50 protein-coding genes (1 of these 50 running past the window's edge) are annotated in these 54,218 nt (G+C 68.9%); 29 read left to right on the top strand and 21 right to left on the bottom strand.

The window, feature by feature from the left end:
• Window positions 1-152: 152 nt before the first annotated feature.
• A complete protein-coding gene (locus ACFE6Z_RS14765; RefSeq protein ID WP_375386458.1) occupies window positions 153-905 on the bottom strand; it encodes a hypothetical protein in 753 nt (250 codons plus the stop codon).
• Window positions 906-1,029: 124 nt separating this feature from the next.
• Here ACFE6Z_RS14765 and ACFE6Z_RS14760 point away from each other — a divergent pair, with 124 nt between their 5' ends.
• Window positions 1,030-1,632, top strand: coding sequence for a MarR family winged helix-turn-helix transcriptional regulator (locus tag ACFE6Z_RS14760; RefSeq protein WP_375386457.1), 603 nt, complete (start codon window positions 1,030-1,032; stop codon window positions 1,630-1,632).
• A gap of 57 nt (window positions 1,633-1,689) precedes the next feature.
• Here ACFE6Z_RS14760 and ACFE6Z_RS14755 read toward each other — a convergent pair whose 3' ends face one another.
• Window positions 1,690-3,135 (bottom strand): MFS transporter, encoded by a 1,446-nt coding sequence (locus ACFE6Z_RS14755; protein ID WP_375386456.1) that lies wholly within the window; start codon window positions 3,133-3,135, stop codon window positions 1,690-1,692.
• Between the two features lie 147 nt (window positions 3,136-3,282).
• On the opposite strand from ACFE6Z_RS14755, the gene ACFE6Z_RS14750 reads away from it, so the two are divergent.
• The 5 genes from ACFE6Z_RS14750 to ACFE6Z_RS14730 all read left to right on the top strand — a co-directional run bounded on the left by ACFE6Z_RS14750 (window position 3,283) and on the right by ACFE6Z_RS14730 (window position 7,992).
• On the top strand, window positions 3,283-3,834 hold the full coding sequence (locus ACFE6Z_RS14750; protein ID WP_375386455.1) for a hypothetical protein: 552 nt from the start codon (window positions 3,283-3,285) through the stop codon (window positions 3,832-3,834).
• A gap of 167 nt (window positions 3,835-4,001) precedes the next feature.
• Window positions 4,002-5,870, top strand: a complete 1,869-nt coding sequence (dnaK, locus tag ACFE6Z_RS14745; RefSeq protein ID WP_375386454.1) for a molecular chaperone DnaK — start codon at window positions 4,002-4,004, stop codon at window positions 5,868-5,870.
• A gap of 11 nt (window positions 5,871-5,881) precedes the next feature.
• Window positions 5,882-6,514 (top strand): nucleotide exchange factor GrpE, encoded by a 633-nt coding sequence (locus ACFE6Z_RS14740; protein WP_375386453.1) that lies wholly within the window; start codon window positions 5,882-5,884, stop codon window positions 6,512-6,514.
• A gap of 6 nt (window positions 6,515-6,520) precedes the next feature.
• On the top strand, window positions 6,521-7,513 hold the full coding sequence (locus ACFE6Z_RS14735; protein ID WP_375386452.1) for a DnaJ C-terminal domain-containing protein: 993 nt from the start codon (window positions 6,521-6,523) through the stop codon (window positions 7,511-7,513).
• A 5-nt stretch (window positions 7,514-7,518) separates the two neighbouring features.
• Window positions 7,519-7,992 (top strand): heat shock protein transcriptional repressor HspR, encoded by a 474-nt coding sequence (locus tag ACFE6Z_RS14730; RefSeq protein WP_375386451.1) that lies wholly within the window; start codon window positions 7,519-7,521, stop codon window positions 7,990-7,992.
• Between the two features lie 77 nt (window positions 7,993-8,069).
• Here the strand turns inward: ACFE6Z_RS14730 and ACFE6Z_RS14725 are convergent, their stop codons facing one another.
• Complete coding sequence (locus ACFE6Z_RS14725) at window positions 8,070-9,464, bottom strand: DUF2252 domain-containing protein (protein ID WP_375386450.1); 1,395 nt, start codon at window positions 9,462-9,464, stop codon at window positions 8,070-8,072.
• A gap of 134 nt (window positions 9,465-9,598) precedes the next feature.
• Here ACFE6Z_RS14725 and ACFE6Z_RS14720 point away from each other — a divergent pair, with 134 nt between their 5' ends.
• The 4 genes from ACFE6Z_RS14720 to ACFE6Z_RS14705 all read left to right on the top strand — a co-directional run bounded on the left by ACFE6Z_RS14720 (window position 9,599) and on the right by ACFE6Z_RS14705 (window position 15,501).
• Window positions 9,599-10,396, top strand: coding sequence for a potassium channel family protein (locus ACFE6Z_RS14720; RefSeq protein WP_375386449.1), 798 nt, complete (start codon window positions 9,599-9,601; stop codon window positions 10,394-10,396).
• A gap of 41 nt (window positions 10,397-10,437) precedes the next feature.
• Window positions 10,438-11,511, top strand: coding sequence for an AI-2E family transporter (locus ACFE6Z_RS14715; RefSeq protein ID WP_375386448.1), 1,074 nt, complete (start codon window positions 10,438-10,440; stop codon window positions 11,509-11,511).
• Between the two features lie 157 nt (window positions 11,512-11,668).
• Complete coding sequence (locus ACFE6Z_RS14710; protein WP_375386447.1) at window positions 11,669-13,396, top strand: ABC transporter ATP-binding protein; 1,728 nt, start codon at window positions 11,669-11,671, stop codon at window positions 13,394-13,396.
• Entirely contained in the window at window positions 13,393-15,501 is a 2,109-nt protein-coding gene (locus ACFE6Z_RS14705; protein WP_375386446.1) for an ABC transporter ATP-binding protein, read from the top strand. The genes ACFE6Z_RS14710 and ACFE6Z_RS14705 overlap by 4 nt, the downstream gene beginning before the upstream one ends.
• A gap of 531 nt (window positions 15,502-16,032) precedes the next feature.
• Here ACFE6Z_RS14705 and ACFE6Z_RS14700 read toward each other — a convergent pair.
• The 6 genes from ACFE6Z_RS14700 to ACFE6Z_RS14675 form a co-directional block, all read right to left on the bottom strand.
• A complete protein-coding gene (locus tag ACFE6Z_RS14700; protein WP_375386445.1) occupies window positions 16,033-17,343 on the bottom strand; it encodes an ion channel protein in 1,311 nt (436 codons plus the stop codon).
• Between the two features lie 146 nt (window positions 17,344-17,489).
• The gene (locus ACFE6Z_RS14695; RefSeq protein WP_375386444.1) at window positions 17,490-17,864 is read right to left on the bottom strand and encodes an SHOCT domain-containing protein; all 375 of its coding nucleotides are present in this window, start codon (window positions 17,862-17,864) and stop codon (window positions 17,490-17,492) included.
• Window positions 17,861-18,298 carry a DUF6325 family protein gene (locus ACFE6Z_RS14690; RefSeq protein ID WP_375386443.1) on the bottom strand — a complete coding sequence of 146 codons (438 nt, stop codon included), beginning with the start codon at window positions 18,296-18,298 and terminating at the stop codon, window positions 17,861-17,863. The genes ACFE6Z_RS14695 and ACFE6Z_RS14690 overlap by 4 nt, the downstream gene beginning before the upstream one ends.
• Before the next feature lie 31 nt (window positions 18,299-18,329).
• Complete coding sequence (locus ACFE6Z_RS14685; protein WP_375386442.1) at window positions 18,330-19,001, bottom strand: GAP family protein; 672 nt, start codon at window positions 18,999-19,001, stop codon at window positions 18,330-18,332.
• Between the two features lie 9 nt (window positions 19,002-19,010).
• Window positions 19,011-20,663 (bottom strand): SulP family inorganic anion transporter, encoded by a 1,653-nt coding sequence (locus ACFE6Z_RS14680; RefSeq protein WP_375386441.1) that lies wholly within the window; start codon window positions 20,661-20,663, stop codon window positions 19,011-19,013.
• A gap of 77 nt (window positions 20,664-20,740) precedes the next feature.
• Window positions 20,741-21,334 (bottom strand): hypothetical protein, encoded by a 594-nt coding sequence (locus tag ACFE6Z_RS14675; protein ID WP_375386440.1) that lies wholly within the window; start codon window positions 21,332-21,334, stop codon window positions 20,741-20,743.
• Window positions 21,335-21,457: 123 nt separating this feature from the next.
• Here ACFE6Z_RS14675 and ACFE6Z_RS14670 point away from each other — a divergent pair, with 123 nt between their 5' ends.
• Together ACFE6Z_RS14670 and ACFE6Z_RS14665 are read left to right on the top strand one after the other, a co-directional pair.
• Window positions 21,458-22,657 (top strand): glycosyltransferase, encoded by a 1,200-nt coding sequence (locus ACFE6Z_RS14670; protein ID WP_375386461.1) that lies wholly within the window; start codon window positions 21,458-21,460, stop codon window positions 22,655-22,657.
• 16 nt (window positions 22,658-22,673) lie between these two features.
• Window positions 22,674-23,978, top strand: coding sequence for a glycosyltransferase (locus ACFE6Z_RS14665; RefSeq protein ID WP_375386439.1), 1,305 nt, complete (start codon window positions 22,674-22,676; stop codon window positions 23,976-23,978).
• Here ACFE6Z_RS14665 and ACFE6Z_RS14660 read toward each other — a convergent pair.
• Window positions 23,951-24,142: a hypothetical protein gene (locus ACFE6Z_RS14660; RefSeq protein WP_375386438.1), complete on the bottom strand. Its 192-nt coding sequence runs from the start codon at window positions 24,140-24,142 to the stop codon at window positions 23,951-23,953. The two genes, ACFE6Z_RS14665 and ACFE6Z_RS14660, sit on opposite strands and share 28 nt — an antisense overlap.
• Before the next feature lie 110 nt (window positions 24,143-24,252).
• On the opposite strand from ACFE6Z_RS14660, the gene ACFE6Z_RS14655 reads away from it, so the two are divergent.
• From ACFE6Z_RS14655 to ACFE6Z_RS14645, 3 genes are all read left to right on the top strand, one after another.
• Window positions 24,253-25,248 (top strand): GlxA family transcriptional regulator, encoded by a 996-nt coding sequence (locus ACFE6Z_RS14655; RefSeq protein WP_375386437.1) that lies wholly within the window; start codon window positions 24,253-24,255, stop codon window positions 25,246-25,248.
• 223 nt (window positions 25,249-25,471) lie between these two features.
• Window positions 25,472-27,640 (top strand): ATP-dependent Clp protease ATP-binding subunit, encoded by a 2,169-nt coding sequence (locus tag ACFE6Z_RS14650; protein WP_375386436.1) that lies wholly within the window; start codon window positions 25,472-25,474, stop codon window positions 27,638-27,640.
• Between the two features lie 152 nt (window positions 27,641-27,792).
• Window positions 27,793-28,632 carry a UbiA family prenyltransferase gene (locus ACFE6Z_RS14645; RefSeq protein ID WP_375386435.1) on the top strand — a complete coding sequence of 280 codons (840 nt, stop codon included), beginning with the start codon at window positions 27,793-27,795 and terminating at the stop codon, window positions 28,630-28,632.
• A gap of 128 nt (window positions 28,633-28,760) precedes the next feature.
• Here the strand turns inward: ACFE6Z_RS14645 and ACFE6Z_RS14640 are convergent, their stop codons facing one another.
• From ACFE6Z_RS14640 to ACFE6Z_RS14630, 3 genes are read right to left on the bottom strand one after another with little or no spacing between them, the layout of a single operon-like run.
• On the bottom strand, window positions 28,761-29,909 hold the full coding sequence (locus ACFE6Z_RS14640) for an FAD-dependent oxidoreductase (RefSeq protein ID WP_375386434.1): 1,149 nt from the start codon (window positions 29,907-29,909) through the stop codon (window positions 28,761-28,763).
• 38 nt (window positions 29,910-29,947) lie between these two features.
• Window positions 29,948-30,646, bottom strand: a complete 699-nt coding sequence (locus tag ACFE6Z_RS14635) for a methyltransferase domain-containing protein (RefSeq protein ID WP_375386433.1) — start codon at window positions 30,644-30,646, stop codon at window positions 29,948-29,950.
• Entirely contained in the window at window positions 30,643-31,770 is a 1,128-nt protein-coding gene (locus ACFE6Z_RS14630) for a type III polyketide synthase (RefSeq protein WP_375386432.1), read from the bottom strand. The genes ACFE6Z_RS14635 and ACFE6Z_RS14630 overlap by 4 nt, the downstream gene beginning before the upstream one ends.
• A 158-nt stretch (window positions 31,771-31,928) precedes the next feature.
• On the opposite strand from ACFE6Z_RS14630, the gene ACFE6Z_RS14625 reads away from it, so the two are divergent.
• Both ACFE6Z_RS14625 and ACFE6Z_RS14620 read left to right on the top strand, forming a co-directional pair.
• The gene (locus tag ACFE6Z_RS14625; RefSeq protein ID WP_375386431.1) at window positions 31,929-32,174 is read left to right on the top strand and encodes a hypothetical protein; all 246 of its coding nucleotides are present in this window, start codon (window positions 31,929-31,931) and stop codon (window positions 32,172-32,174) included.
• Window positions 32,175-32,255: 81 nt separating this feature from the next.
• Complete coding sequence (locus ACFE6Z_RS14620; protein ID WP_375386430.1) at window positions 32,256-32,633, top strand: VOC family protein; 378 nt, start codon at window positions 32,256-32,258, stop codon at window positions 32,631-32,633.
• A gap of 68 nt (window positions 32,634-32,701) precedes the next feature.
• Here ACFE6Z_RS14620 and ACFE6Z_RS14615 read toward each other — a convergent pair whose 3' ends face one another.
• Window positions 32,702-33,301, bottom strand: a complete 600-nt coding sequence (locus ACFE6Z_RS14615; protein WP_375386429.1) for a nitroreductase family protein — start codon at window positions 33,299-33,301, stop codon at window positions 32,702-32,704.
• An 86-nt stretch (window positions 33,302-33,387) separates the two neighbouring features.
• A complete protein-coding gene (locus ACFE6Z_RS14610) occupies window positions 33,388-34,761 on the bottom strand; it encodes a glucose-6-phosphate dehydrogenase (protein ID WP_375386428.1) in 1,374 nt (457 codons plus the stop codon).
• A gap of 38 nt (window positions 34,762-34,799) precedes the next feature.
• Between ACFE6Z_RS14610 and ACFE6Z_RS14605 the strand changes: the two genes are divergently transcribed.
• Window positions 34,800-36,599 carry a glycoside hydrolase family 15 protein gene (locus ACFE6Z_RS14605; RefSeq protein ID WP_375386427.1) on the top strand — a complete coding sequence of 600 codons (1,800 nt, stop codon included), beginning with the start codon at window positions 34,800-34,802 and terminating at the stop codon, window positions 36,597-36,599.
• A gap of 9 nt (window positions 36,600-36,608) precedes the next feature.
• On the opposite strand, the gene ACFE6Z_RS14600 is transcribed toward ACFE6Z_RS14605, so the two are convergent.
• From ACFE6Z_RS14600 to ACFE6Z_RS14585, 4 genes are all read right to left on the bottom strand, one after another.
• Window positions 36,609-37,667 carry an ABC transporter permease gene (locus ACFE6Z_RS14600; protein WP_375386460.1) on the bottom strand — a complete coding sequence of 353 codons (1,059 nt, stop codon included), beginning with the start codon at window positions 37,665-37,667 and terminating at the stop codon, window positions 36,609-36,611.
• Window positions 37,668-37,750: 83 nt separating this feature from the next.
• Window positions 37,751-38,635, bottom strand: a complete 885-nt coding sequence (locus tag ACFE6Z_RS14595; protein WP_375386426.1) for an ABC transporter ATP-binding protein — start codon at window positions 38,633-38,635, stop codon at window positions 37,751-37,753.
• A 204-nt stretch (window positions 38,636-38,839) separates the two neighbouring features.
• A complete protein-coding gene (locus ACFE6Z_RS14590) occupies window positions 38,840-39,502 on the bottom strand; it encodes a response regulator (RefSeq protein WP_375386425.1) in 663 nt (220 codons plus the stop codon).
• Window positions 39,499-40,800, bottom strand: coding sequence for a sensor histidine kinase (locus ACFE6Z_RS14585; RefSeq protein WP_375386424.1), 1,302 nt, complete (start codon window positions 40,798-40,800; stop codon window positions 39,499-39,501). Before ACFE6Z_RS14585 ends, ACFE6Z_RS14590 begins: the two co-directional genes overlap by 4 nt.
• Window positions 40,801-40,942: 142 nt before the next feature.
• On the opposite strand from ACFE6Z_RS14585, the gene ACFE6Z_RS14580 reads away from it, so the two are divergent.
• The 9 genes from ACFE6Z_RS14580 (at window position 40,943) to ACFE6Z_RS14540 (ending at window position 50,754) form a co-directional block, all read left to right on the top strand.
• Window positions 40,943-41,380, top strand: a complete 438-nt coding sequence (locus tag ACFE6Z_RS14580) for a VOC family protein (RefSeq protein ID WP_375386423.1) — start codon at window positions 40,943-40,945, stop codon at window positions 41,378-41,380.
• A 3-nt stretch (window positions 41,381-41,383) separates the two neighbouring features.
• Window positions 41,384-42,094, top strand: coding sequence for a winged helix-turn-helix transcriptional regulator (locus ACFE6Z_RS14575; RefSeq protein ID WP_375386422.1), 711 nt, complete (start codon window positions 41,384-41,386; stop codon window positions 42,092-42,094).
• 36 nt (window positions 42,095-42,130) lie between these two features.
• On the top strand, window positions 42,131-42,748 hold the full coding sequence (locus ACFE6Z_RS14570) for a dihydrofolate reductase family protein (RefSeq protein ID WP_375386421.1): 618 nt from the start codon (window positions 42,131-42,133) through the stop codon (window positions 42,746-42,748).
• Window positions 42,749-42,896: 148 nt separating this feature from the next.
• Window positions 42,897-43,475, top strand: coding sequence for a hypothetical protein (locus ACFE6Z_RS14565; RefSeq protein WP_375386420.1), 579 nt, complete (start codon window positions 42,897-42,899; stop codon window positions 43,473-43,475).
• Window positions 43,476-44,057: 582 nt separating this feature from the next.
• Window positions 44,058-44,588, top strand: a complete 531-nt coding sequence (locus ACFE6Z_RS14560; RefSeq protein WP_375386419.1) for a hypothetical protein — start codon at window positions 44,058-44,060, stop codon at window positions 44,586-44,588.
• A gap of 95 nt (window positions 44,589-44,683) precedes the next feature.
• Entirely contained in the window at window positions 44,684-48,463 is a 3,780-nt protein-coding gene (locus tag ACFE6Z_RS14555) for a beta strand repeat-containing protein (protein WP_375386418.1), read from the top strand.
• A 22-nt stretch (window positions 48,464-48,485) separates the two neighbouring features.
• A complete protein-coding gene (locus ACFE6Z_RS14550) occupies window positions 48,486-49,100 on the top strand; it encodes a hypothetical protein (protein WP_375386417.1) in 615 nt (204 codons plus the stop codon).
• Between the two features lie 251 nt (window positions 49,101-49,351).
• Window positions 49,352-50,170: an HAD-IIA family hydrolase gene (locus ACFE6Z_RS14545; RefSeq protein WP_375386416.1), complete on the top strand. Its 819-nt coding sequence runs from the start codon at window positions 49,352-49,354 to the stop codon at window positions 50,168-50,170.
• Window positions 50,170-50,754, top strand: coding sequence for a YdeI family protein (locus ACFE6Z_RS14540; protein ID WP_375386415.1), 585 nt, complete (start codon window positions 50,170-50,172; stop codon window positions 50,752-50,754). The genes ACFE6Z_RS14545 and ACFE6Z_RS14540 overlap by 1 nt, the downstream gene beginning before the upstream one ends.
• A gap of 114 nt (window positions 50,755-50,868) precedes the next feature.
• Here the strand turns inward: ACFE6Z_RS14540 and pyrE are convergent, their stop codons facing one another.
• The gene (gene pyrE / locus ACFE6Z_RS14535) at window positions 50,869-51,447 is read right to left on the bottom strand and encodes an orotate phosphoribosyltransferase (protein WP_375386414.1); all 579 of its coding nucleotides are present in this window, start codon (window positions 51,445-51,447) and stop codon (window positions 50,869-50,871) included.
• An 88-nt stretch (window positions 51,448-51,535) separates the two neighbouring features.
• Here pyrE and ACFE6Z_RS14530 point away from each other — a divergent pair, with 88 nt between their 5' ends.
• Window positions 51,536-52,375, top strand: coding sequence for an exodeoxyribonuclease III (locus tag ACFE6Z_RS14530; protein ID WP_375386413.1), 840 nt, complete (start codon window positions 51,536-51,538; stop codon window positions 52,373-52,375).
• 343 nt (window positions 52,376-52,718) lie between these two features.
• Window positions 52,719-53,663 (top strand): SDR family NAD(P)-dependent oxidoreductase, encoded by a 945-nt coding sequence (locus ACFE6Z_RS14525; protein ID WP_375386412.1) that lies wholly within the window; start codon window positions 52,719-52,721, stop codon window positions 53,661-53,663.
• A 47-nt stretch (window positions 53,664-53,710) separates the two neighbouring features.
• On the opposite strand, the gene ACFE6Z_RS14520 is transcribed toward ACFE6Z_RS14525, so the two are convergent.
• Window positions 53,711-54,218: the 3' portion of a metal-dependent transcriptional regulator gene (locus tag ACFE6Z_RS14520; protein WP_375386411.1), read on the bottom strand. It continues 128 nt past the right edge of the window; the window shows 508 of its 636 coding nt (coding positions 129-636); the start codon falls outside the window, past its right edge; it ends in the stop codon at window positions 53,711-53,713.

Here is a 54,218-nt window from a genome sequence, read left to right as displayed (position 1 = left end):
CGGTTCCCGCAATGCACCCTCGGTTCTCGCAATGCACCCTCGGCGAGGGTGCATTACGACGATCGAGGGTGCATTACGACGGTCGAGGGTGCATTGCGGGAACGCCGAACGGCACCCCGGCCGAAGCTGGGGTGCCGTTCGTGACCGAGAGGTCAGCTCTGCGAGGTGACGCGGGATGCCGCGGCGAAACCCGCCTCGAAACCCCGCTCGAATGCGCGCTCACCCTTGCGGCCGTCGCGTGCACCGTGGTGCGGGTGACGGTGCTGTCCGCGCTCGTCGTGAGCCTCGGGACCGCAGCCCGGGTGCCCGTGACCGAAGTCGGGGCGGCCGAAGCCGGGGCCGAAGCCCGCGCCGGGGCCGAATCCGCGGTGCCCGAACCCGCGGCCGAAGCCGGGGCCGAAACCGGCCCGACCGCGACCGAAGCCACGGGGCATCCGTTCGCTCCCATCCCAGCCGAGTGCGCGGGCGATGGCCTCGAGTGAGGCCACGGTCGTGGCGTAGTCCTCGGGTGAGACCGCGGCGGTGACCCGCTCGCGGATCGCGTCGACGCGGCCCTTCATAGCCGCACGCTTGGCGCGTCCCTCGTCGGTCAGTGTCCAGACGCCGTCGGTCTCGGTGACCAGGCCTTGTTCGGCGAGGGTGCGGAACAGCTTGCCGCCGTGCTTTCCCGCCCGTTCAGCGATGCGCTCGGCGATGCGGGCGAACCGCTCGTCGCCGACCTCGCCGGACAGGAGGTTGAGGGCCATCCACTCGCGGCGATCGAAGCCGTCGGCCTCGAATTCCGCGGCGAACGCCTCGGCGATCTGCCGCTCGACCAGCCGGAGCCAGTACCCGAGCGGACGGCCGGTCGCGTCGCCGGCGGAGTCTTCGTTGATGTTCTCGTTGATGTTGTCATCGGTGTTCATGGTGTTTCCTTTGCGTGAGGGGCCGGGGCGTTGGCTCTCCGGCGAGATATGCATGTCAGGTGGCATGTATATGTAGTGTGACATGAACCCTGGATACATGTCAAGTGGCATGTATTCTTCTCTCATGTCCGATTCCCCCGCGACCCCGCCCGACCCCGTCGAGGCGATCACCGCCGCGCTCGCTCGGCTGCGCGGTCGGCGGCGGCCGCCCTGGGCTGAGGGCCGGGGGGAGGTCGACGGGCAGCCGAGCGAATGGCGAGGGCCGTGGGGCGTTCGCGGATCGCACGCACACGGAGGTCCGCACGGCCACGGTCACCCAAATGGATACGGAACCGGTCATGCAATGCCCGGGGGGCCTGGGTGGCCCGAGGCGATGCAGGCGCGCTTCGGCGGTCCGGCGCGCCTCCGGCTCCTCGAGGCGCTGGCCGCAGCATCCGATCCCCTGACGGTCAGCGAGATCGGCGCAGCCATCGGCGTCGACCAGCCCCGTGCATCGCGGCTCGTGCAGCAGTCCGTCGACCTGGGCGTGGTGCGGCGCGAAGCCGATCCGGCCGATGCGCGTCGGACTCGCATTGTGCTGACGGATGCCGGAGCCGCCCTGGTCCGCGGGTTCCGCGGTGAGCGGCGGGGAACCGTCGAGGCCGCGCTCGCCGCGTTCACAGATCAGGAGCGGGCCGACCTCGCACGTCTCCTGACGAAGCTCGCCGATGCCTGGCCTCGCGCCTGAACGCCCGGACGCCCGGACGCCCGGACGCCCGGACGGACATACGGCAAGGCCCGAGGGTCAGAGACGCCGGTGCGCCGGAAGCTTCACGAACAGCAGGAGCACGAGGCCGAGGGCCAGGATGATCGTGATGCCCAGGATGCCGAAGTACGTCGCGCCGAACCATCCGATGAACAGCGCCCACAGGAGCGGCGAGAGGAAGCTCATCGCTCGGCCCGTCGTCGCGTACAGGCCGAACACCTCGCCCTGCATCTCGGCCGGTGTCACCCGTGCGAGGAGCGACCTGCTGGAGGCCTGAGCGGGCCCGACGGCTGCGGACAGGACGATGCCGCCGATCCAGAAAACCGTCTTGCCGCCCTCGTGGAAGAAGAAGACGAACAGGGCGCTGACGATGAGGATCGACAGCGCGAAGACGATGACCGTGCGCGCCCCGAAGCGATCGTCGAGCCGGCCGGCGGCGATCGTCGAGATGCCCGCGACGAGGTTGAGGGCGATGCCGAAGATGATCACCTCGGTGGGGGTGAAGCCGAATGCGGCCGCCGCGAGTACACCGCCGAAGGCGAAGACGCCCGCCAGCCCGTCGCGATAGACGGCACTGGCGATCAGGAACCAGAACGTCGAGCGATGGTTGCGGAAGAGGGCGATGACGTCTTTCACCAGCACGACGTAGCTCTCGAAGAACCCGACGTGCGGCCGGTCGCTGCGCGCGGGCGTCTCGGGCACATTGAAGACGAACGGCAGGGCGAACACGATGGTCCAGACGCCCGCACCGACCGCGATCAGCCGGTACGCGAGTCCGCCCGAGACGTCGAGGCCGAACCACGAGAACTGGTTCAGGATCACCACGATCACGAGCGCGACGATGCCGCCGATGTATCCGAGGCCCCAGCCGAGGCCGCTCACGCGCCCGATCGACCGGGGGGTGGAGACTTCGACCAGCATCGCGTTGTAGTTGACGCCCGCGATCTCCGAGACGACCGAGCCGATCGCGACGATCGCGGCGCCGAACCAGAAGAACACCGGCTCTGCGTAGACGAAGAAGAGCGCGAACTGGAGAAGCGCCAGAATGACCGTGCTCCCGATCACCCATCGCTTCTTGGTGCCCTTCGCGTCGGCGCGCTGCCCGAGTACGGGGGCGAGAAGGAGGATCAGGATGCCGGCGGCGAACGCCACCCAGCCGTACCACCCGGCGAGATCGGACAGCGATTGGCAGTACTGCGTGGCCGTGTAGGCGGCCGATGAGCACTCGATCGTGCCGTTGGCGTTCTGCGCGGCGATGTCCGGCGGCAGGAAGCTGTCGGAAACGAGGTACAGCGAGACGAAGACGAACGTCAGGATGACGGAGTTGAACGGCTGAGTCGCCCAGTCCCACATCGCCCACGACACGACCTGCTTGCGGGGGACGACCCGATCGGGGTCGAGCTCTGCACCCATCGCCGCGATCGCGCCGCTGTTCGCGGTCGGGGGCGGAATGATCGGCGAGCCTTCGGGTTCGTGCGAACTCATAGCGATCACTCTCAGCTGGGTGGGTGAACGGAGTGTGACGCATCCCCTCGGGCAGGATGCCTCGCCCGCAGCGTCGCGGGCGAGCCCAGGCTACTCCGCGACGCGCCGCTAGGCTCGCTGCAGCGCGGTGCGCGGAACGGGGGAGAGATGACCGGACCGTCGCCGCGCCGAAGGAAGGGTCGCGCACAGGATCGCCTCGCCGAGTTCGAGGGCACCGGCGACGCCTTCGTCATGTACTTCAAGGAGCGGGTCTACGCGACCTTCACCGGCCTTGCGATCGTGCTCGTGGTGTGGGCCAGTGGGCACGCGGAGGCCGACCACGCGTTCTTCGCCCTCGTCCTGGGCGTGCTCGGGATCACCGCGGCCGGGTTCGTCTCCGACGTCATCTCGCACTTGGCGGTGCATCAGGAGTTTCCGAGCCGCAACGAGCTCGGCCTCCTTTTCCAGGTCGCTGGCGGCGCGCTCGGAACGGTGCTGATCCCCGGCATCCTCTTAGTGCTCGCGTGGGTGGGAGTCCTCCCGCTGGAGACGGCGCTGATCGCGGCGATCGGCGTGTACGTCGTCACGCTCGCGGTCGTCGGATGGTTCGCCGTGCGGCGCTCGAAGCTCACGTGGTGGAAGCAGCTGCTGGTGCTGCTCGCCCTGGTCGTGCTCGCGCTCATCGTCGTGTTCCTGCAGGTGCTCGGCCACGCAGTCTGAGCGTTCCTGAAAGTTGAGCCAGAGCGTATCAAGTTCATTTGACACCGTTACGCACCCTCGCTAGCCTTGAGTCATCAGGGCTCAACCTCGAGTCCGCCGACTTTCACAGACGAATACACCCCGGGGCGCGGCATCCGTCGCAGTCCCAGAACGATCAAGGAGACACAATGCCCCGTGCAGTGGGAATCGACCTCGGAACGACCAACTCGGTCGTGAGCGTGCTGGAGGGCGGCGAGCCCAAGGTCATCGCGAACGCCGAAGGCTTCCGCACGACGCCGTCCGTGACGGCGTTCACCAAGGACGGCGAGGTGCTCGTCGGCGAGACCGCCAAGCGCCAGGCCGTCACCAACGTCGACCGCACCGTCGCGAGCGTCAAGCGCCACATGGGCACGAACTGGACGTTCGACGTCGACGGGAAGAAGTACACGCCGCAGGAGATCTCGGCGCGCATCCTCGGCAAGCTCAAGCACGACGCCGAAGAGTACCTGGGCGACACGGTGACGGATGCCGTCATCACCGTTCCCGCGTACTTCAATGACGCCGAGCGACAGGCCACGAAGGAGGCCGGCGAGATCGCGGGCCTGAACGTCCTGCGCATCATCAACGAGCCGACCGCGGCAGCGCTCGCCTACGGCCTCGACAAGGGCAAGGAGGACGAGCTCATCCTCGTCTTCGACCTCGGTGGCGGAACGTTCGACGTGTCGCTGCTGGAAGTGGGCAAGGACGACGACTTCTCGACCATCCAGGTGCGCGCCACCGCCGGTGACAACCGCCTCGGCGGCGACGACTGGGACCAGCGTCTCGTCGACTACTTCATCAAGCAGTTCAAGGACACGACCGGAGTCGATGTCTCGGGCGACAAGATCGCGCTGCAGCGCCTCAAGGAGGCTGCCGAGCAGGCGAAGAAGGAGCTCAGCTCCTCGATGTCGACCAGCGTCAACCTGCCCTACCTGTCGCTGACCGACAGCGGCCCGGTGTCGCTGTCCGAGACGATCACGCGCGCCAAGTTCGAAGACCTCACGAAGGACCTGCTCGACCGCACCAAGAAGCCCTTCGAGGACGTCATCCGCGAGGCCGGCATCAAGGTCGGCGACATCGACCACGTCGTGCTGGTCGGCGGATCGACCCGCATGCCCGCCGTCGCCGAGCTCGTCAAGAAGGAGGCCGGCAAGGAGGCGAACAAGGGCGTCAACCCCGATGAGGTCGTCGCCGTGGGCGCCGCCCTGCAGGCCGGCGTGCTGAAGGGCGAGCGCAAGGACGTCCTGCTCATCGACGTCACCCCCCTGAGCCTCGGCATCGAGACCAAGGGCGGCATCATGACCAAGCTCATCGAGCGCAACACCGCCATCCCGACCAAGCGCAGCGAGACCTTCACCACGGCCGACGACAACCAGCCGTCCGTCGCGATCCAGGTCTTCCAGGGCGAGCGCGACTTCACCCGCGACAACAAGCCGCTGGGCACGTTCGAGCTCACCGGCATCGCACCGGCGCCCCGCGGCATCCCGCAGGTCGAGGTCACGTTCGACATCGACGCGAACGGCATCGTGCACGTGTCCGCCAAGGACAAGGGCACGGGCAAGGAGCAGTCGATGACGATCACGGGCGGCTCGTCGCTCGCGAAGGACGACATCGAGCGCATGGTGCGCGAGGCCGAGGAGCACGCCGCCGAAGACAAGAAGCGTCGCGACTCCGCCGAGACCCGCAACCAGGCCGAGACCCTGTCGTACTCGATCGACAAGCTCATCAAGGACAACGACGACAAGCTCCCGGCCGACGTCAAGACCGAGGTGCAGGGCGATGTCGATGCGCTCAAGACGGCGCTCGCCGGCGAGGACGACGACGCGGTCAAGGCCGCGTTCGACAAGCTGACGGCGAGCCAGGGCAAGCTGGGTGAAGCGATCTACGCCTCGTCGCAGGCATCCCAGTCGGCTCCGGATGCTGCGCCCGAGGGTGCACCGGAGGGCGAGGCCCCGTCGGGGTCCGAGGAGGACGTCATCGATGCCGAGGTCGTGGACGACGAAGACGAGAAGAAGTAGGACGAGAACCCATGTCGAAGAAGGACCACGAAGAGCCGCAGGGCTACGACGGCCCTGAGTCGTCCGGTGGGCAGCCCGCACAGGAGCCGGCGGAGGAATCCGCCGGCTCCGCCGCGGCGTCGACGGAAGAGCTGACCGTCGACGACATCCTGGGGGCGACGCAGAACTCGGATGCTGCTGCCGAAGACGCTGTCCTGGCAGACCTGGAGTCCGCTCTGCTGGGCGACCTCAAGCGGCTGCAGGCCGAGTATGCGAACTACCGTCGCCGGACCGAAGACCAGCGCGAGCGCGAGCTCGAGCGTGCGAAGGGAGAGGCCGCCAAGGGCCTCATCCCGGTGCTGGACGATCTGGATCGCGCCGACAAGCACGGCGACCTGCAGGAGGGCACGCCCTTCTTCGCGATCGCCGAGAAGCTCCGCACGCTCGCCGAGCGGATGGGACTGGTCGGCTATGGCGCGGCGGGCGAGGCCTTCGACCCGCAGCAGCACGAGGCTATCTTCCAGGCCCCGACCCCCGGCGTCACCGAGCCGACGGTCCTCGAGGTCGTCGAGACGGGCTACCGTCTCGGCACGGTCGAGCTTCGACCCGCCAAGGTCGTCGTCGCCGTGCCGGCCGACCCTTCGCCTGGCTCAGGGACCGTTTAGCACGCCATGGCCAGCCAAGACTGGTTCGACAAGGATTTCTACGCCGTGCTCGGCGTCGATAAGGGCGTCGCGGACGCCGATCTCAAGAAGACTTATCGCAAGCTCGCCCGCAAGTACCACCCCGACTCCAATCAGGGCGACACCGCGGCCGAGGCGAAGTTCAAGGAGATCAGCGAAGCGTATTCGGTGCTCTCCGATGTCGAGCAGCGCAAGGAGTACGACCAGATCCGCGCCATGGGCTCGGGCGCCCGGTTCACCGCGGGCGGCCAGAGCGCCGGCGGCTTCGAAGATGTCTTCAGCATGTTCGGGCAGGGTCGAGGCGCGCGCACGCAGAACCCGCAGGATTTCGACGACATCTTCACGATGTTCAACCAGCAGCAGGGCGGGGGATTCGGCTCCGGCCGATTCGGCCAGACCACCGGCGGCTTCCGCGGCTACGGCGGGCCGACGCGCGGCGCGGATGTCACCGCGCGCACGACGATCGACTTCATCACCGCGACCAAGGGCGAGACCATCACGCTCCAGGGTGATGACGGCAAGCCGTTCAAGGTGAAGATCCCCGCCGGCGTCGCCGACGGACAGAAGATACGGCTGCGCGGCCGCGGTCGCCCGTCGCCCGACGGCGGCGAGACGGGCGACATCGTCGTGCAGATCGCGGTGCGACCGCATCCGGTCTTCACCCGCGACGGGCTGAACCTGCGGGTGAGCGTGCCGGTGACCTTCACCGAGGCGGCGCTCGGCGCGACGATCGAGGTGCCCACGCTCGGCGGCGATCCCGTCAAGCTGCGGGTGGCCCCGGGCACTCCGTCCGGGCGCGTCCTGCGCGTCAAGGGCCGGGGTGTCGAGACGTCAAAGGGCACCGGCGACCTCCTCGCCGAGGTGCAGGTGGCTGTGCCGTCGCACCTCGAGGATGATGCCCGCGCCGCGCTCGAGAAGTTCCACGAACTCGAGCCCAAAGAGAACCCGCGCGCCGACCTGATGGCCAAGGCTCGGGGGTAGCGATCATGGTCGACCACGACCAGCTCGACGAGGATTCGCCGATCCTCGCGATCGCCGCCGCGGCCGAGCTCGCGGGCATGCACCCGCAGACCCTCCGCCAGTACGACCGGATCGGCCTGGTCGTGCCCGCCCGCACGCAGGGCGGCTCGCGCCGCTATTCGCTCCGCCACGTCCAGCAGTTGCGTGAAGTCGCGCGCATGTCGGGCGACGGCATGAGCCTGCCCGCCATCGCCCGCATCATCGAACTGGAAGAGCGCGTGCGCGAACTGCACTTCCGCGTGCGCGACCTCGAGGCGCGCGTGCAGGCCGAGCTGCAGAACCGCCCGGGGGCCCGGGTGTTCGCGGCCGGATCGACCGGTTCGGTGGTGTCGCTGCGCCACGGCACCCGCGTGCGGCGCACGCGGGAGGTCATGCTCTGGCAGCCGCGCCGCTTGCTGGACGCCGGCGAACCCACCCCCGACGACCTCGACGAGGACTGACGCGCTCGCGGCAGCATCCCGACACCGCCGTCCGTTCCCGCGAGACTGTCTCGCCGCCCGACGCCTCCCAGTCGTGATCAGCCGACCGGCGGCGTGATCCCTCGCGCCTGGAGGTACAGCGCGTAGTCGGCGCGCGATAGGTCGGCGTAGGCGTAGGCCCACTCGACGATCGACTCGCCGACGACCCGGCCGTTTCCGATGTAGCCGGCCACGAGCGCGGCGGTCTGCGACTGCACGTGCGCACGCGCGAGCGTCGTGGCGCAGACATCCGCGTAGCGGGCGAAAGGCACGTCGTCGAGGGTGTCCATCTCGATGCTCCCCTTCTTGTCGTGGAACTGGCGTACGTAGTAGTCGGTGTCGTTCTCGGTGACCTGCAGGTGGCCGAGGAACGGATCGGACACCGCCTGCAGGATGCGCTGCAGCGCCACGACCCGACCGCCTTCGCCGAACTCCGCGACGTGGTCGACGAGGGCCTGCGGCTGGGTGACGTGCCCGTATTCCTCCAGCACACTGCGCACCGCCTCCTTCGCCTGCAGCAACAGCGCGTTGCCTGCGCCGTCCTGCAGGAGCAGCAGGAAGCACCGCGTGCCCACGCTGCCGACACCCACCACCCGCCGCACGATGTCCGAGACGGTGTAGTGGCGCAGCAGCAGACGGATGTCGACGCTGGTCGTCACGACGTAGCGGTCCAGGAGCTCGCTCAGCTGCGACTCGATCTCCGCGGGGGCGTGCGTCATCGTCGGGGGGGCTTCGACGAACGCGATCCGGCCGGTGCCCGTGACCGTCGTCAGTTTGCGCATCGCCCGCTCGGCGGTGCGCTTCTCAGCGTCCTTCATGGCGGTGCGCATGGTCTTGCGGCTCTCCGGGTCCATCCCGGCCAGCCGCGCGCCCGCGTCGAAGTGCTCGTAGAAGCGGACGAGGGGGCTGAGCTTCACGCCGGCTTCCATCGCCCTCGCGTACGTGCGCACGGCGCTGAGCGAAGCATCCCTGATGACAGCGTCGTCGCGAGACGTCGACTGTCCCGCGATCACGATGCTCGTGACGAGCCGCTTGAGGTCCCACTCCCACGGCGCCCACGCGGCCTCGTCGAAGTCGTTCAGGTCGAAGACGAGTGTGCGCTGCGGCGAGGCGTAGAACCCGAAGTTCGACACGTGCGCATCGCCGCAGGACGCGACGAGGATGCCGGAGTCCGGGTCGCTCGCGAGGTCGGCGGCCATGATCGCGGCCGTGCCGCGGTAGAACGTGAACGGACTGGCCGACATGCGCTCGGCGCGCAGCGGCAGGTACTCCTGCAGCCGTGAGGCGTTCTGCCGGTCCAGGATGCCGATCGGGTCGCGTGGGGCCTCCACGCGCCGTGCGAGGTTCCGGCGCGGAACCGTCGCACGCACCTCCCGACCCGAAGCCAGCAGATCGGCCAGCGACGGCGGCGGCGTCCACGATTGGGCGAGGGGGCGGGGCGGGGCGTCGGTCATGGCTCATTGTCCACCCGGGCCGGCCGGCGGCGCAGGGGAGGGCGGCAACATCATCCTGCGCGGGTGAGCGGCCGTCGCCCGCCTGCCCAGCGGGTCTACGGGGGCGAGCGGGCATCCGCCTTTAGAGTGCAGAAATGACGACGAAGATCCTCCGCGAAGACACGCGGGGTGAGACGCCCCGGAGCCTGCGTTGGGCGCAGCTGACCTATTGGCCCCTGGCGATTGCCGCCGGCGTGTTTCTCATCACCTACACGGTGCACGTCATCGGCGACGTTCAGGGCCTGGCGGCCATCGTCACCACGCTCGTCATCTCGGTCATCTGGCTGATATTCATCGTCGACTACCTCGTGCGTCTCTCGCTGTCGAACCCGCGACGACTGTGGGCCCGCACCCACAAATTCGACCTCGTGCTGGCGATCGTGCCCCCGCTCCGACCGGTGAAGCTGCTCGACGCATTCACCAGGATCGCCTCGTTCACGCGCACGGCGGGCAGCTCCATCCGCGCGCGCCTCCTGATCTACGGTGTCGGGTCGGCGCTCCTGCTCATCTGGTACATCTCGCTCGTCGAGGTGCAAGTCGAGCGGCATGCGCCAGGGGCATCGATCACGTCGTTCCCGGCCGCCGTCTGGTGGGCGTTCTGCACGGTGACGACCGTCGGCTACGGCGACTACGTGCCCGTGACGATCCCCGGCCGGGTCGCGGCCGTCGTGCTCATGGCGGGCGGCGTGGTGTTCGTCGGTCTCGTCGTCGCGACGATCTCCTCGTGGGTGGTCGAACGCGCCACCCGAGGCCATGAAGACGCCATCCCCGCCAGCCGCGGGGACGTCAGAGCGCTGACGGATGCCCTCGTGCAGGCGCAGCACCGCGTCGAGGCCGAGCGGCTCGCGGCTCGCCAGGCCGACTCTTCGACCAGTCCGTCGTCGGGCTCGTGATGACCCCGTTCCGACGTCGCCCGCCGGCTCAGCCCGCGCCCGTGCCTGCCGCGCCGGCTCCGTCTGTGCTCTCGCCGACCCTGCGCGTGCTGATCGGACTCGCTGCGACGGTCATCGCCCTCGCGGGACTCTCGCTCGCGCGCGAACTCGTCGGTCCTCTGGCGCTCGCCGCGGTGATCGTCATCATCTGCCACCCCATCCGTCACCCGCTCGAGCGGCGAGGCTGGCCCAGGTGGCTCGCGACCACCACCGTGATCGTGGTCTCTTACCTGATCCTCGCGGTGCTGGCCGCGCTGATGTTCTTCGCGGGCACCCAGTTCGTCAAGCTCGTCGGCAGCTACTCCGACGAGCTGCGCGCCTCGGCGCAGAACGTCGTCGCCTGGCTGCAGTCGGCCGGGCTCGACCAGCAGGCGACGGACGCAGCATCCGGGATGCTGGATCCCTCCGCGATCATCGGTGTCGCCACCTCGCTCGGCGGAACCGTGTTGAGCGTGCTGACCGCGTTCTTCTTCGTGCTCGCCTATGTCATCTTCATGGCCGCCGACGGGTCGCGGTACGCGCGCGCGGAAGCGCAGTTCGGCGCGGGGATCCGTTCGACGGTGGCGCGATTCCAGTCGTACAACCGCGGCGTACGCCGCTACTACATCGTGAACGCATCCTTCGGCGCGGTCGTGGCCATCATCGACGGCCTCGCGCTGTGGGCACTGGGCGTGCCGGCGCCCGCGGTGTGGGCGATCCTCGCGTTCGTCACCAACTTCGTGCCGAACATCGGCTTCGTGCTCGGACTCGTCCCGCCCGCGGTGCTCGCGCTCGTCGTGGGCGGCTGGCCGCTCATGCTCGCCGTCGTCGCCATCTACTGCGTCGTCAACGTGACCCTTCAGGTGCTCGTCCAGCCGAAGTTCGTGAGCGATGCGGTGAACCTGAGTCTCACGCTGAGCTTCTTCTCGGTGATCTTCTGGACGTTCATCATCGGCCCGCTCGGAGCCATCCTGTCGATCCCGTTGACCCTGCTGGTGCGGGCGCTCGTGCTCGAAGGCGACCCGGGAGCGCGCTGGCTGAGGTGGCTGTCGGGGGACGCGGATGCTGCGCGGTCGCCCTCGTCGGAGACAGGCTGACCGTCGCAGGGTTTTATTCCCGCGAATCCTTCCGCTCAGGGCGTACGCCGGTGGTTGGAGGGTGTCGGGGGTTGGTCGTACTCTGAGGATGCTCCGACGGATGCCTCGCGCACGCGTCCGATCTTCGTCGAGCGCCCACCGACCCATCGGAGACACCGTGCTCGGAAAACTCCTCTTCCGCTATCTGAAGCCGTACCGCTGGCTGCTGGCCGCCCTGCTGGTGTTCCAGATCATCTCCGCGGTCGCGACGCTGTACCTGCCGCGACTGAACGCCGACATCATCGATCAGGGCGTCTCGCAGGGCGATGTGGCCTACATCTGGTCCACCGGAGCCCTGATGCTCGCGATCTCGCTCGGCCAGATCGTGGCGGCGATCATCGCCACCTACTTCGCCGCGAGGGCGTCGATGGCGGCGGGCCGCGACATCCGGCGCGACCTCTTCGAGAAGGTGAGCGCGTTCTCGGAGCGCGAGGTCTCGTCCTTCGGCCCTGGCTCGCTCATCACCCGCAACACGAACGACGTCCAGCAGGTGCAGATGCTCGCGATGATGGGCTCGACGATGCTCGTCACCGCTCCGCTGCTGGCGATCGGCGGAATCATCATGGCGGTGCGTCAGGACCTGGGACTGTCGTGGCTGATCGCCGTCGCCGTGCCGGTCCTGCTGGTGATGGTGCTCCTCGTGGTCAGCCGGATGGTGCCGCTCTTCCGTCAGTTCCAGAAGAAGCTCGATGCCGTCAACCGGGTCCTGCGCGAGCAACTGACCGGCGTGCGTGTCGTGCGGGCATTCGTGCGCGAAGACATCGAAGAAGAGCGGTTCGGCGTCGCCAACACCGACATCATGGTGGTGGGTCGCAAGGTCGGTTCACTGTTCGTCCTCCTCTTCCCGATGGCGATGCTGGTGCTGAACGTCACGGTCGTCGGCGTCATCTGGTTCGGCGCCGTCCAGGTAAACGACGGCACCATCGAGATCGGCACCCTGTTCGCCTTCATGCAGTACATCGCCCAGATCCTGATGGGCGTGCTGATGGCGAGCTTCATGGTGATCATGATCCCGAGGGCCGCCGTCTCGGCGGAACGGATCAGCGAGGTCCTCGCCAGCGAATCGACGCTGGTGCGCGCCGCGAACCCGGTGTCCGTCTTCCCCTCTCGAGGTGCGGTGCAGTTCCGCGACGCCGAGTTCACCTACCCGGGCGCCGAAGAGCCGGTGCTGCAGGGGATCACCTTCGACGCGGCGCCCGGTGAGACGGTGGCCGTGGTCGGGTCGACCGGCGCGGGCAAGACCACGCTCGTGTCGCTGATCCCGCGTCTGTTCGATGTGACCGGCGGCGAGGTGCTCGTCGGCGGGGTGGACGTGCGCGCGGCCGACCTGGATCTGCTCTGGAAGGGGATCGGCCTGGTTCCGCAGCGACCGTTCCTGTTCTCCGGGACGGTCGCCTCGAATCTGCGCTTCGGCCGGGAGGAAGCGACGGACGAAGAACTCTGGGCAGCCCTCGAGATCGCGCAGGGACGCGACTTCGTCGAGCAGATGGAGGGCAAGCTCGGCGCGCGCATCGCGCAGGGCGGCACGAATGTGTCGGGCGGCCAACGGCAGCGTCTCGCGATCGCGCGTGCGATCGTCCACCAGCCCGACATCCTCGTGTTCGACGACTCGTTCTCCGCGCTCGATCTGACGACCGACGCACGGCTCCGGCAGGCGCTGTGGCGCGAACTGCCGCACGTGACCAAGATCGTCGTCGCCCAGCGCGTCTCGACGATCACCGAGGCCGATCGCATCGTGGTCCTCGACAACGGACGGATGGCCGGCATCGGAACCCACGAAGAGCTTCTGGAGTCCAGTACCACCTACCGAGAGATCGTCGATTCGCAACTGGCGGTGCAGGCATGAGCACTCCCGATATCGTCTCCGAAGAGGAGCAGCTCGAACTCGAGCTCGCCGAGCAGGCTCGCCAGAACTCCGGCGATTGGGACAGCGTCAAGCCCGGCAAGGCGTCGAACTTCGGCAAGAGCTTCCGCCGCTTGATCGGCCTGCTGAAGCCGCACGCCGTGTCGTTCACGATCGTGTCGATCCTCGGCGCGATCGGCGTGGTGCTCGCAGTGATCGCCCCCAAGATTCTGGGCGAGGCGACCAACATCATCTTCGAGGGTGTCGCCTCGAACGCGCTCGCCGGCCAGTTCCCCGCCGGCACATCGCAGGCCGATGTGGTGGCCGCCCTCCAGGCTGCCGGCCAGACCGACTACGCAAACGTCATCGGTGCGATGGACGCCTTCTCGGTCGGCACCGGCGTCGACTTCAACGCCCTGCGCATCGTCATAGTCGCAGTGCTCGCGATCTATGTCGTGTCTTCCTTCCTCAGCTGGATCCAGGGCTATGTCATCAACGTGATCATGGTGCGCACGATGTGGCGTCTGCGTCAGGACGTCGAGGTGAAGATCAACCGCCTGCCGCTGTCGTACTTCGACAAGGTGCAGCGCGGCGACCTCATCTCCCGCGTGACCAACGACATCGACAACATCACGCAGACCATGCAGCAGTCGCTGTCGTCGGCCCTGACCTCGGTACTGACTGTCATCGGCGTCCTCATCATGATGTTCTCGATCTCGTGGCAGCTCGCCCTGGTCGCGCTCGTCTCCCTGCCGCTGATGGCCGTCATCTTCGGAGTGATCGGACCCAAGTCGCAGAAGGCTTTCGGCATCCAGTGGCGCAAGGTCGGTACGCTCAACGCGCGCGTCGAGGAGTCGTTCTCCGGGCACGCGCTCGTGAAGGTCTACGGCCGCCAGCAAGACTCGCGTGCGAAGTTCGAGATCGAGAACGCAGAGCTCTATGAGGCCAGCTTCCGCGCCCAGTTCCTCTCCAATGTGATCATGCCGGGGATGACCTTCATAGGAAACCTCACCTACGTCGGCATCGCGGTGCTCGGCGGCGTGATGGTCGCCGGCGGCCAGCTGCGACTCGGCGACGTGCAGGCGTTCATCCAGTACTCGCAGCAGTTCACGCAGCCGCTGTCGCAACTGGGCGGGATGGCCGCGGTCGTCCAGTCGGGCGTCGCGTCGGCGGAGCGGGTCTTCGAGTTGCTCGACGCCGAGGAGCAGGAACCCGACTCGGACGACGCGCCGGATTCGGTGAACGGCGACGGAGTCATCGAGTTCCAGCACGTCAGGTTCTCGTACCTCCCGGAGCGCCCGCTGATCACCGATCTGTCCTTCCGGGTCGAGCCCGGTCAGACGGTTGCCATCGTCGGGCCCACCGGCGCGGGCAAGACGACGCTCGTCAACCTGATCATGCGGTTCTACGAGCTCGACGGCGGGCGCATCCTCCTCGACGGACAGGACATCGCCGAGCTCAGCCGCAATGACGTCCGCTCGCGCACCGGCATGGTGCTGCAGGACCCGTGGTTGTTCGCCGGGACGATCCGCGAGAACATCCGCTACGGCCGCGAGTCGGCCACCGACGACGAGATCGTGGCGGCCGCCACCGCGACACGAGTGGATCGTTTCGTCCACTCGCTGCCCGACGGGTACGACACGGTCCTCGACGAAGACGCCTCCAACGTCTCGGCGGGAGAGAAGCAGCTCATCACCATCGCGCGCGCCTTCATCTCGCAGCCGTCGGTGCTCATCCTCGATGAGGCGACATCGTCCGTCGACACAAGGACCGAGCTGCTCCTGCAGCAGGCCATGAACACGCTCCGCGAGGGGCGCACGTCGTTCGTGATCGCCCACCGGCTCTCCACGATCCGCGATGCCGACCTCATCCTCGTGATGGAGCACGGTGACATCGTCGAGAAGGGCTCGCACGAAGAGCTCATCGCCGCGCGCGGCGCCTACTGGCGGCTGTACCAGTCGCAGTTCGAGCAGGCGGCCAACGATCTCGACGCTGAGGCAGCACTCCTCGATCAGACGCTCACCGGCAGCATCCCCGTCACCGCCGGCGGCGGCTCATCGCAGGCGGTCGAACCGGGCGACTCCGCGCCGCTCGGTACCGAGGCGTAGGCGTCCGGCGCGAACCTCACCCCGCAGGCGTGCGGGGTGAGGCGATCGCCGGATGCCGGCATCCGGCGCGCTCCGTATCTCTGGCGGTCGGGCTTGCGCGTGCCGGTGGGCTGCGTGCCTCGCCCGTGTCCGCCAGCTGGCAGACATGAGCAGCGCATGTCTGCCAGCTGGCGGACATCCGGGCTGGGGTGGCTGCGAGATCCATCGCGCGTGTCTGCAAGCTGGCGGACATCGGGGGCGGGAACTGCCATCTTCCGGACACGCGGGCTCGCGCATGTCGGTGGGTTGCCTGCATCGCGCATGTCTGCCAGCTGGCGGACATGGGGGGTGGGGGCTGCTATCTCCCGGACACGCGGGCTCGCGCATGTCGGTGGGTTGCCTGCATCGCGCATGACTGCCAGCTGGCGGACATCGGGGGTGGGGGCTGCCATCTTCCGGACACGCGGGTTCGCGCATGACTGCCAGCTGGCGGACATCGGGGGTGGGGCCCTGCCATCTCCCGGACACGCGGGTCCGCCAGCAGCGCGCGGGTCAGGCCGTCTTCGCAGGCACCAGGTAGTCGGGATCGACGGTCGTGGTGTGGATGAGCATCTCGGGCGCGCTGCGCACGACGAGCCACGCGGGCAGGATGATCACGCACAGCACGGGCAGCAGCGTGATGTCGCCCACGATGGCCACCGCGATGAACAGGGCGATCCAGCCGTCGCGGGCGACCGCGAGGGCGAGTCCGAGCACACCGCACGCCACGGCGAGCCCGAGGGGGATGGCGGGGAACAGCGAGTGCGCCAGCATCCCGAACGACACCCCGATGAAGACCGAAGGGAACACCCGGCCGCCGCGGAATCCGGCTGCGGCGGCCACGACGAGCGCGACGATCTTGATCCCCGTGAACAGCGCGAGCTGGCCGGCGCTGTACGCATCGGGGTCGCTGAGAAGCTCGGCGCTCTGGTCGAGACCCTTGAAGAGGGTGATCGGGCCGCCGATGAAGCCGAGGATGCCGAGGATCAACCCGCCGAGCGTCGTGTAGATGATCGGGTGCTTGAGCGCCCGGAACGCGCGCCAGACGTACGGGAATGCGTACACTCCCACGAGACCGGCGACGACCGCGGCGCATGCGACGCAGGCACCCCACAATGCATCGAGCGGGATGCTGGTGCTGGCGTACGGCTCGATTCCGGCGACGACGCCGAGGCCTCCGCCCAGCATCGAGCTGACGGCTCCGCCGGCTCCGGCTGCCACCAGAGGCAGGAACAGTCGGTCCCACAGCGACCCGGGCGCCTTCGCGGCGGCGACGACCCCGGTGAAGACGAGGGCGGCGGCCACCGGGGTGCCGAACAGGGCCCCGAGGGTCGCCGCGGCGGCGAGCAGCAGCACGATCTGCTGCGGCACGGCCTTGAACAGGCGCGTGACGACCGCGACGGCCAGCGCGGTGTTGATCGCGATGATCGGGTTTTCGGGCCCGAGGCTGACCCCGCCGGCCAGGGCGAGCACCACGACGAGGATCAGACTGGGCAGCGCCATCAGGCGGAGCGGCGGTGAGATCAGCTCGGTCGTGGCCGAGTCGACACCGCCGTGGCCGGGTACGAGCCAGACGACCAGGCCTACGGCGGCACCGGTCGCGGTGAGGATCAGGATGATCCACCACCCGGCCGGGTCGATGCCGAGGGCGGTCGGGACCGTGGTCCAGATGGCCGTCTCGAGCAGGTCCGCGACGGCTTCGAGCGCCCACAGCGTCACCGCGGAGAGGATGCCGATGAGCAGCGCGGGGATCGCCATCAGCAGCAGCTGACGGGTCCGCGGCGGTGGCGGGACGGCCCGGGGGCCTGCGTGCGGGTCGGTCACGGTCTCACCATAGGGGGCTGGGGGTCGACGTCGCGGGCGCGGCGGGATGCCGGTGTAGCGACCGGCTGCGAGCGAGGAGCCGGACCGCCGCAGCGGCCGGCTCCTCGCTTCGGATCGGCAGATCGGCAGATCCGCGGATCCGCCGATCAGGCCAGAAGGCGTGCCTTCGCGGCGGCGAACTCGTCGTCGGTGAGCACACCAGCATCCTTGAGCGCGGCCAGCTTCTGCAGTTCGGCGACGAGGTCGACGGCCGGCGCGGCCGGCGCGGCCGCCGGCGCGGCGTACTGCGGGGGCGCGGCGTACTGCGGCGGTGGGGCGTACTGCGCCGCGGCAGCCTGGGCTGCCGCGTCGATCTGCGCCTGCTGCTGCTGCGCCTGGTAGGCGTCGGCCTCAGCCTGCGTGTTCGCCTTGTTCTGCTGGTTGCGCTGCATCGAGCCGCTCACGGCGGTTGCGGTGCCGGCCACCACGGCGGTGCGGGCGGCTAGGCCGATGAGGCCGGGGCGGCCCATCCGACGGATCATGATTCTTCTTCTTCCTGCGCGGCTTCGACCAGCGCGTTCACGACGGGCGCGGGAATGCGCTCGCTTCGGATGACGAAACCACCCGATGTGGCCAGGCTTTCGGCGAGGCGCTTGGCCCAGACCAGCTCATAAGCGACGATCGCCGCCGATGCGCCGGGCGGGATCATCTCGGCGAGCTCTTCGATGTCTTCCTCGCCGGCGATGCCGAGCTCGGCGAGCTCGACGGTGCCGAAGCCGTAGCGATCACTGTCGTCCTCGATCTCGACGGCGGTCACCTCGCCATCTTTTGTCTTGGACACGATGATGAAGTCGAGGAGTCGGACGGCGCCGGCCTCGATGAGCTCCACGATCGCGGCGATGACCCCCGGTGCGGGTCGGTCGCCCTCGAACCCGACGAGGTGCAGCTCGACGGGTCCGTATTCGAATTCAGCCACGGTGTTCCTTTCGTTGTTGCGCTGAGGAGGATTAGAAGCTGCCGATGCCTTTGCCGATCAGCGAGATGCCGATGACGAGGAGAAGCACGGCCATGATGACCGCGTTCTCCCGCCCGAGCCAGACACGCAGCGCCTCGAGCGGCCCGTGCAGTCGGTCGGCGGCGATGAGGTAGCCCACGACCGGCACGAGGACGGTGGATGCCGCGATCACCGTGAAGACCGCGATGACCACGATGATCGACCCGACGCTCAGGCCCGCCGATCCGATGTCGGTGCCTGCGGCGGCGGCCATCAGCAGGTTCTTCGGGTTGACGGCCGCGAGGAGGAAGCCGAGGCCGGCCGCGACGGGGAAGGTCATCGTGTCGATGGCCGTCATCCATTTCGGCATCGTCGGCTCCACGCCCGCCTTCGGGCGCTTGCGCCATTGACGCACCGCGACCAGCAGCAGGAGCACGCCGAGCACGAGCCGGATGACACCGCGGATCGGAGCCGAACCGGTCTCGTCGGGGCGGGGCAGTACGGCTGCGAGCAGGCTGAAGACGGTCACGGCGATGATGATCCCGACGACCCAGCCGAGGAGGAACCCGACGCTGATTGTGCGCGCCTTCGGCGAGAGCAGCATGAGGATCGCGGCGATGATCGGGATCGGGCTGATCGCGACGCCGAGGGCGAGCGGGAGGATGTCGCCGATCACAGAACCCATGGGATGCTCCTAGCCGACCGGCGGCGTCAAGGCGGCGACGGCCGCACGGTTGGTGTCGTACACGGGGTCGCTCTGCAGGATGCCGAACCGCTCGAGGCGCCGTCGCGCACCGCTGCGCACGCGGCTGAACCCGAGGCCGATCCCTTCGTTGCCGAGCCATTCGCGCAGCGTCTCGAACGACTCCGACCCCGTCACGTCGACGTCGGTGACGGCCTCCATGTCGATCACGAGGTGATGCACCTGAGCCGCCCCGCCCGCCGCGGCGATCGCCGCGCGGACGGCCTGCACGAACACGTCGGCGTTCGCGAAGAACAGTGGTGCCGCCATCCGCACGACGATCACGCCCGGCGCGGTGGTGGTGCCGCGCGGCGCCTGCTCGAGCAGCGAGTCGGCGGGGCTGTCGTTCGGAGCCAGCACGTCGATCGCCGGGTTCGCGGCCCGCTTGGCCAGGTTGATCAGCGCCAGCACGAACGCGACGAGGATGCCGGGGATCGACCCGATGAAGAGAGTGACGAGGAAGCAGGTGGCGCCGATCCAGAACTCGAACCGGTCCAGTCGCCACAGGTCGATGAACTCGCGGACGCCGAGGAGCGGCAGGATCGCCACGCCCACGATCGCCCCGATCGCGGGCGAGGGGATGTCGGCCAGCAGTGCGGTGCCGAACAGCAGCAGCAGCAGGGTCCCGACCGCGAGGATCAGCGACGGAAGCTGTGTGCGCGAGCCGGCCTGGTCCATCGCGGCGGTGCGCGAGGTCGACGAGCCCATCGCGAAGCTCCCGCTCGTACCGGCGGCGATGTTGCCGAGCCCGAACGCGAACAGGTCGCGGTTGGGGCTCGTCGGATAGTGGCGGCGGTCACCGTAGGACCGCGAGACCAGCAGTCCCTCTGCCGTCGTCACCATCGTGAGGGCGATGGCCGAAGGGATCAGGGCGAACCACATCGTCCAGCTGATCACCGGCCAGGTCAGCGCGGGAGGACCGGCCGGAACCGCCCCGAGAACGGCGACCCCGGCCTGCTCGGCAGACGTCAGCACCACCACGACGGTGGCGAGCACCAGCACGACCAGCGCCCACGGCACCAGCGGCAGCCAGCGACGGCCGAGCAGGAGAATCGCGACGGCGCACACCGAGATGAGCAGCGACCACGCGTTGGTGGTGCCGAGCCCTGAGACCAGGTCGCTCACCTTCTCGACGAACTCGCCTCCCGAGTTGATCTTGACCCCGAGCATCTTTGCGATCTGCGCGACCAGGATGTCGAGGGCGAGCCCGCCGACGAATCCGACGAGGATCGGCTTGGAGAGGAAATTGGCGAGGAACCCCAGCTTGAAGACCGCCAGGAGTAGGAACAGGATGCCGCTGATGATCGCCTGCGCGAGGGCCAGCGTGGCGTAGTCGGCCGTGCCGGCCACTGCCAGCCCGCCGATCGATGAGGCCACCAGTGCGGCGGCCGCAGCATCCGGAGACGCGATCACCTGACGAGACGAGACCACGAGCGCATAGACGACAGTGGGAACGATCAAGGCGTACAGGCCGGCGGTCGCAGGGAGCCCGGCGATCTGCGCGTAGCCGATGTTCAGCGGGATCGCGATGGCGAGCAGGGTGACACCCGCGAGCAGTTCGCGGCCCACGTTCTTGCGAGTGAGCCCGGCGAGAGGTTTCTGCACGTGTGATCCTCCGGGGGGTGACAGCTCGAGGCTACTCCGGAGGCTCCAAGGGGCACTCACCCGCGAGGGATGACTCCTCAGGACGGATCGATCCTCAGCACCGTCGGCGACTCACCGAGCGTCGTGTCATCGACGACCCGCAGGGTCTTCACGAGTGCGTCGACCGACGGGATGACCGTCCCGAACCGCGACCGGTCGGAGCACACCGCGGTGACGCTCACGAAATGCGACCCCGTGTCCCACGTGTAGGTGGCGAACGGCGGCGTGCGACCATCCGTGGGGAGCGGCATCTCGAGCTTCTCCCCGACCCCCAGATAGGGATTGGCGAACGATTCCGTGTCGTCGTACTCCATCGGCAGCGACGCTCGAGCGGCCCGCAGCTGAGAGGTCGCCTCCTGGATCTGCGCCATGGCGACGAGCAGCTCGGGGTCTGACTTCCACACCCAGACCAGCACGCGCCCCTCGGCGCGACGGATCAGCAGCGGTGCCGCCTGGCTCATCGCCCACGCGAGCATGCCACTGCCCGGGCGCTCCTCGGCGCCGAACGAGCGATTCGCCTGTGTCAGCAGCATCCGGATCGCCGCTTTGCGGTGCCGGCGACCGCGGATGCCGAGCGATCCTGTGACGGGCACCCAGCGTGCGGGGTCGGCGTCGGCCTGCAGACGGGGCATGACTCCAGGGTACGTGGGCGCGGTTCGCCTCGCTCCCGGGGCTTCGGGGCCCCTCGGGTAGAGTTGGTGAGCGTAAGCACCACCCGTGCGACCAACCGCCGCACAGATTGGCAGCCGAATCCCGTGACCTCCCCCGCGACGCCCGATTCGGGGCGCCCTCCCTTGACGGTGGTCATCGCCGCCGACACCTTCTCTCCGCATGTCAACGGCGCTGCCCGCTTCGCCGAGCGGCTGGCCGCAGGGCTGGTCTCCCGCGGCCACCACGTGCACGTGATGGCGCCCAGCGCCACGCATCACACCCACGGCACATTCACCGAGGTCATCGAGGACGAGCCGATGACGATGCACCGGATCGCGGCCTGGCGCTACCTGCCGCACGACTGGCTCACCTTCGTGCTGCCGTGGATGTCGAAGCACTACGCGCGCAAAGTGCTCGACGTGGTCAAGCCCGATGTCGTGCACATCCAGTCGCACATCGTGCTGGGCCGCGGAATCACGCGGGAAGCGCGCAAGCGCGGCATCCCGATCATCGCCACCAACCACGTGATGGCCGAGAACGTCCTCGACTTCACGACCCTGCCGCCGGCCCTGAACCGGGTCATGCTGAAGCTCGCGTGGGCGGACGCGAAGCGCACGTTCGAGATGACCAGGGCCGTCACGACGCCGACGCAGAAGGCGGCCGACTTCCTCGAGTCGACGATCGACATCCACGGCGTCATCCCGATCAGCTGCGGCATCGATCGCAGAAACTATGCGCCCGACCTCACCCTGCGTGACGCGAACCGGGTGCTGTTCGTCGGCCGATTGACCACCGAGAAGCACATCGATGTGCTGCTGAAGGCGGTCGCGCGGCTCGACCCCGCGCTCGCGGTGACGCTCGACCTCGTCGGAAACGGCGATCAGCGCAAGAACCTCGAAGACCTGACCCGCGAGCTCGGGATCGCCGATCGCGTGACCTTCCACGGGCACACCTCCGAGACCGACCTGCGGGCCATGTACTCGCGGGCGAGCGTGTTCGCGATCGCCTCGATCGCCGAGCTGCAGTCGATCGCGACGATGGAGGCGATGGCGTCGGGGTTGCCGATCGTCGCCGCGAACGCGGTCGCACTGCCACACCTCGTGCACAACGGCGAGAACGGCTACCTGTTCGAACCCGGCAACATCGACGAGCTCGCGGCGCGACTGACCGATGTGCTCACCGCGACGCCCGAGGCCCGGCTGAGGATGCAGCAGACCTCGCTCGAGATGGTGAGCGTGCACGACATCAACCGCACACTCGACACGTTCGAGGCGCTGTACCGCGACGAGCCGCTCCCCGCCTAGCGCCTCGGGCCGACCCATGCACATCCTCATGTTCGGCGACCAGCACGTCGAGACCTCGGGCGGCGCGCAGGTCTCGATGCGTCTGCAGCGCCGGTTCCTCGAGAAGGCCGGCCACACCGTGACGATCGTCGCGCCCGCGATGCACGGACCGCGGGTCGCGGAGGTCGCGCCGGATGCCGCCTTCCTCGACCTGCCCTCGATCCCGATCACCCTCGACCGCGAGTACGCCATGACGTGGCCGGGTCGCCGCGCCGACGCGCACATCGATCGTGCCGTACGCGGACGCCCGCCGGTGGATGTCGTCCACGTGCAGGCGGACTTCTGGGGAGCGATGCTCGGTCACCGGTTCGCGACCGGCCACGGCCTACCGGTCGTGCACACGATGCACAACAGGGTCGACGTGGGGCTGCGGGCAGTGACACCGCTGGCCGGGATCGCGCTGCGAGTGCTCAACGCCTGGCAGCGACGCTCGCTCTCGGTCGGACGGGAAGCGCGGCCTGTTGGCCAGCCCGCTGGTCATCCCGTTGGGCACGATGGCTGGGCCTACCTCCGGCGCTTCGCCGTGCGGTCACAGGCGGTCACCGCCCCATCGGCGCACTTCGCCCGTCGCCTCGAGCAGCATGGTGCCGTGCCGGCGGCCGAGGTCGTGTGGAACGGCGACCGCCTCGAGCGCGGCGCGGCCCGAGGCATCGTGGACGTCGTGTGGAACGGCATCGACGACGCCATCCTCGACGCCGGCCTCGATGCGTCGTCGGCGCGACCGGCTCGTGAGCCGGGCGTCGCCCGTCTCATCTGGATCGGCCGGATGAGCCCCGAGAAGCGCCTGCTCCCGTTCCTCGAGGCGCTCGCCGAGTCTGGAATCTCCGCCGACGTCGAGATCGTCGGCGGTGGCGGGCAGCTGGCCGCCGCGCGGCGGCTGGTGCGAAAGCGCCGGCCGACAGCATCCGTGACCTTCGTCGGCAGGCTGCCGTATGCCGAGACCCTGCGCCGCATCGCCGCGGCCGATGCCGTCGTGCAGACCTCGGTCGGGTTCGAGACGCAGGGCATGACGGTCTTCGAGGCCGCATCGCTGGGCACCCGCGCGATCATCTGCGACCCGGACATCGCCGCCGAGCTCGGCTCGGGCGTGTGGACGGTGGGATCGGATGCTCGGGCCGGGGCATCGGTGACCGCCTTGGCCGCTGCCCTCCGGCGTGCGGCGGACGACATCGCCGCAGGCACGGCACCCGCACCCGACCCGTCGATCGCGGAACGCTTCCGGCAGTCGTCGCGGACCGCCGCGATGCTCGAGGTCTACCGCCGCGCGATCGAAGCGTCCTGACCCGAGCCGCAGGGTGACCCCGAGGGGGTCGACTGTCGCGGTGCGGCATCGGGGAGGCGCGTCCCGTCGGTGCGGACCGGCCGGTATCCGTCGCGGATGAGGGTCACGATCGTGCAGGCGACCGCGACGGCGGACAGTACTGCGAGTGCGATGAGGATGGACATGGCAGGAACGCTACGCTTGCGCTCTGTCTGCCACGAGTGGCAGGATGGCCACGTATCAGACAGAAACTGCCAGTCCTGGCATCCCTCCGCCTCGCCCATCGGGAGCACGCATGAAGACCGTCGCCGTCATCGTCCAGGAAGGGTTCACCCCCTTCGAGTTCGGCCTCGCCTGCGAGGCGTTCGGCCTCGATCGCTCGGATGACGGCATCGCTCCGTTCGATTTCCGGATCGTCGCGCCCGAGCCCGGCGCGATCCTTAGCAACCTCGCGTTCTCGATCAACGTCGAGCACGACCTCACCTTCGCCGACGAGGCCGACCTCGTCGTCGTCACGCCGGTGCCGAAGGCGACGTGGGGCACGATCGACCCGCGGGTCGCGGGTGTGCTGCAGCGCGCGGCTGCGCGCGACGCCTGGGTGCTGAGCGTCTGCAGCGGGTCGTTCGTCGTTGCGGCATCCGGCATCCTGGACGGGCGCCGGGCGACCACGCACTGGATGTACGCCGACCGGATGGCGGTGATGTACCCCGAGATCGATGTCGACCCCGACGTGCTCTACGTGCAGGACGGGCGGATCATCACGAGCGCGGGCACCGCCGCGGGGCTGGACGCGTGCTTGCACCTGCTGCGCCAGGAGCTCGGCGCCGAGGTCACCAACCGGATCGCCCGGCGCATGGTCGTGCCGCCCCAGCGCGACGGCGGACAGGCGCAGTTCATCGACAAGCCGCTGCCTCAGGTCGCCTCGCTGTCGCTCGCACCGGTCACCGACTGGATGGTGCAGAACCTGCGACAGGACCTCACGGTCGACCAGCTCGCCGCCAAGGCGCACATGTCTCCACGCACATTCGCCCGGCGCTTCAAGGCCGATTTCGGGGCGACGCCCGCGGCGTGGCTCGGGCGGCAGCGCCTCATCCATGCGCAGCGGCTGCTGGAGAAGACCGATCTGGGGCTCGACCGGATCGCCTGGGAGGCCGGGTTCGGCTCGGCGGCCGTGCTGCGGCAGAACTTCGCCCGCACGCTCGGCACGACCCCGACCGCGTACCGCTCCACTTTCAATTGCCGGATGGATGCTGTCGACGCCGGCGAAGCGCAGCCCGACCTCGTCGCCTGACCTGGGTGGTACGGCCAGGTGCGGCGGGGTTTTCGTCGAGTGCACGGCATCCCGCCGAGTGCACGGCCTGCCACCGTCGTCCAAGCCGTGCACTCGACACCAAGTCGTGCGCTCGGCACCGCCCCGTCCGGGCGCCCTGATTGCCGGTGAACCCGAGCTCTGCTAAACTTGAGTCAACACGGCTCAAGTTTACGAATGGGCTGGCACAGATTTCAGGAGACACATGAACGCCACACAGAACCCCGGGCAGGAGGACGCGCAGAGCGCCCTCGAGCAATTCGGGATCAACCTGACCGACCGGGCCCGCCAGGGCAAGCTCGACCCCGTGATCGGCCGCGACAGCGAGATCCGGCGCGTCAGCCAGGTGCTCACCCGGCGCACGAAGAACAACCCCGTGCTCATCGGCGAGCCCGGCGTCGGCAAGACAGCCGTCGTCGAGGGCCTCGCCCAGCGCATCGTCGCGGGCGACGTCGCCGAGAGCCTCAAGAACAAAGAGCTGATCACCCTCGACATCTCGGCCCTGGTGGCCGGCGCGATGTACCGCGGTCAGTTCGAGGAGCGTCTCAAGGCGGTCCTCAAGGAGATCACCGAATCCGACGGCCGCGTGATCACCTTCATCGACGAGCTGCACGTGCTGATGGGCGCGGGCGGCGGCGAGGGGTCGGTCGCAGCATCCAACATGCTCAAGCCCATGCTCGCGCGCGGTGAGCTGCGCCTCATCGGTGCGACGACCCTCAACGAGTACCGCGAATTCATCGAGAAGGATGCTGCGCTCGAGCGCCGCTTCCAGCAGGTCTACGTCGGCGAGCCCACGGTCGAAGACACGATCGCGATCCTGCGCGGGCTGAAGGAGCGCTACGAGGCGCACCACAAGGTCGCGATCGCGGATGCTGCGCTCGTCGCCGCGGCGGCGCTCAGCAACCGCTACATCCCGTCGCGGCAGCTGCCCGACAAGGCGATCGACCTGATCGACGAGGCCGCGTCGCGCCTGCGCATGGAGATCGACTCGGCCCCGCTCGAGATCGATGAACTGCGCCGGCACGTCGACCGTCTCAAGCTCGAAGAGCTGGCGCTCAAGCGCGAGAAGGACGCCGCGTCGAAGGAGCGTCTCGCCACCCTCCGCGAGACCCTCGCGAAGGAGCAGACCGAGCTCGCCGGACTGCAGGAGCGCTGGGAGCACGAGCGTGCCTCGCTCAACCGCGTCGGCGACCTCAAGACCAAGCTCGACGCAGCGCGCATGCAGGCCGAGCGCGCGCAGCGCGAGGGCAACCTCGAGAAGGCATCGCGGCTGCTGTACGCAGAGATCCCGGCGCTCGAGCGCCAGCTCATCGACGCCGAGCGCGAAGAGCCCGCCGGCGACCGCATGGTGGGCGACCAGGTCACCGAAGAAGACATCGCCTCCGTGATCGCGATGTGGACCGGCATCCCCGTCGGCCGTCTGCTGCAGGGCGAGACCGAGAAGCTGCTGCACCTCGAATCCGAGCTCGGAAAGCGCATCATCGGGCAGAAGGAGGCCGTGAAGTCGGTGGCCGATGCGGTGCGTCGCTCGCGCGCCGGCATCAGCGACCCGGGGCGTCCGACGGGGTCGTTCCTGTTCCTCGGTCCGACCGGCGTCGGCAAGACCGAGCTGGCCAAGGCGCTGGCCGAGTTCCTCTTCGACGATGAGCACGCCATGGTGCGCATCGACATGTCGGAGTACGGCGAGAAGCACTCCGTCTCGCGTCTGGTCGGTGCCCCTCCCGGGTACATCGGCTACGAGCAGGGCGGTCAGCTCACCGAGGCCGTGCGCCGCCGACCGTACAGCGTCGTGCTGCTCGATGAGGTCGAGAAGGCGCACCCCGAGGTCTTCGACGTGCTGCTGCAGGTCATGGACGACGGTCGGCTGACCGACGGCCAGGGCCGCACAGTCGACTTCACGAACGTGATCCTGGTCCTCACCTCGAACCTCGGATCGCCCGTGCTGATCGACCCGACACTGTCGCTCGAGCAGAAGCGCGACACCGTGCAGGCCATGGTGCGGCAGGCATTCAAGCCCGAGTTCATCAACCGGCTCGACGACATCGTGATCTTCCACGCCCTGACCGAGGACGACCTCGCGCAGATCGTCGAACTCGCGGTGTATGCCCTGCAGCGTCGGCTGCGCGATCGCCGGCTCAGCCTCGCGGTCACCCCGGACGCGCGCGCCTGGCTCGCCGAGCGCGGCTACGACCCGGTGTTCGGCGCGCGCCCGCTGCGCCGGCTCATCCAGTCCGAGATCCAGGACCGCCTCGCGATGGCGCTGCTGTCGGGTGGCGTGCACGACGGCGACGTGGTGCGTGTGGATGTCGCAGCCGACGCGTCGTCGCTGGTGCTCACGAGCGACGGCCCGGGGGCAGGTGTCATGGAGGACTGAGCAGTTTCGCCTTCCGCGGTCCGCAATGCACCCTCGGCTGCCGTAGTGCACCCTCGGCTGCCGCAATGCACCCTCGGCTGCCGTAGTGCACCCTCGGCGAGGGTGCACTACGGGGCGCGCGGCGGCTACGGTCGGAGCATGGCGGCACGGCGATGACGAGGGTAGGCGCGCTCCTGCGTTCGACCCACCCCGGCCCGAGCCTCGTCGTCACCGCCATCGCGACAGCGCTCGGCGTCGCGACCGGGCTCGAGCCCTGGCGGATCGTCGCCCTCGGCCTCGCGATCCTCTTCGGACAGCTCTCCGTCGGCCTCTCGAACGACGCGATCGACGCGCGCCGCGACCTCCTGTCCGAACGCCTCGACAAGCCGCTGGCGCGGGGTGAGGCATCCGTCCGATCCGCGTGGATCGCGGCCGTCGCCTGCGTGGTCATCGCGCTGGTGCTGTCGGCTCTGCTGTCGTGGTGGATGCTGGTAGCCCACGCTGTCGCGCTCGCCTCGGCGTGGTCGTACAACGCGTGGCTCAAGTCGACGCCGGTGTCGGTCGTGCCGTTCATCCTGAGCTTCGGGCTGCTTCCGTCGCTCGTGACGCTGTCGGCGGCGCAGCCGCGGCCGGCGGCCGGGTGGGCCTGGATCGCCGGCGGTGCAATCGGTATCGCGGTGCACCTCACGAACGTGCTGCCCGACCTCGACGAAGACGCGAAGACCGGTGTGCGCGGGCTGCCGCATCGGCTCGGACGCACGGCGTCGGCCGTGATCGCGGCCGGCGCGCTCATCGTCGGCGCGCTCGCCGTCCTCATCGGCCCCATCTCGACCACGGGCCCGCCGACGCCCATCGCCTGGACGGCGTTCGTGCTCGCGACGGGCATCGCGGTGGGCGGAATGGTGCTCGCGCTCGTGCGGGCGCCGGGGCGCTGGGTGTTCCGGCTCGTGATGCTCGCGGCACTCATGCTCTGCGTCGCGCTCGCGGCAACAGGTCAGTCGTTGGTCGGCTGAGCTGCGCGGTCGGCCGGGCTCTCGCTCACCGAGGGTGCATTGTGACGGTCGAGGGTGCATTGCGACGGTCGAGGGTGCATTGCGACGGTCGAGGGTGCATTGCGGGGTGCGGGGTGCGGGGTCGCCGGTCAGGCGTCGGCGTCCAGGCCCATCGCGTACGCCGACGCGAACGCCATCCCGGCGACCCTCGACAGCGCAAGGCGGAGGGCGGCGCGGCGCGCGGCATCCGCCGCGGGTCCGAGCGGGCGCCCGAGTGCCGTATTGACCGCGGCCAGCCGCGCGGCGGTCGCCGCCGAGCGCACCCGCCGCCGCTCCCACGCCTGCAGCGCGGCGTCGGGCGACTCGCCGGTGCGCACCCACTGGGCGATGAGCGGCGCGAGGGTCGCAGCATCCAAGAGCCCGAGGTTCATGCCCTGTCCGCCGATCGGACTCACCTCGTGCGCGGCATCTCCGATCGCGAAGAGGCGGCCGTGCCTCAGCTGCGGCGCGATCACGCGGCGGACGCCGAATGCGGCGGCATCCTCCACTGCGGCCGCCGCCTCCGGCTCGCCCCGCCGCGCGACCGCGGTGGCGAGACGCTCGACCCGCGCGGCGTCCGAATCCTCCTCCGGCGGCAGGTCGCCCGCGTGATCCCATGCCACCAAGCGCCGTCGGCCCGCGGGGAGCGGGAACGACTCGAGAACCCCGTCCGGATCGAGGTTCACCAACGCGATGTCGGCGTCGGGACGATCCGGAACATCAACGTCCGACATCAGATACCGGTCGGGGTACATATGGGTCGGCACATCGCGGAACACGAGCGAGCGGCCCGTCCAGCCGGATGCTGTCACCACGACCCGCGCCGACTCCTCGCGTTCACCGGCTGCCGTCGACACCCTCACCCGCACCGCATCGCGACCGGGTGCGATCGAGGTGACCGTGGCGCCGCGCTCGGGAGTCGGGGCGAAGGCCGTCAGCACACTCTCGGTCGCCGCCTGCGGCAGAGTCGCCACGAAGGGGAAGCGTGTCGAGAGTCGGTCGAAGCGCACGACCCCGAGGGTGCGTCCGGCCGAGCGGGCCTCGCCGCGCGCGACGCGCAGCGCATGGGCGAGCAGTGACTCCGTGACTCCGGATGCCTCGAGCGCTGCCAGGACCGGCGCGTGCACGCCGATCGCCCTGGTGCCCGCGCCCGCGCGCTCGCGACGCTCGAGCACGGACACGTCGACGCCGCGCGCGGCCAGCAGGCCCGCGATCAGCAGCCCCACCGGCCCGGCACCGACGACGATGACCTCACGCATCCGGTGTCCTCCGGCGTGACCGCGCCGCGCTGCATGACTCAGGCATCCGCGAGCCCCTCCGCAGTCGCCACCAGGCGGAACGGCGCCGGCCGCGTCACCGTCCACCCGTCGGGCAGGGCAGCCGCGAGTTCATCGGCCCGGTAGCTGCGGCGGATCGAACGGAGGCCGTCGGTGCGGAGGAATGTGCCGGGCGCGAAGGGGGTGATCCCGATGGCGTACAACCCGTAGGCGAGGCGCCCGCGAGCGATGTCGGAGTGGAGTACGGGGCCGGAGGACAGCATCCGCGAATCATCCGCGAAGGTGCGCAAGCCTTCCGGAGAGAGGTGGTGCAGGACGTGGTTCGAGATCACCGCGTCGAACCGTTCCCCTGCCGCGATCAGCGCGGTCGAATCGGTCGCCCGGAACTCGACGCCGGGGGCATGCCGCAGCCGCGCGGCGGCGTAGGCGCGCGGATCCGGATCGGCGCCGACCCACGAGACGGCGAGGCGGTCGCGCTCGGCGAGCCCCGCGAGCCGGGTCACGACGTCGCCGCCGCCGGATCCCAGATCGAGCACGCGTGCCGGGCGCCCCAGTGACCTCAGGTGAGGGCGCAAGAGCGTGCGGTACACCGTGCCCCACGCCGAGATGAGCCGGTTGACCGTTCCGAACCGGCGATAGGTGGCCTGCAGGCGGCGCTCGTCGCACGACGGGTCGTCCATGATCTCGAGCAGGTGCTCGTCGCGTGCCGAGAGAGTCATGCCGAATCCGGCATGTGCTTGACGAAGAGCGCGGACTCGACCGTCAGGCCCGGGCCGAAGGCGAGCCCGGCGATGCTCGCGCCCGCCATGACGGCGTCGTCGGCGAGCAGCGCGGCCAGGATGAACAGCACGGTCGCGCTCGACATGTTGCCCCGCTCCCGCAGCACGGCGCGGGATGCGTCGAGGGCGTCGCCGTCGAGACCGAGACCCGACTCGACGCGATCCAGCACGCTGCGCCCGCCCGGATGCACCGCCCACCGATCCACGCCCCAGTCCGTCGCCCCCGGCTCGACATCGAGGAACGCCTCCACCGCACCGCGAATCTCGCGCCCGATGATCCGCGGCACCTCGGCGGTCAGGGTCATCTCGAACCCCTCGTCGCCGATGATCCACACCATGTCGGACTCGCCCTGGGTCGTCAGGGTCGTGCCGAAGCGTTCGAGCTCGAGGGAGGGGCCCTGACCGATTCCGCCGACCTCGGACACGACCGCCGCGGCCGCTCCGTCGGCGAAGACGGAGGACGCGACGATCTGCTCGGGGTCGCCCGACCCGCGGATGTGAAGAGTGCACAGCTCGCCGCACACGACGAGCACGACGGCCTCGGGCTGGGCGGCGCAGATGCGGGCGGCGGCGCGCAGCGCGGGGAATGCGGCAGAGCAGCCGAGGAATCCGAGGTGGTAGCGCTCGGTCGTGACCGGCAGACCGAGGTCGCGCACGAGGCGGTAATCGGGGCCGGGAGCGAAGAATCCGGTGCACGAGGCGGTCACGACGTGCGTGACGGCGGATGCTGCGACTCCCGCCTGCTCGAGAGCGCTCCGCGCAGCCGCGGCGAAGAGCGGCGGCGCGGCGGTGGCGTAGACGGCGTTGCGCACGCCCGTCGAAGGCGAGATCAACAGGCCGTCGGCCCCGACGAACAGGGCGGCCTCACCGGATGTGCCGCCGTGCGCGAGCTCGTCGATGACCGTGTGCCGCGTGTCGATCGCCGACGCGTCGAAAGCGGCGTGCACCAGCCGCTGCGCGAGCCGGTCGTACCCGGGCTGCCGGACGAAGAAGTCGCGCACCTCGTGCTGCGTGAGCGTCGTGGCCGGCACCGCTGTGCCGATGGAGAGGATGCGCGCGCTCATTGCGTTCACCCTAGTTCGCCCATCATCGGGCCGGGGTGGGCTTGACGACATTTGTGGAGCGCCGACCGGCCGCTACACCCGCCGGCGGACGTCGTCCAGCCCCGGGGACGATGTCGAGGGTTCGGCGTAGTGTCGGGGCACGGAGCAAAGGAGCACTCATGTCCGACACCACCCACGCCGACGACGGATCCCTCGAGGGTCCTGATGTGGAAAAGTCGACAGGCGCAGACGAAGTCGACGCCACCGGCGGCCACGAGGGCATCGGCGACAACGACGGCGAGGGAACGGCGAAGCCTGGCGGACTGGGTGCGGACGGCACGATCCCCAGCGACCCGGACGGTGTCGTCGCCGGCCACACCGGCGAGCCGTCCACCTTCGAGCCTGAAGAGGACGAACAGGCCTGAGGGTTCCACCTCGCCCCTGGACACGAGTCGTCCGGCGGGACAGGGTGGATTCCGGCATCCATCGACTGCACGGAGGTACACATGTTCCGCACCGACGACGCGTTCAGCGGCTTCTCGGTCGACGACATCGACGCAGCCCAGCACTTCTACGGTGATCTGCTCGGGCTGGATGTCACGCTGAACGGGATGGGATTCCTCGATCTGAAGCTGCCGTCCGGGGCCTCGGTGCTGATCTACACCAAGCCCAACCACGAGCCGGCGAGCTTCACGATCCTGAACTTCCCGGTGGACGACGTCGAGGCCGCCGTCGACGACCTGAACTCCCGCGGAGTCGTGACGAAGATCTACAGCGATCCCGATCTGGGCACCGACGAGAAGGGCATCTCGCGCGGCCGCGGGCCCGACATCGCGTGGTTCACGGATCCTGCCGGCAACGTGCTCGCGGTGTTCAAGGGCTGAGCCCGGCTCAGTTCGACCGCGCGCAGCGTCTGCCGCACGCGGACGACGCTACCTACAGCTACCGACCGCTAAGCCGAGAGAACGACCGACTCGGCAAGCGGACGACGCACGCGCGGAGCGGATTCGCGCTCCTGCACCGCGTCAGAAAGCGACTCGACGCCGCCGAGCGTGCCGACCGCGGTAACGGTGAGCGGTACGAAACGGCTCTCGAGCCCGAAAGCGGCGCTCAAGCCCTCGCGCTCGATCCCGCCCATCTGGTGCACGTGGAGTCCATCGTGATGCGCCTGCACCGAGAAGTGGGCCATTGCCTGACCGAGGTCGTACGCGGCGAAATGCACGGGAGTGCCGTCGGCCGTCTCGGTCTCGGCGACCGCGACCACGAGCGCACCGGCGCGCTCGGCCCACTCGCGGTTGAAGCCACGGAGGTTCAGAACGATGCTGTCGAACTCGCCGGTGCCGCGGCGGGCGACGATGAAGCGCCAGGGCTGGCTGTTGTTGGCCGACGGCGACCAGCGAGCGGCTTCGAGCGCGCTCGCGAGCTTGACCTCGTCGATCGATGCGTCGGCGTCGAAACCACGCGGGCTCCAGCGGTCGGCCAGGACGCCGAGCAGGGGGCTGTCGGTCGCGGCGCGACGATCGGTGGTGGACAGCAGTGCGGTGTCGCTCATGGCGGCCTCTTTCCGGGGTGTGTCGACAGAACGGCCGCCATTGGCCTTACTCACTCAAACACTATGTGACTGCATGTATTCCCGGGTCAGATCACGGGCCAGGATGCCGGACCCGGCGTACCCGCCGGGTATTCGTCGAGCGGCACCGCGTCGCTCCGCCACGCGTCGAGCACCGGCTGCACGATCCGCCAGCACTCTTCGGCGGTGTCGCCGCGCACCGACAGCGTCGGATCACCGTCGAGGATGCCCTGCAGCACTTCGGCATAGGCCAGGAGCTCCCCCTCGCCGAACTCGGCTTCGAGCGAGGCGCGGTCGAGCTGGAACGGATCGCCGGGGCCGTTCAGATTGACCTCGAGCGCCATCCGGTCGGGGCCGAGAGTCAGCCGGAGCACCGAAGGATCGGCCGACCCGCTGAAGCCGCTCGGCAGGTGCGAGACGGGCTTGAACTTGATGACGATCTCACTGCGCCGATCACCCAGGGCCTTGCCCGACCGCAGTGTGAAGGGCACGCCCTCCCAGCGCGTGGTGGCGATGCCCACCGTCATCTCGGCGAGGGTCTCGGTCTCGAGCGCCGGATCGACGCCCGGCTCATCGGCGTAGGCGGGGAGCTTCCGGTCGCCGACCTCGCCGGCGCCATACCGGGCGCGACGCGACGAGGCGACAGGATCGCCCTGCCACACGCGGGTGGCCCGGAGCACCATGCCCTTCGCATCGCGCAGGTCGATCGCGCCGAGCGTCGAGGGCGGGTCCATCGCGACGACGGCGAGCACCTGCAGCAGGTGGCTCTGGATCATGTCGATCAGCGCGCCGGCGCGGTCGTAGTAGCCCGCTCGGCCTTCGAGCCCGAGTGCCTCGTCGTAGCGGATCACGACCGATTCGATGTGCTCGGACGACCACACCGGCTCGAACACCCGGTTGGTGAACCGCACGCCCAGCACGTTAAGCACGGTGGAGCGGCCCAGGAAGTGGTCGATCCGGTGCACCTGGTCTTCGGGCACGAGCTTCGCGAGCTGGAGGTTGAGCGTGTGCGCGCTCGCCTCGTCGACGCCGAACGGCTTCTCCAGGGCGAGGATCAGTCCCTCCGGAAGCTCGACCGACTCGAGCGCGGTGCAGGCCTTCGCCGCGATCGCCGGCGGAACGGCGAAGTAGAACGCGACTCGACCCTCAGCCAGCCCGAGCAGAGCGGTCAGGTCGGCGGGCTGGGTGATGTCGGCCTTGCGGTAGATCGCTCCGGCCAGCACCGCCTCGACCGCCGGGCCCCCGGCATCCACCGTCGTGAACGACGTCGTCACCACCTCGCGCCAGTGCGCGTCGTCCCAGTCGTCCATCCCCGCACCGATGAGGCGGATGCTGCGCTCTGGCTCGCGCGTGAGCAGCTGGCCGAGCGCCGGCATGAGCAGGCGCGAGGTGAGGTCGCCCGAGGCGCCGAGCACGATGAGGGTGGTCTGGGGGGCGGTCATGCGGCCAGACTATTCCCCTCGGGTGACAGACTCAGCAGATGGCTTCACCCATCGAGGACTACGCCGTTCTCAGCGACTGTCACACCGCCGCGCTCGTCTCACGCGAGGGGAGCATCGACTGGCTCTGCCTGCCGCGGTACGACTCGGCATCGACGTTCGGCGCCCTGCTGGGCAGCGAGGATCACGGCAGGTGGATGCTGCGCCCCACCGATCCGGCGGCCCGCACGAGCCGCGAATACGACGGCGACGGGTTCGTGCTGGTCACGCGGTGGCAGACCGCAGACGGGGTGGCCGAGGTCATCGACCTGATGCCGCACGCCGACCGGCGGGCGGACGTGATCCGGCGCACCCGAGGGGTCTCGGGCCGGATCGAGTTCCGGCAGGAGCTGCGAGTGCGCTTCGACTACGCCCGCGCGATGCCGTGGATGCGGCAGGCGGGCACCGACGATGACCCGGCGCTGATCGCGATCGCCGGGCCCGATGCGCTGGTCGTGCGCGGCGCCCGCTTGACCGCGGACGATCGCGCCCACGTCGGGGTGTTCACCGTCGCCGCCGGCGAGACCGTCGACCTGACGATGACCTGGTTCCCCTCGCACCGCCCCACCCCTGAGCCGATCGACATCGACAAGGCCCTGGAGAGCACGCGCGCGTGGTGGGCGGGGTGGGCCGAGGGGATCGAGCACGACGGACCCCATCATGACGAAGTCGTGCGGTCGCTGCTCGTGCTGCGCGCGCTCACGCACGAAGACACCGGCGGGATCGTGGCGGCGGCCACGACATCCCTCCCGGAGGATTTCGGCGGCGTCCGCAACTGGGACTACCGCTATGTCTGGCTGAGGGATGCCTCGCTCACGCTCGAGGCGCTGCTGGACCACGGATTCACCGCCGAAGCGCAGGAGTGGCGGCGCTGGTTGCTGCGCGCGATCGCCGGATCACCCGACGACGTGCAGATCATGTACGGGCTCGGGGGTGAGCGCGAGCTCACCGAACGGGTGCTGACGAGCCTGCCGGGGTACGACGGAGCGGCGCCGGTGCGCATCGGCAACGGCGCCGTGGAGCAGTATCAGGCCGATGTGATCGGCGAGGTGATGCTGGCGCTCGAGGCGGCACGCCTCGCCGGCGTCGAGGAGTCGGAGTTCTCGTGGCCGCTGCAGCGCGCGCTGCTGGCTTTCGTCGAGGAGAACATCGACCGGCGCGACAACGGCATCTGGGAGATACGCGGCGAGCCGCGGTGGTTCACGCACTCCCGCGTCATGGTCTGGGCGGCGTTCGACTGCGGCGTGCGCGCGGTGCGTCGGCACGGGCTGGACGGGCCCGTCGAGCAATGGGAGGCGCTGCGCGATCGCCTCCGGGCCGAGATCGACGACAAGGGGTTCGACGCCGAGCGTGGGCACTTCGTGCAGTGCTACGGCTCAGCCGAGGTCGATGCGTCGCTGCTCCTGCTGCCGCTGGTGGGGTTCTGCAAGGCGGATGACCCGCGGATGCTCGGCACAGTCGCCGAGATCGAGCGCGTGCTGATGCACGACGGGCTGCTGCACCGCTATCGGACGCAGTCGCGGGTGGACGGAGTGCCGGGCGACGAGCATCCATTCCTGGCGTGTTCGTTCTGGCTCGTCGAGCAGTACGCGGCCACCGGCCGCGACCTCGAGGCGGCGGCACTCATGGACCTGGTCTGCGGTCTCGCCAACGACGTCGGGCTGCTGAGCGAAGAGTACGACGTGACCCTGCAGCGGCACGCGGGCAACACCCCGCAGGCGTTCTCGCACCTGGCGCTCGTGCGGGCGGCCGACGCGCTCGTCGGTCAGACGGGTCGCGCCGGCCACCGCAGACGATGCTGAGGCGGCTGGCTACCCCCGGAGCGCCTCGTTCAGCTTGACGCGGGCGCCCATGCGCAGCAGCGAGTTCTGGTAGATCCTCGCGCCGACCAGGATCGCTCCCACGCACGTGGCGAGCAGGATCAGAAGCGAGATGATCGGCTCCCACCACTGCGCCTCACCGAGGAACAGCCGCATGGGCATTCCGACCGGAGCCGAGAACGGCACGTACGACATGATCGTGAGCACGACGGGGTTGTCGTTGAAGAAGATCACGAGGAAGTACGGCGCCATGATCAAGATCGTGATCGGGAACGTCGTCGAGCCGATGTCCTCCTGGCGCGACACCATCGCTCCGGCCGCCGCGAACAGCGCCGCGAGCAGGATGAACCCGAAGAGGAAGAACACCGCGAACCACAGGATCGGCGCTCCGAGCAGGCCCAGCAGCTGAGTCTGCCCGATGACGGTGAGCCCGACGATCGCGATCGCGGCCAGCACCAGGATCTGGGCCATCGCGAGGATCGTGTTGCCGATCACCTTTCCGGCCAGCAGCGTCCGCGCCCTGATGGCCGAGATGAGGATCTCGACGACTCGCGTCTGCTTCTCTTCGACCACGCTCGCGGCGATCGTCGAGCCGAAGATGCTCGCCGCCATGAGGAAGACGATGCCGAACCCGATCGCGACGAAGTAGCGGATCGCTTCATCGGTCTGCGCAGGGTCGAGCAGTTCGACCGGCGGCACCTGCGCGAACCGCAGCATCAGCGACGTCGGGGCCGACGAATCGGCGATCACCGTGAAACCGAACGGCGCTGCCGAGGGATCGGCGACGATCGCGGCATCCACCGTGCCGTCCGAGACGAGCTTCTCGGCGGCTGACCGGTCTGCGACCTCGGTGATCTCGAGGCCTTCGGTCGAGGGGAGGAGCGGTGCCGCATCCGCCGTGACCGCGACGGGGGTGCCGCTCTGGTTCTGTGCGGCGAGCCCGCCGAAGATGAGCCCGACCAGCGCCGCGACGAACAGGATCGCGGTCGAGATCAGGAACACCTTGCTGCGCAGCTTGGTGCTGATCTCGCGTTCGGCGACGAGCCACATGGCGGATGCCTCGCTGGGCGCCGCGGGGCGCTCCGCGGGGGTGCGGGGCGTGGGTGCGGTGCGGGTTTGGGTCGTTGAGGTGCTCACTGGACTACCTCCCGGAAGATCTGAGCGAGGGTCGGATGCTGGGGCGCGAAGCTGCCGACGTCTCCGCGTGAGACGGCTTCGCGCAAGACCCGCTGGGCCGTCTCGGGGGAGTCGACGTCGAACACGGCGTAGCCGCCGTCGAAGTCGACGATCTGCACGCCCGGTTCGGTGCGCAGCCACCCGGCGTCGCCGGATGAGACGAGTTCGTACCGCGGGCTGGAGTGCTGCGCACGCAGCGCCTCGCGCTCGCCGGCCGCGCGGATCGTGCCACCGGCGATGATCACGAGGTCATCGCAGAGCCGTTCGACGAGTTCGAGCTGGTGCGATGAGAACAGCACCGCCGTGCCGTTGGCCGCGCGCTCCTGGAGCACCGCGGCGACGACGTCGACGGCCATCGGGTCAAGGCCCGAGAACGGCTCGTCGAGGATCAGCACCTCGGGGTCGTGCACGAGGGCCGCCGCGATCTGCGCGCGCTGCTGGTTGCCGAGCGAGAGCGTCTCGACGTTGTCGCCCAGGCGCTCGCCGAGTCCGAGGCGTTCGAGCAGTGTGGTGGCGGAGGCCGTGGCATCCGCCCGCGAGAATCCGTGCAGTCGCGCGAGGTACACGATCTGCTCGAGCACCTTCATCTTGGGGTACAGCCCGCGCTCTTCGGGCATGTATCCGAAGCGTCGTCGATCGTCGGTGCTGACCGGTCCTCGGTCGAGCGAGACGGTGCCCGAGTCGGCGGCGAGCACCCCCAGAGTGATGCGCATCGTCGTCGTCTTGCCGGCGCCGTTGCCCCCGACGAAGCCGGTGAGGCGGCCGGGGCTGACGTCGAACGACACATCCGTGAGCACGCGGTGCGTGCCGTAGCTCTTATCGAGATTTCGCAGTTGCAGCATGCGACTCACGCTACGGACGCATGCGGTGCGGCGGATCCCCCGGGAGGCGGAGATCCGGCCTCCTCCGCGCGGCGCGGCGGGGGTGACTCCGCGTCCGCGCTCGTGCCCGCCAGCTGGCGGACATGGCCCGGGCTCTCGACCATCTCGCGGACATGCGCTGGCTGTGCGTCGGACCCGGGCGCCGCACGCCCGGTTCAGCGCCGGTCAGGTCAGGCCGTGCAGGTGCGCGAGAACGGCGGCGTGCACCCGGTCACGGGCGCCGAGCTTCTGCAGCACGTTCGACACGTGCGTCTTCACCGTCGCCTCGCCGATGAACAGCTCTTGGGCGATCTCGGCATTGCTGCGCGCCTGGGCGAGCAGCCGCAGCACCTCGGCCTCACGGTCGGTGAGCGCATCGGCGGGGGCCCACCGTGAGTCGACGGTCGTCACAGCGCTAGGGACCGACCCGCCGGCGAACCGCTCGATCACGCGGCGGGTGACCTCGGGCGCCAGGAGCGCGTCCCCCGCAGCCACGACCCGCACGGCGGCGACGAGCTCGTCCGACCCGGCGTTCTTGAGCAGGAAGCCGCTGGCGCCCGACTGCAGCGCCGAGAAGAGGTAGTCGTCGCGATCGAAGGTCGTGACGACGATCACGCCGGCAGCGACCCCCGGGTCGGCGACGATGAGCCGGGTCGCCTCGAGACCGTCCATGTCGGGCATCTGCACGTCCATGCAGATCACGTCGGGACGGACGACGGATGCTGCCGCCACCGCCTCCCGCCCGGTCGCCGCCTCGCCGACGACGGTGATGTCGCCGGCCGCCTCGAGGATCGTGCGGAATCCCGCGCGCATGACGGCATGGTCATCGACCAGCAGCACGCGGATCATCGGACGGCGTCCACGGGGTCGACGGCGCCGGCGGCGTCCACGGGCTCATGCGTGAGCGGCACGGCGACCCGAACGCGGAATCCTCCGCGATCGCGGGGCGCGATCTCGATCGTGCCCCCGGATGCCGCCGCTCTCTCCCGCATGCCGAGCTGCCCGAGCCCGGGCCGGGGCTCGCGCACGGTGCGACCCGTGTTGATGACCTCGAGCTCGAGCATCCGATCGTCGGTGTAGCGCAGACGCACGTCGGCCGTCACTCCAGGGCCGCCGTGCCGGCGTGCGTTGGTCAGCGCCTCCTGCGCGATGCGGTAGAGGTTCACCTGGGTCACCTGCGGCACGGGTGCGGCATCGCCGACGACGGTGAAGGTGGTGGGCAGACCCGCGGCATCCGATGCCGCGATCAGCTGCGGCAGGGCGTCGAGGTTCACCGTCGACGCCGGCGCCTCATCGCCCTCGCCGGGGGTGCGCAGGGTGCCGAGCAGGCGGTGCAGCTCGTCGATCGCGACCCGCGCCGATGACTCGACCCCGCTGAGCATGTCGCGTGCAGCCGCCGGATCGGTGTCGAGCACGACCCGCGCGGCACCGGCTTGCACGCCCATGACCGAGACGTGATGCGCGACGACGTCGTGCAGCTCGCGCGCGATGCGCACGCGATCGAGGGCGACGGCCTGGGCTGCGGTCAGCTCGCGCTCGCGCTCCAGCTCGGCGGTGCGCAGCTCGAGGGCCTCGACCTGCGCCGCCGACACCCAGGCGCGCTCGCCGAAGTAGTACGCGCCCCCGAAGTAGAGCGCATTGACCAGGATCGAGAGCATCGCCTGCGCGATGAACGGTGAGAATGCCCCGGCGATCACGCCGCCGTCTTCGGCATGATCGATTGCGTCGCGATACATCGTGAACAGCAGCCAGACGAACATGCCGATGATGATGGCAACGCGCACGATGAGTGCGCGGCGGCGGTCGAACGACCAGGCGCCAACCGTGTACAGGGCGATGAACATCGCGATGTTGCCGACATAGACCTCGGGAAGGCGAAGTGTGACGGCGGCGAAGTACGCCGTGCAGACGATCACGGCAACCGTCGCCGGCCAACGCCTGCGCACTGCGAGCGGCGCGGCCAGCACGACGGCGTAGACGAGCGTCAGCTGCATCGACCCCTGCTCCGTGCCGTAGAAGCCCGCGATCGAGCTGAGCACCGAGCTGAGGATCGCGCCGATCAGGATCACCGCGGCGAGGTAGAGGTCGCTGCGCAACTCGCGGGCGGTGGGTGCGGGTCGCACGGGGAGCGGTTGGAGGGATGCCACGCCTCCACGCTATGGCGGAGGCTGGGCTCCGGCATCCCCCGCGCGGTTGAGACGGAAATCTAACTTGCTATTGCCAAGTACAGTTGCTTTTTGCAAGTATCAACTGTCGGACAGACGGCCGGCACCTGACAAGGAGACGGAAATGACCAGCATCTTCGTGAACGTGCCCACGACCGATCTCGAGCGGTCGAAGGCCTTCTACACGGCGCTCGGCGCCGGCATCAACCCGAACTTCACCGACGAGAACGCGGCGTGCATCGTGTGGGACGAGAACGTGTTCTTCATGGTGCTCACCAAGGAGTACTTCGCGACGTTCACCGACAAGCAGATCATCGACCCGAAGACCCACGCCCAGACGAGCATCGGACTCAGCCGCGACTCGCGCGAAGAGGTCGACGCGATCATGGCGCGGGGGCTGGCCAACGGCGGCACCGAGCCCAAGCCGGCGCAGGACTTCGGATTCATGTACTCGCGCGACCTCGACGACCCCGACGGCAACAGCCTCGGATTCCTCTTCATGGAGCCGCAGGCCGCCGAGCAGGGGCCAGAGGCCTACCTGGCCGAGCACGCCCAGGCGTAGCAGGTGGCCACGCGCAGCTACGGACAGTACTGCGGAGTCACGACCGCCGTTGAGCTGATCGGCGAGCGATGGGCGCTGCTCATCATCCGCGATCTGCTCGTCGGCCCCCGCCGCTTCACCGACCTCAAGCAGGGACTGCCCAAGATCCCCACCAACATCCTCTCGACGCGGCTCAAAGAGCTGCAGGAGGGTGGGGTGATCCGCCGCGCGCCTCTGTACCGGACCGGGCTCGTCTACGAGCTCACGCCCTACGGTCGTCAGCTCGAGCCGATCGTGCTCGCGCTCGGTCGATGGGGCTTCGCGCGGATGGGCGAGCCCGGGCCGGGTGACATCGTGACACCGGACTCGCTCACGATGGCGCTGCGGACATCATTCCGAGCGGATGCTGCGGCCGCCCTGGATCCTGCAGACTACGAGCTGCACGTGGGCGACGTGGTGCTGCGGGCACAGGTCGACGGCATCCGGCTGCACGTGACGCAGATCGCGCCTCCCGCATCACCCGTCGGGGGGCGCCTGCCCGCAGGCGAGCCGGACCTCGTCTTCGCGGCCGGCCCCGGCATCCGTCGCATCATCTCGGGCGAGCTCACTCCCGCCGACGCGATCGAGCAGGACGTGCTCGCGGTCGTCAGCGGCGACGAGTCGCTGCTCGAGCGGTTCGCGGCCACTTTCCATATCGACACCGGCACCGACCTGGCAGATGAACGCGCTGCCTGAGGCCCCCTCGCGGGGAGAAGCGAAAAGGAGATCATCATGACCGGTCGCATCACGATCGATCTGTTCACGACCCTGGACGGCGTCGCCCAGGCTCCGGGCGGACCCGAGGAAGACACCTCGGGCGGCTTCCGCTGGGGCGGCTGGCAGGCACCGCTCGACGACGACGTGCTCGGGGCGACGATCGGTGAGGGCATCGAGGCGATGGATGCGCTGCTGCTCGGCCGCCGCACATACGACATCTTCGCCGGCTACTGGCCGCATCACACGACCGGGCCCGAGGGGCCGATCGGGCAGAAGTTCGACAGCATCCCGAAGTATGTGGCCTCGCGCCGCATCCTGACGCCCGAGTGGCAGGGCACGACGCAGCTCGGCACCGACATCGCGGCCGAGATGGATGCTCTCCGCGAGCGTCATTCGGACATCCACGTGATCGGCAGCATCGACTTCGTGCAGACCCTGCTGGCCGGCGAGCTGTACGACATCCTGAACCTCTGGGTGTACCCGGTCGTGCTCGGCGAGGGTAAGAAGGTGTTCCCCGACGGGGCGACACCCGCGAAGCTCCGGCTGACCGAGCCCGCCCTCACCGGGCCGAGCGGAGCGCTGCGGCTGCGCTACGCGCCTGCCGGCGCCCCGACGACGGGCGACATGACCTGATCGAGTAGCGAGCGCCAGCGAGTGCTGCGGTGATCGAGTAGCGAGCTTGCGAGCGTATCGAGATCGCCCGGATCTGCGGACAACGCACACTCATCCGCGCCAGCGTGGCGGCCCAATGGGTCGGCATCCGCGCGGTAGCGTGCGGCGCGTGAGTGCAGACACCCCGACCGGCGGTTCTCCAGTCGTCGATCGACGGCGGCGCGACATCCCCGTCGGGGTCGTCATGGTCGGTATGGCGGTCGTCACGTGGTGGCCGGCGTTCACACTCGGCGCGTGGGGCGAGATCTTCTTCGATCAGCTCATGGCGCTGTGGGCGGCGTCGATCGCGGCATTCGTGTTCGTGCTGGTCGAGCATCGGCCGGTGCGCGGACGGCTCGCCCGCGCGTTCGCGCTGCTGCTGCCCTCGCTATGGGTCGTGCTGATGTTCTTCATCGGCGACGAGACGCAGGACGTGTTCGTCGTCCTCGTGCAGCTCTCTGCGCTGCTGGCCGTCTTCATCGGCATGCCGTTCACGATCTGGGTGCTCGTGCGCATCATCTGGCCGGATTTCGGCACGGGGATGCCCGGCCGGACGAAATGGCTGATCGTGCTGGTCGTGCTCGGGGTCGCGGCCGCGTCGTTCGTGCTGGGCCTGAATCAGTCGCGCTTCCTCACCTGCGAGGACTTCACGATCAGCGGCAACTCCGAGCCGCCCGGGTGCACGCCCGCGCCGATCGAGACTCCGTAGCCCGCCGCGTCGCGGTGATCGAGTAGCGAGCGCCAGCGAGCGCGCGTCGCGGTGATCGAGTAGCGAGCGCCAGCGAGCGTATCGAGATCGCCCGGGCCGACGTACTACGCAGGTTTGGCGCCATGGTCTCGGTACGGCGCTGGGGCGCCTACTCGACCCCCGCAGGGTGGCGCTGGCGCGCCGCCTCGACCTCCGCAGGGTGGCGCTGGCGCGCCGCCTCGACCTCCGCAGGGTGGCGGCCGGCGCGCCGCGGTGATCGAGTAGCGAGCGCCAGCGAGCGTATCGAGATCCCCCGGACAAACCAATTTACTTTCCGAAACATCAAACTGATTTATACCGGTTATTCATATTCCATATAGGCGGCCCAGGCCGCAATTTGCGATTCAACTGTGGCGAAAATCGTTTGGCTATCTCTGGGAGGATTTCTCAAGAAATTCGTCGGCGCTGGATTAACGGTTTCGAAGCATCGATTTACGCTCCATTTCATACAAACCCCGCGTCACGCCAAGTATTTCGAGAATGTAAAATAACATCCTATTCACATTATTCAGGAGTACATTAGAAAATGATGAGACACCGTCGATGTTTCACACACACATAATCATCGGGGAAACCATGTCTCGGAAAATCACCAAAAAGCAACGCATCGCGGCCATTGTTGCCGCCTCAGTCCTTCTGATCGGTGGCGGCGCGGCCGCGTTCGCGTACTGGACTTCCACCGGCAACGGGTCAGGGAGCGCAACGACAGGAACCGACACGCCATTCGAGATCACCTCGACTGCAGCCACTGGCCCGGTGCTCACGCCCGGTGGGCCGAGCCAATCAGTCGCGTTCACGGTCACGAACCCCGGAACGGGAACGCAGAACCTCACCGCCGTCACCGCTGTGGTCGCAAATGCGGACGGCACCCCGTGGGAGCCGACCGCCGGTGCTGTCGCCCTCAATTGCTCGGCCGACGACTACACGCTCGTCGTTGGTGCCGTTACGTCCTACGGAGATATTGTGGCCAACGGAACCGCGACCGGCAGCGTCACTGTATCGATGGTTAATGCAGCGGCCAACCAGAACGATTGCAAAGGCCTGACCGTTCCGATCTACTTCGAAGCCAGCTAAATCGACCGGTACGCATCAAGTACGAGATAGCGCGGTGGCGGTAGCCACACGGGCCCAGCCCCAGCTGCGCAGCAATACATATTGGCTGGGGAGCCATGACCATTTCAACGCTGCGGCACGGCAGCCAGTTCCACACATGGAACCGGCTGCCGTATGTCGCGCGCGGATGGGTCATGGCTTTCCTGTCTGCGGTGATGGTGCTGGCGCTGATTGCAGGAGCGACTCCGGCCGAAGCCTCGTGGAGTTCGACTGGCACAGGCACCGGTTCGGCCTTGACGGGCACACTCAATCCTCCGACCGCCGTCACCGTCCCGCCCTCGAGCGGGTCATCCGTCTCGGTGAGCTGGACTGCGTCCAGCGGCGCCACCGTGCCGACCGGCTATTACGTCACCCGCACATCGGGCGGCACGACAGTGGCCGCGTGTTCTTCCTCGGCCACCACCCTGCTGACGACGACGTCGTGCGCCGACACCGGCGTTCCCGTCGGCAGCTATACCTACGCCGTCACGGCGGTTTTTCGCACGTGGAGCGCCCCCAGCATCCCGAGTAACAGCGTCGTCATCGCAGCCGCGAAACTCGCCTTCACCGCACCGCCCACGAACACCGTCGCGGGCGCCGCGGTCTCGTCCGCCGTGACCGTCACGCTGCAGACCGCGGCCGGGGCCACCGTGACCACTACCGGCTTCTCGATCACCGTCGCCATCGGAACCAACCCGGCGTCGGGGACATTGTCGGGCACTCGGACCGCAACGACCACCAACGGCGTGGCGACGTTCTCGGACCTCTCCATCGACAAGCTCGGCACCGGTTACACGCTGATCGCATCGGGCAGCGGGCTGACTTCGGCGACCAGCGCAGCATTCAACATCACCGCAGCGGCGGCCTCGAAGCTGATCTTCACCACAGCATCCCGCTCGGCGCCAGCGTCGGCGACGACGAATGGCGCTGCCATCACGGTGCAGGTGCAGGACGCATACGGCAACCCGGCCAACGTTGCCACGACCACCACGGTCTCGCTCACCTCGAATTCGACCGGGACCACGGTCTTCGCCCCGACCAGCGGGTCGGCGGCAACGCCCGTGACGATCGCGGTCGGGTCGAACACGGCCACGTTCTACTACGGCGACACCAAAGCGGGCTCCCCGACGATCACCGCCGCCGCGTCGGGCCTCACCTCGGCAGCCCAGGGCGAGACAGTCACCACCGCGACCGCATCGAAGCTCGTGTTCACGTCGACGACGCGCTCGGCGCCCGCGTCGGCGACGACGAACGGCAGTGCGATCACGGTGCAGGTGCAGGACACGTACGGCAATCCCGTCAACGTCGCCACGACCACCACCCTCACGCTCACCTCCAACACGACCGGCACCGCGGTCTTCGCACCCACCAGTGGTGCAGTGACAACGCCCGTGACGATCACGGCCGGATCGAGCACGGCCACGTTTTACTACGGCGACACGAAGCCGGGATCGCCGACGATCACCGCAGCTGCGTCGGGGCTCACCTCGGCGACGCAGGTTGAAACGGTGACGGCGATCGCGGCATCCCAGCTCGTCTTCACTTCAACCACCCGCTCGGCGTCCGCGTCGGCGACGACCAACGGCGCTGCCATCACGGTGCAGGTGCAGGATCCGTATGGCAATCCGGTCAATGTCTCGACCGCCACCACGCTCACCCTCACGTCGACCTCGACCGGCACTTACACGTTCGCGCCCACCAGCGGGTCGGCTACCACCGCCGTGACGATCGCGGTCGGGTCGAACACAGCCACGTTCTACTACGGCGACACCAAAGCGGGCTCCCCCACCATCACCGCCGCCGCGTCGGCCCTCACGTCCGCAACGCAGGGTGAGACAGTAAGCGCGGCGGCCGCGGCAAAGCTCATATTCACGTCATCCACCCGCTCGGCGCCCGCGTCGGCGACAACGAACGGCACTGCGATCACGGTGCAGGTGCAGGACACGTACGGCAACCCCGTCAACGTCGGCACCACCACTACGCTCACCCTCACCTCCAATACGACCGGCACGGCGGTCTTCGCGCCCAGCACTGGATCCGCAGCGACCACCGTGACGATTGCGTCCGGGTCGAATACCGGCACTTTCTACTACGGCGACACCAAGGTCGGCTCACCCACCATCACCGCCGCCGCGTCGGGACTCACCTCCGCAACGCAGGGCGAGACGGTGACCGCGGCGGCCGCGGCGAAGCTCGCATTCACGTCGACGACTCGTTCCGCGCCCGCGTCGGCGACGACGAATGGCACCGCGATCACCGTGCAGGTACAGGACACGTACGGCAACCCGGTCAATGTCGCGACGGCCACGACGCTCACACTCACGTCGACCTCAACCGGCACCGCGATCTTCGCGACGACCAGCGGTACGGCCGCGACAGCCGTGACGGTCCCGGTCGGGTCGAACACGGCCACCTTCTATTACGGCGACACCAAAGCAGGCTCACCCACCATCACCGCCGCCGCGTCGGGCCTCACCTCCGCGACCCAGGGCGAGACGGTGACCGCTTTGGCTGCGTCGAAGCTCGCATTCACCTCAGCGAGCAGCACGGCGTCCACCTCGAACACCGCGAACAGCAGCGCGATCACCGTGCAGCAGCAAGACCAATTCGGCAATGCCGTCCCCGTTGGCGTGGATACCCCCATCGGGTTGACGTCGACCTCGACGGGAACGAAGATCTTCTCCCCGACCAGCGGCGCGACCGCGACCGCTACCGTCAACATCCTGGCCGGCACCAGCATCGCCACGTTCTACTACGGCGACACGACGCCGGGAACGCCCACGATCACCGCGACTCTCTCGGGTCTCACCTCGGCGACGCAGGTCGAGACCGTGAACGCTGTGGCCTCGAAGCTGGTCTTCACCTCAGTCAGCCGTTCGGCGCCCGCGTCGGCGACGACGAACGGCACTGCCATCACGGTTCAGGTGCAGGACCCGTATGGCAACATCGTCAACGTCGCGACCGCCACCACGGTCTCGCTCACCTCGAATTCGACCGGGACCGTCACCTTCGCGCCGACCAGCGGGTCGGCGACCGCGACGGTAACCATTGCGGCGGGGTCGAGCACGGTGACGTTCTACTACGGCGACACCAGAGCAGGCTCACCCACCATCACTGCCGCGGTGTCGGGGCTCACCTCGGCGACGCAGGTCGAGACAGTCACCGCACTGGTTGCGTCGAAGCTCGCATTCACGTCGGTCAGCAGGTCGGCTGTAGCCTCCGCCACGACCAACGGCTCCGCGATCACGGTGCAGCGGCAGGACCTCTACGGCAACCCCGTCACCGCGACCACACTCACCACGATAAACGTGACATCGACTTCGACGACCGGAAAATTCATCTTCGCGCCTGGCAGCGGAGCGAGCGTGACGGCGACCGTCAGCATCCCGGCGAACCAGAGCACGGCGACCTTCTACTACGGTGACAAGGTGGCGGGCACACCCACCATCACCGCCTCACTCGCCGGCCTCACCTCAGCGACTCAAGCGGAGACAGTCACCCCCGGCGCCACTTCCAAGGTGGTGTTCGTCCAGCAGCCCGGCAACATCGTGAGGGCCGGAATGTTCAGCCCGGTCGTGACAGTCAAGGCGTCGGACCAGTTCGACAACGGGAACGCCGGGGTGTCGGTAACTCTGTTCATCTCGAACCAACCCACCGGCAGTAGTGGCCTTCTCGCCGTGAACGGAGTCGTGACAACGATCGTCGCGACGACGGATGCGACCGGTGTGGCGACCTTCACCGGGCTAGGCGTCACGACCTCTTTCGGCTCGACAAGCGGCGCAGTTGGCAACGGCTACATCATTCAAGCGTCTACCAGCGGCGCTTTCATCACCAGCACCTCGTTCAACGTCACCTGATGCCGATCGTGAGAGTGATGAGGTGAACCCCTGCGATCTGGCCGTCACCGGCGCATATTTCCCCGTCCTTGCGGTGTGTCTCGTGGCGCTCGTGCTGCTCGGCCTCGGCGCGGTTCTGCTGGTCGGGCGAGGACACCGGGCGAAAGCCGGGCGCACTCTGATCCTGGTGATTCTGTTCGCCGCGGTCGTCGCCGGTACCGGCGGCACGGTTGCCGCGCAGGCGGCATCTGGATCAGCCGTCGAGGCCGCCCAAGCCTGCCCCCCCGACCAGCAGGGCGGCGGGGGCGACGCAGATGGCGGGCTCACCATCATCCAGACCTCCGTCAATACGGGAATCAAGCCCGGCGCCGCGCCGACGATGCTCGCGGGCGAGATCACGAACCACGGCACGACCAGCACCTTCGTCGCTGAGGTCACCGTGTCGATCGACTCTGTGACGAAAGCGCCCGATGCCGTGGAGGGGCAATGCGATGCCGCCGACTACGTGTTGACGTACGCCTCGATGCCGGTCGCTCGAACACTCGACCCCGAGGGGTCGGTGCAGTTCAGCGGCGCACAGCTCAGCCTCAGCGACACCGCGGCGAACCAAGACGCGTGCAAGTACGCGACGGTGCACCTGCGCTACGTGAGTTCGTGATCGCGAAATGATCGCCTGAAGCCGGTGATCGAGTAGCGAGCGCCAGCGAGCGTCTCGAGATCCCTCGGATCGACGGGTGGCGTTGGCCCGGGTCTCGATACGGCGCTGGCGCGCCTACTCGACCTCCGCCGCAAAAGGGGGAGCCTACTCGACCCCGCCGCCGCGAAGCGGCGCGCCTACTCGACCTCCGCCGCAGCGGGGCGCTGATCGAGAATCCGCAGCAGTGCGGCCCGCCTGGCTAGGCTGGCCCCATGCGGACACGCGCCGAGATCGAGTGCTGGCTCACCGACATGGACGGTGTCCTCGTGCACGAGAACACCCCGATCCCCGGCGCCGCCCAGCTGCTGGAGCAGTGGCGCGAAGAGGGCACGCCCTTCCTCGTGCTCACGAACAACTCGATCTTCACGCCCCGCGACCTCAGCGCGCGGCTGAGGCAATCCGGACTCGTCGTGCCCGAGGCATCCATCTGGACCTCCGCGCTCGCGACCGCCGACTTCCTCCGCAGCCAGGCGCCGGGAGGATCGGCCTTCGTGATCGGCGAGGCGGGGCTGACGACCGCCCTCCACGAGGCCGGCTTCATCATGACCGAGACCGAGCCCGACTACGTCGTGGTCGGCGAGACGCGCAACTACTCGTTCGAGGCGATCACGAAGGCGATCCGGTTCATCGGCGCGGGCTCGCGGTTCATCGCCACTAATCCCGACGCGACGGGCCCGTCGGTCGACGGCGTGCTGCCCGCGACCGGCGCGATCTCGGCGCTCATCACCAAGGCCACGGGCATGGAGCCTTACGTGGTCGGCAAGCCGAATCCGATGATGTTCCGCTCGGCGCTGAACCGTATCGGCGCCCACTCCGAGACCACCGGCATGATCGGCGACCGGATGGACACCGACATCGTCGCTGGCATCGAGGCGGGCCTGCACACCGTGCTCGTCATGACCGGCATCAGCGACCTCGCCGAGATCGAGCGCTACCCCTTCCGCCCCGACGAGGTGCTCGACTCCGTCGCCGACCTCATCCGCGACGACCCGTTCGAGAGCGAGATTCCCGAACTTCCCGAACTGATCTGATGAGCGCCACCGGAGGTGCTCTCGACCGCGGCGAGAAGGTCTTCGCCCCGGATGCCGCGACCTGGCGCGCGTGGCTCGAGGCGAACCACACGACCTCGAAGGGCGCCTGGCTCGTCCGCGGGCGGCCCGGCTTCACGCACCTGCACGTCGAGTACGAGCCCGCCATCATGCAGGCGCTGTGCTTCGGGTGGATCGACGGCCCGGTGCGCACGTTCGACGACGAGACCGGTGGGCTGTGGTTCGCTCCGCGGCGCCCGATGAGCGGCTGGGCTGCCACGAATAAGGCGCGCGTGGCGCTGCTGGAGGCTTCGGGAGAGATGACGGATGCTGGACGCCGCGTCATCGACGCCGCCAAGGCCAGCGGGATGTGGGAGGTGCTCGACGGTCCGGAGGCCCTCGTCGAGCCGCCGGCGCTCACGGCCGCCCTCGACGCGGTGCCCGCGGCGCGCGCGAACTGGGACGCCTTTCCGCCGTCGGCGCGCAAGATGGGGCTCACGAACATCGCGATGGCCCGCAGGCCCGAGACCACGGCGGCCCGCATCGCCAAGGTCACCGCCGACGCCGCAGAGGGGAAGCGCCCGTGAACTCGCTCGAGCAGAACCTGCTCTACGGCGTCACGGTGATCATCCTGCTCGGCACGCTGATCGCGTTCGTGATCCAGTACCGCCGCAACAACCGCAAGGACTGATCAGGCTCCGCTACTGCGGATCCAGGCCGAGGTCGTCGAGGTCGATCGCGGCGAGCCATTGCAGCCCGGCGGCTTCGACGGCGGCCTGGGCGCCGGTCTTGCGGTCGACGATCACGGCGACGGCCACCGGCTCGGCGCCTTCGCGGCGGAGCGCCTCGACCGCCTTCAACGCGGACTGACCCGTGGTCGAGGTGTCTTCGACGACGACGACGCGCGTGCCCGCGACATCCGCTCCCTCGATCTGGCGACCGCGACCGTGGTCTTTCGGCTCTTTGCGCACGACGAACGCGTTCAGGGGCCGATCGGTGCGGGTCGACTCGTGCATGACCGAGTTCGCGATCGGGTCGGCGCCGAGCGTCAGTCCGCCGACGGCGACGATGCCGTCGATCCCGCCGATCAGATCGAGCATGATGCGGCCGATGGCCGGGGCGGCGCGGTGGTCGAGCGTGAGCTTGCGCATATCGACGTAGTAGGTCGCGCGATTGCCGCTGGAGAGCACGAAGTCGCCGTGGAACACCGCCTCGGTCTTGATCAGGTCGATGAGCGCCCGGCGGTCGGCTTCGATCTCAGGTGTGGATGCTGCGGTCATGGCTCCGAGTGTACGGGCGCGCCCGTGGGGGCCGATCTGCGGTCGGCAGTACGCGGTGCCGTCGGTGGGCCGCCTTAGGCTGGATGCTATGCGTCTGGCCACTTGGAACGTCAACTCCGTCCGTGCCCGCGTGGACCGCATCGTCGATTTCGCCGTGCGCGAGAGCGTCGATGTGCTCGCGATGCAGGAGATCAAATGCACCGTCGCGCAGTTCCCGTTCGACGCGTTCGCCGAGGCCGGCTACCACGTCGAGGCGCACGGCTTCTCGCAGTGGAACGGCGTCGCGATCGCCAGCCGTGAGCCGCTGACGGGGGTCGAGACATCGTTCCCCGGTATGCCCGGGTTCGCAGGCAACGTCTCAGGACCCGATTCACCGCTCGAGGCGCGGGCGCTCGGCGCGACGGTCGGCGGCGTACGGGTATGGAGCCTGTACGTGCCGAACGGACGGGCGCTGGGAGACCCGCACTACTTCTACAAGCTCGACTGGCTGGGCGCCCTCGAGCAGCACGTGCGGCAGACCCTGAACGACACGCCCGATCAGGCGCTCGCCCTCGTCGGCGACTTCAAGATCGCCCCGACGAACGCCGACAACGGCGACCCGGCCGTCGTCGAGGGCTTTGCGACGCACGTCTCGCCCCCCGAGCGCGAGGCGTACGCGGCACTCGAAGCGGCCGGCCTCGTCGACGTGGTGCGCCCGCTCGTGCCGACCGGCTACACGTACTGGGACTACAAGCGCCTCCGCTTCCCGAAGAACGAGGGGATGCGGATCGACTTCATCCTCGGCTCTCATGCGTTCGCGGATGCTGTCACCGGCGCGGCGATCCATCGCAACGAGCGCAAGGGCGAGGCGCCGAGCGACCACGTGCCGGTCGTCGTCGACCTGGATCTGACCGGCCCGGACGACGACGATCGCCCGATGATCTTCTAGCCTGCGTGATTCGCCGGTCCGGGGGATCTCGATACGCTCGCAAGCTCGCTACTCGATCACCACGGCCTTGATGCGGAGGTCGAGTAGGCGCGCGAGCGCCCCGGCGGAGGTCGAGTAGGCGCGCGAGCGCCCCGGCGGAGGTCGAGTAGGCGCGCCAGCGCCGTATCGAGACCCGGCGCCGAGCCTGCGTAGTTCGTTGGTCCGGGGGATCTCGATACGCTCGCAAGCTCGCTACTCGATCACCGCGGGGCGCGCGAGCGGCGGGGCGCGAGCGTACCGCGACCGGGGGCGACGCGGCGCGAACTGGTCTTCGGAGCGTCGGGCGGGGCCTAGTCTCGAAGTCGTGGCCCGACACGACTGGAATCCGCGCGAACTGCCCGATCTGGCGGGACGCACTTACCTCGTGACCGGCTCCAACGCCGGGCTGGGGTATTTCTCCACCGAGCAGCTCACCGGCGCCGGGGCGCACGTGATCATGACCGGCCGCAGCCCCAACCGACTCATGGCGGCCAAGGCTGCGCTCACGCGACGGGTGCCGGATGCCTCGGTCGAGACCCTCTTGCTCGACACGAGCAATCTCGGCTCGGTGCGTGCCGCCGCCGCGACGGTCGGCGCGCGCGGAGCGCTCGACGGTCTGCTGCTGAACGCCGGGATCGTCCATCCTCCGAAGACCCGCGAGTGCACCCTCGACGACAACGAGGTCGTGTTCGCGACGAACGCCCTCGGCCATTTCGCGCTCGCCGGGGCGCTGCTGCTGACCCTGGCCGCAGCATCCGGTCGCATGGTGTGGCTCGGCAGCATGTCGACCTCGATGTGGGCATATGACCCGGTCGACCCGCAGCTCGCCGAGGGGTACAGCCCGTGGCGCGCGTACGTGCAGTCGAAGGTCGCGACCACAGCGCTGGGGCTCGAGGCCGACCGCCGCCTGCGCGCCGCCGACGTTCCCGTCGCGAGCGTCATCGCCCACCCCGGATACTCCACGAGCGGACGCACCGTCGGCATCCGAGGCGTGAACGAACCGGGGCGGATGACCCGCTTCGCCGATAACCTGCAGGCGGCGATCACGCAATCGAAAGACCACGGGGCGTGGCCCCTCGTGCGTGCACTCGTCGACCCCGGGGTCGAGGGCGGTCAGTTCCTGGGTCCTCGTTTCGGCTTGCACGGAGAGCCGCGCGCAGCGAAGCCGGCGAAGATCACACGCAGCACCGAGATCGCGGAGCGCCTGTGGGGCGTGTGCGAAGAGGCCGCCGGCGTGCACTGGCCGTTCGAGTCCGCCGCTCGACTGTGAGGGGCACTCCGGGTCCGAGGGCCCTACGGGTCTGAGGGCACTGCGGGTCAGGCGCTGAGCCAGACCGCCTGGGCCGCTCCCTCGGGCAGATCGAGCGTCGCGCCGTCGACCACGAGGGCCGCGGCATCCTGCACCGTCACCTCCGTGCCGGGGCGCACCCCGGCATCGTCGAGTCCGCGCAGGACCGCGGGGTTGCGGTCGCTCACCCGCAGCACCCTGCCCCGATGGCCCGGCGCGGCGTCGGCGAGCAGGACGAAGGGCTCGCGATGGACGCTGCCGGCGGCATCCGGAATCGCGTCGCCGTGCGGGTCGAACGCCGGGCGACCGAGCCGGGCGTCGATGCCGTCGAGCAGCCGGTCGCTCACGGTGTGCTCGAGCACCTCGGCCTCATCGTGCACTTCGTCCCACGCGTAGCCGTACTCCTGCACGAGCCACGTCTCGATGAGCCGGTGCCGGCGGACCACTTCGGCCGCGCGCCGCTCGCCGGCCGGCGTGAGCGAGACCGGGCCGTAGGGCCGGTGGGTGACGAGCCCCTGTGCGGCGAGCTTCTGCACC

The organism is uncultured Microbacterium sp. (assembly GCF_964244775.1).
Lineage (GTDB): Bacteria > Actinomycetota > Actinomycetes > Actinomycetales > Microbacteriaceae > Microbacterium.
This window is presented reverse-complemented; position numbering and strand designations above follow the sequence as displayed.

Bases quoted from the DNA above. Each gene is read 5' to 3' on its own strand.
- ACFE6Z_RS14765 (WP_375386458.1), bottom strand. From the start codon at position 905: ATGAACACCGATGACAACATCAACGAGAACATCAACGAAGACTCCGCC.
- ACFE6Z_RS14760 (WP_375386457.1), top strand. From the start codon at position 1,030: ATGTCCGATTCCCCCGCGACCCCGCCCGACCCCGTCGAGGCGATCACC.
- ACFE6Z_RS14755 (WP_375386456.1), bottom strand. From the start codon at position 3,135: ATGAGTTCGCACGAACCCGAAGGCTCGCCGATCATTCCGCCCCCGACC.
- ACFE6Z_RS14750 (WP_375386455.1), top strand. From the start codon at position 3,283: ATGACCGGACCGTCGCCGCGCCGAAGGAAGGGTCGCGCACAGGATCGC.
- dnaK (WP_375386454.1), top strand. From the start codon at position 4,002: ATGCCCCGTGCAGTGGGAATCGACCTCGGAACGACCAACTCGGTCGTG.
- ACFE6Z_RS14740 (WP_375386453.1), top strand. From the start codon at position 5,882: ATGTCGAAGAAGGACCACGAAGAGCCGCAGGGCTACGACGGCCCTGAG.
- ACFE6Z_RS14735 (WP_375386452.1), top strand. From the start codon at position 6,521: ATGGCCAGCCAAGACTGGTTCGACAAGGATTTCTACGCCGTGCTCGGC.
- ACFE6Z_RS14730 (WP_375386451.1), top strand. From the start codon at position 7,519: ATGGTCGACCACGACCAGCTCGACGAGGATTCGCCGATCCTCGCGATC.
- ACFE6Z_RS14725 (WP_375386450.1), bottom strand. From the start codon at position 9,464: ATGACCGACGCCCCGCCCCGCCCCCTCGCCCAATCGTGGACGCCGCCG.
- ACFE6Z_RS14720 (WP_375386449.1), top strand. From the start codon at position 9,599: ATGACGACGAAGATCCTCCGCGAAGACACGCGGGGTGAGACGCCCCGG.
- ACFE6Z_RS14705 (WP_375386446.1), top strand. From the start codon at position 13,393: ATGAGCACTCCCGATATCGTCTCCGAAGAGGAGCAGCTCGAACTCGAG.
- ACFE6Z_RS14695 (WP_375386444.1), bottom strand. From the start codon at position 17,864: ATGATCCGTCGGATGGGCCGCCCCGGCCTCATCGGCCTAGCCGCCCGC.
- ACFE6Z_RS14685 (WP_375386442.1), bottom strand. From the start codon at position 19,001: ATGGGTTCTGTGATCGGCGACATCCTCCCGCTCGCCCTCGGCGTCGCG.
- ACFE6Z_RS14675 (WP_375386440.1), bottom strand. From the start codon at position 21,334: ATGCCCCGTCTGCAGGCCGACGCCGACCCCGCACGCTGGGTGCCCGTC.
- ACFE6Z_RS14665 (WP_375386439.1), top strand. From the start codon at position 22,674: ATGCACATCCTCATGTTCGGCGACCAGCACGTCGAGACCTCGGGCGGC.
- ACFE6Z_RS14660 (WP_375386438.1), bottom strand. From the start codon at position 24,142: ATGTCCATCCTCATCGCACTCGCAGTACTGTCCGCCGTCGCGGTCGCC.
- ACFE6Z_RS14655 (WP_375386437.1), top strand. From the start codon at position 24,253: ATGAAGACCGTCGCCGTCATCGTCCAGGAAGGGTTCACCCCCTTCGAG.
- ACFE6Z_RS14650 (WP_375386436.1), top strand. From the start codon at position 25,472: ATGAACGCCACACAGAACCCCGGGCAGGAGGACGCGCAGAGCGCCCTC.
- ACFE6Z_RS14645 (WP_375386435.1), top strand. From the start codon at position 27,793: ATGACGAGGGTAGGCGCGCTCCTGCGTTCGACCCACCCCGGCCCGAGC.
- ACFE6Z_RS14640 (WP_375386434.1), bottom strand. From the start codon at position 29,909: ATGCGTGAGGTCATCGTCGTCGGTGCCGGGCCGGTGGGGCTGCTGATC.
- ACFE6Z_RS14635 (WP_375386433.1), bottom strand. From the start codon at position 30,646: ATGACTCTCTCGGCACGCGACGAGCACCTGCTCGAGATCATGGACGAC.
- ACFE6Z_RS14630 (WP_375386432.1), bottom strand. From the start codon at position 31,770: ATGAGCGCGCGCATCCTCTCCATCGGCACAGCGGTGCCGGCCACGACG.
- ACFE6Z_RS14625 (WP_375386431.1), top strand. From the start codon at position 31,929: ATGTCCGACACCACCCACGCCGACGACGGATCCCTCGAGGGTCCTGAT.
- ACFE6Z_RS14620 (WP_375386430.1), top strand. From the start codon at position 32,256: ATGTTCCGCACCGACGACGCGTTCAGCGGCTTCTCGGTCGACGACATC.
- ACFE6Z_RS14615 (WP_375386429.1), bottom strand. From the start codon at position 33,301: ATGAGCGACACCGCACTGCTGTCCACCACCGATCGTCGCGCCGCGACC.
- ACFE6Z_RS14610 (WP_375386428.1), bottom strand. From the start codon at position 34,761: ATGACCGCCCCCCAGACCACCCTCATCGTGCTCGGCGCCTCGGGCGAC.
- ACFE6Z_RS14605 (WP_375386427.1), top strand. From the start codon at position 34,800: ATGGCTTCACCCATCGAGGACTACGCCGTTCTCAGCGACTGTCACACC.
- ACFE6Z_RS14600 (WP_375386460.1), bottom strand. From the start codon at position 37,667: ATGTGGCTCGTCGCCGAACGCGAGATCAGCACCAAGCTGCGCAGCAAG.
- ACFE6Z_RS14595 (WP_375386426.1), bottom strand. From the start codon at position 38,635: ATGCTGCAACTGCGAAATCTCGATAAGAGCTACGGCACGCACCGCGTG.
- ACFE6Z_RS14590 (WP_375386425.1), bottom strand. From the start codon at position 39,502: ATGATCCGCGTGCTGCTGGTCGATGACCATGCCGTCATGCGCGCGGGA.
- ACFE6Z_RS14580 (WP_375386423.1), top strand. From the start codon at position 40,943: ATGACCAGCATCTTCGTGAACGTGCCCACGACCGATCTCGAGCGGTCG.
- ACFE6Z_RS14570 (WP_375386421.1), top strand. From the start codon at position 42,131: ATGACCGGTCGCATCACGATCGATCTGTTCACGACCCTGGACGGCGTC.
- ACFE6Z_RS14560 (WP_375386419.1), top strand. From the start codon at position 44,058: ATGTTTCACACACACATAATCATCGGGGAAACCATGTCTCGGAAAATC.
- ACFE6Z_RS14555 (WP_375386418.1), top strand. From the start codon at position 44,684: ATGACCATTTCAACGCTGCGGCACGGCAGCCAGTTCCACACATGGAAC.
- ACFE6Z_RS14545 (WP_375386416.1), top strand. From the start codon at position 49,352: ATGCGGACACGCGCCGAGATCGAGTGCTGGCTCACCGACATGGACGGT.
- ACFE6Z_RS14540 (WP_375386415.1), top strand. From the start codon at position 50,170: ATGAGCGCCACCGGAGGTGCTCTCGACCGCGGCGAGAAGGTCTTCGCC.
- pyrE (WP_375386414.1), bottom strand. From the start codon at position 51,447: ATGACCGCAGCATCCACACCTGAGATCGAAGCCGACCGCCGGGCGCTC.
- ACFE6Z_RS14530 (WP_375386413.1), top strand. From the start codon at position 51,536: ATGCGTCTGGCCACTTGGAACGTCAACTCCGTCCGTGCCCGCGTGGAC.